The sequence below is a fragment of the Spirosoma lacussanchae genome (genome assembly GCF_005870035.1).
GTDB lineage: Bacteria > Bacteroidota > Bacteroidia > Cytophagales > Spirosomataceae > Spirosoma > Spirosoma lacussanchae.
Genome location: NZ_SWJG01000010.1, coordinates 114,578 through 172,248, shown reverse-complemented (window position 1 = coordinate 172,248; position 57,671 = coordinate 114,578). Strand labels below are relative to the sequence as shown.

The 57,671-nt window shown below is 55.4% G+C and carries 49 protein-coding genes (1 of these 49 cut by a window edge); 20 read left to right on the top strand and 29 right to left on the bottom strand.

The window, feature by feature from the left end:
- Window positions 1-14: 14 nt before the first annotated feature.
- From FBR45_RS23850 to FBR45_RS23840, 3 genes are all read left to right on the top strand, one after another.
- Window positions 15-341: a PadR family transcriptional regulator gene (locus FBR45_RS23850; RefSeq protein ID WP_138507005.1), complete on the top strand. Its 327-nt coding sequence runs from the start codon at window positions 15-17 to the stop codon at window positions 339-341.
- Window positions 338-2,956 (top strand): ABC transporter permease, encoded by a 2,619-nt coding sequence (locus FBR45_RS23845; RefSeq protein ID WP_138507004.1) that lies wholly within the window; start codon window positions 338-340, stop codon window positions 2,954-2,956. Before FBR45_RS23850 ends, FBR45_RS23845 begins: the two co-directional genes overlap by 4 nt.
- A gap of 150 nt (window positions 2,957-3,106) precedes the next feature.
- Window positions 3,107-4,018: a TIGR01777 family oxidoreductase gene (locus tag FBR45_RS23840; RefSeq protein ID WP_138507003.1), complete on the top strand. Its 912-nt coding sequence runs from the start codon at window positions 3,107-3,109 to the stop codon at window positions 4,016-4,018.
- A gap of 69 nt (window positions 4,019-4,087) precedes the next feature.
- On the opposite strand, the gene FBR45_RS23835 is transcribed toward FBR45_RS23840, so the two are convergent.
- Complete coding sequence (locus FBR45_RS23835; protein ID WP_138507002.1) at window positions 4,088-5,521, bottom strand: mandelate racemase/muconate lactonizing enzyme family protein; 1,434 nt, start codon at window positions 5,519-5,521, stop codon at window positions 4,088-4,090.
- 128 nt (window positions 5,522-5,649) lie between these two features.
- Here FBR45_RS23835 and FBR45_RS23830 point away from each other — a divergent pair, with 128 nt between their 5' ends.
- From FBR45_RS23830 to FBR45_RS23810, 5 genes are all read left to right on the top strand, one after another.
- Window positions 5,650-6,585 carry an RraA family protein gene (locus FBR45_RS23830; protein WP_138507001.1) on the top strand — a complete coding sequence of 312 codons (936 nt, stop codon included), beginning with the start codon at window positions 5,650-5,652 and terminating at the stop codon, window positions 6,583-6,585.
- A gap of 13 nt (window positions 6,586-6,598) precedes the next feature.
- On the top strand, window positions 6,599-7,531 hold the full coding sequence (locus FBR45_RS23825) for an RraA family protein (RefSeq protein ID WP_138507000.1): 933 nt from the start codon (window positions 6,599-6,601) through the stop codon (window positions 7,529-7,531).
- 180 nt (window positions 7,532-7,711) lie between these two features.
- Window positions 7,712-8,170, top strand: a complete 459-nt coding sequence (locus FBR45_RS23820) for a regulatory protein RecX (protein WP_138506999.1) — start codon at window positions 7,712-7,714, stop codon at window positions 8,168-8,170.
- Between the two features lie 39 nt (window positions 8,171-8,209).
- A complete protein-coding gene (locus tag FBR45_RS23815) occupies window positions 8,210-9,199 on the top strand; it encodes a glycosyltransferase family 2 protein (RefSeq protein ID WP_246082358.1) in 990 nt (329 codons plus the stop codon).
- A 95-nt stretch (window positions 9,200-9,294) separates the two neighbouring features.
- Entirely contained in the window at window positions 9,295-10,758 is a 1,464-nt protein-coding gene (locus FBR45_RS23810) for a M48 family metalloprotease (protein WP_138506998.1), read from the top strand.
- 14 nt (window positions 10,759-10,772) lie between these two features.
- On the opposite strand, the gene FBR45_RS23805 is transcribed toward FBR45_RS23810, so the two are convergent.
- From FBR45_RS23805 to FBR45_RS23770, 8 genes are all read right to left on the bottom strand, one after another.
- The gene (locus FBR45_RS23805; RefSeq protein WP_138506997.1) at window positions 10,773-12,563 is read right to left on the bottom strand and encodes a hypothetical protein; all 1,791 of its coding nucleotides are present in this window, start codon (window positions 12,561-12,563) and stop codon (window positions 10,773-10,775) included.
- Window positions 12,563-13,405, bottom strand: a complete 843-nt coding sequence (locus FBR45_RS23800; protein WP_138506996.1) for a class I SAM-dependent methyltransferase — start codon at window positions 13,403-13,405, stop codon at window positions 12,563-12,565. Before FBR45_RS23800 ends, FBR45_RS23805 begins: the two co-directional genes overlap by 1 nt.
- A gap of 198 nt (window positions 13,406-13,603) precedes the next feature.
- Entirely contained in the window at window positions 13,604-14,980 is a 1,377-nt protein-coding gene (locus tag FBR45_RS23795) for a glycoside hydrolase family 30 protein (protein WP_246082362.1), read from the bottom strand.
- A gap of 155 nt (window positions 14,981-15,135) precedes the next feature.
- Entirely contained in the window at window positions 15,136-16,599 is a 1,464-nt protein-coding gene (locus FBR45_RS23790; protein ID WP_138506994.1) for a RagB/SusD family nutrient uptake outer membrane protein, read from the bottom strand.
- Between the two features lie 10 nt (window positions 16,600-16,609).
- Complete coding sequence (locus FBR45_RS23785) at window positions 16,610-20,026, bottom strand: TonB-dependent receptor (protein ID WP_138506993.1); 3,417 nt, start codon at window positions 20,024-20,026, stop codon at window positions 16,610-16,612.
- 233 nt (window positions 20,027-20,259) lie between these two features.
- Window positions 20,260-21,378, bottom strand: coding sequence for a FecR family protein (locus FBR45_RS23780; protein ID WP_138506992.1), 1,119 nt, complete (start codon window positions 21,376-21,378; stop codon window positions 20,260-20,262).
- 112 nt (window positions 21,379-21,490) lie between these two features.
- Entirely contained in the window at window positions 21,491-22,084 is a 594-nt protein-coding gene (locus tag FBR45_RS23775) for an RNA polymerase sigma factor (protein WP_138506991.1), read from the bottom strand.
- Between the two features lie 235 nt (window positions 22,085-22,319).
- Window positions 22,320-25,397, bottom strand: a complete 3,078-nt coding sequence (locus tag FBR45_RS23770) for an efflux RND transporter permease subunit (protein ID WP_138506990.1) — start codon at window positions 25,395-25,397, stop codon at window positions 22,320-22,322.
- Window positions 25,398-25,461: 64 nt separating this feature from the next.
- Between FBR45_RS23770 and FBR45_RS23765 the strand changes: the two genes are divergently transcribed.
- Both FBR45_RS23765 and FBR45_RS23760 read left to right on the top strand, forming a co-directional pair.
- Window positions 25,462-25,653 (top strand): hypothetical protein, encoded by a 192-nt coding sequence (locus tag FBR45_RS23765; protein WP_077924411.1) that lies wholly within the window; start codon window positions 25,462-25,464, stop codon window positions 25,651-25,653.
- Window positions 25,650-26,000 (top strand): type II toxin-antitoxin system PemK/MazF family toxin, encoded by a 351-nt coding sequence (locus FBR45_RS23760; protein ID WP_138506989.1) that lies wholly within the window; start codon window positions 25,650-25,652, stop codon window positions 25,998-26,000. Before FBR45_RS23765 ends, FBR45_RS23760 begins: the two co-directional genes overlap by 4 nt.
- 1 nt (window position 26,001) lies before the next feature.
- On the opposite strand, the gene FBR45_RS23755 is transcribed toward FBR45_RS23760, so the two are convergent.
- The 3 genes from FBR45_RS23755 to FBR45_RS23745 all read right to left on the bottom strand — a co-directional run bounded on the left by FBR45_RS23755 (window position 26,002) and on the right by FBR45_RS23745 (window position 29,258).
- Entirely contained in the window at window positions 26,002-27,087 is a 1,086-nt protein-coding gene (locus FBR45_RS23755; protein ID WP_138506988.1) for an efflux RND transporter periplasmic adaptor subunit, read from the bottom strand.
- 103 nt (window positions 27,088-27,190) lie between these two features.
- Complete coding sequence (locus tag FBR45_RS23750; protein ID WP_138507016.1) at window positions 27,191-28,537, bottom strand: TolC family protein; 1,347 nt, start codon at window positions 28,535-28,537, stop codon at window positions 27,191-27,193.
- Between the two features lie 103 nt (window positions 28,538-28,640).
- Window positions 28,641-29,258, bottom strand: coding sequence for a TetR/AcrR family transcriptional regulator (locus FBR45_RS23745; protein WP_138506987.1), 618 nt, complete (start codon window positions 29,256-29,258; stop codon window positions 28,641-28,643).
- Between the two features lie 497 nt (window positions 29,259-29,755).
- On the opposite strand from FBR45_RS23745, the gene FBR45_RS23740 reads away from it, so the two are divergent.
- Both FBR45_RS23740 and FBR45_RS23735 read left to right on the top strand, forming a co-directional pair.
- On the top strand, window positions 29,756-30,361 hold the full coding sequence (locus FBR45_RS23740; protein ID WP_138506986.1) for a thioredoxin family protein: 606 nt from the start codon (window positions 29,756-29,758) through the stop codon (window positions 30,359-30,361).
- A 93-nt stretch (window positions 30,362-30,454) separates the two neighbouring features.
- Window positions 30,455-30,982, top strand: a complete 528-nt coding sequence (locus FBR45_RS23735) for a sll1863 family stress response protein (protein ID WP_138506985.1) — start codon at window positions 30,455-30,457, stop codon at window positions 30,980-30,982.
- A 124-nt stretch (window positions 30,983-31,106) separates the two neighbouring features.
- On the opposite strand, the gene FBR45_RS23730 is transcribed toward FBR45_RS23735, so the two are convergent.
- Window positions 31,107-31,457, bottom strand: coding sequence for a hypothetical protein (locus tag FBR45_RS23730; protein WP_138506984.1), 351 nt, complete (start codon window positions 31,455-31,457; stop codon window positions 31,107-31,109).
- A 186-nt stretch (window positions 31,458-31,643) separates the two neighbouring features.
- On the opposite strand from FBR45_RS23730, the gene FBR45_RS23725 reads away from it, so the two are divergent.
- Window positions 31,644-32,375 carry a DUF3291 domain-containing protein gene (locus tag FBR45_RS23725; RefSeq protein ID WP_138506983.1) on the top strand — a complete coding sequence of 244 codons (732 nt, stop codon included), beginning with the start codon at window positions 31,644-31,646 and terminating at the stop codon, window positions 32,373-32,375.
- A 219-nt stretch (window positions 32,376-32,594) separates the two neighbouring features.
- Window positions 32,595-34,709, top strand: coding sequence for a peptidylprolyl isomerase (locus tag FBR45_RS23720; RefSeq protein ID WP_138506982.1), 2,115 nt, complete (start codon window positions 32,595-32,597; stop codon window positions 34,707-34,709).
- 92 nt (window positions 34,710-34,801) lie between these two features.
- Here FBR45_RS23720 and rdgB read toward each other — a convergent pair whose 3' ends face one another.
- The 4 genes from rdgB to FBR45_RS23700 all read right to left on the bottom strand — a co-directional run bounded on the left by rdgB (window position 34,802) and on the right by FBR45_RS23700 (window position 38,524).
- Window positions 34,802-35,380, bottom strand: a complete 579-nt coding sequence (gene rdgB / locus FBR45_RS23715; RefSeq protein ID WP_138506981.1) for an RdgB/HAM1 family non-canonical purine NTP pyrophosphatase — start codon at window positions 35,378-35,380, stop codon at window positions 34,802-34,804.
- A 59-nt stretch (window positions 35,381-35,439) separates the two neighbouring features.
- A complete protein-coding gene (locus FBR45_RS23710) occupies window positions 35,440-36,345 on the bottom strand; it encodes an FKBP-type peptidyl-prolyl cis-trans isomerase (protein WP_138506980.1) in 906 nt (301 codons plus the stop codon).
- 145 nt (window positions 36,346-36,490) lie between these two features.
- Window positions 36,491-37,411, bottom strand: coding sequence for an FKBP-type peptidyl-prolyl cis-trans isomerase (locus tag FBR45_RS23705; protein ID WP_138506979.1), 921 nt, complete (start codon window positions 37,409-37,411; stop codon window positions 36,491-36,493).
- Window positions 37,412-37,492: 81 nt separating this feature from the next.
- Window positions 37,493-38,524: a DHH family phosphoesterase gene (locus tag FBR45_RS23700; RefSeq protein ID WP_138506978.1), complete on the bottom strand. Its 1,032-nt coding sequence runs from the start codon at window positions 38,522-38,524 to the stop codon at window positions 37,493-37,495.
- Window positions 38,525-38,662: 138 nt separating this feature from the next.
- Here FBR45_RS23700 and FBR45_RS23695 point away from each other — a divergent pair, with 138 nt between their 5' ends.
- Window positions 38,663-39,082, top strand: a complete 420-nt coding sequence (locus FBR45_RS23695) for a nucleoside-diphosphate kinase (RefSeq protein WP_077922618.1) — start codon at window positions 38,663-38,665, stop codon at window positions 39,080-39,082.
- 26 nt (window positions 39,083-39,108) lie between these two features.
- Here the strand turns inward: FBR45_RS23695 and nth are convergent, their stop codons facing one another.
- The 3 genes from nth to FBR45_RS23680 form a co-directional block, all read right to left on the bottom strand.
- A complete protein-coding gene (gene nth / locus FBR45_RS23690; RefSeq protein WP_138506977.1) occupies window positions 39,109-39,768 on the bottom strand; it encodes an endonuclease III in 660 nt (219 codons plus the stop codon).
- A 104-nt stretch (window positions 39,769-39,872) separates the two neighbouring features.
- Complete coding sequence (locus tag FBR45_RS23685) at window positions 39,873-40,124, bottom strand: hypothetical protein (RefSeq protein WP_138506976.1); 252 nt, start codon at window positions 40,122-40,124, stop codon at window positions 39,873-39,875.
- Window positions 40,099-40,698, bottom strand: coding sequence for an RNA polymerase sigma factor (locus FBR45_RS23680; protein WP_077922616.1), 600 nt, complete (start codon window positions 40,696-40,698; stop codon window positions 40,099-40,101). The genes FBR45_RS23685 and FBR45_RS23680 overlap by 26 nt, the downstream gene beginning before the upstream one ends.
- A 559-nt stretch (window positions 40,699-41,257) precedes the next feature.
- Between FBR45_RS23680 and FBR45_RS23675 the strand changes: the two genes are divergently transcribed.
- On the top strand, window positions 41,258-43,438 hold the full coding sequence (locus FBR45_RS23675) for a tetratricopeptide repeat-containing sensor histidine kinase (protein ID WP_138506975.1): 2,181 nt from the start codon (window positions 41,258-41,260) through the stop codon (window positions 43,436-43,438).
- 7 nt (window positions 43,439-43,445) lie between these two features.
- Here the strand turns inward: FBR45_RS23675 and FBR45_RS23670 are convergent, their stop codons facing one another.
- A complete protein-coding gene (locus FBR45_RS23670; protein WP_138506974.1) occupies window positions 43,446-44,012 on the bottom strand; it encodes a hypothetical protein in 567 nt (188 codons plus the stop codon).
- A 217-nt stretch (window positions 44,013-44,229) separates the two neighbouring features.
- Between FBR45_RS23670 and lpdA the strand changes: the two genes are divergently transcribed.
- Entirely contained in the window at window positions 44,230-45,630 is a 1,401-nt protein-coding gene (lpdA, locus tag FBR45_RS23665) for a dihydrolipoyl dehydrogenase (RefSeq protein ID WP_138506973.1), read from the top strand.
- 118 nt (window positions 45,631-45,748) lie between these two features.
- On the opposite strand, the gene FBR45_RS23660 is transcribed toward lpdA, so the two are convergent.
- Complete coding sequence (locus FBR45_RS23660) at window positions 45,749-46,999, bottom strand: TlpA disulfide reductase family protein (RefSeq protein WP_138506972.1); 1,251 nt, start codon at window positions 46,997-46,999, stop codon at window positions 45,749-45,751.
- A gap of 117 nt (window positions 47,000-47,116) precedes the next feature.
- On the opposite strand from FBR45_RS23660, the gene rsmH reads away from it, so the two are divergent.
- Window positions 47,117-48,025 carry a 16S rRNA (cytosine(1402)-N(4))-methyltransferase RsmH gene (gene rsmH, locus FBR45_RS23655; RefSeq protein WP_138506971.1) on the top strand — a complete coding sequence of 303 codons (909 nt, stop codon included), beginning with the start codon at window positions 47,117-47,119 and terminating at the stop codon, window positions 48,023-48,025.
- 92 nt (window positions 48,026-48,117) lie between these two features.
- Window positions 48,118-49,335, top strand: coding sequence for a pyridoxal phosphate-dependent aminotransferase (locus FBR45_RS23650; RefSeq protein ID WP_138506970.1), 1,218 nt, complete (start codon window positions 48,118-48,120; stop codon window positions 49,333-49,335).
- A 54-nt stretch (window positions 49,336-49,389) separates the two neighbouring features.
- Here the strand turns inward: FBR45_RS23650 and FBR45_RS23645 are convergent, their stop codons facing one another.
- Window positions 49,390-51,816 carry a TonB-dependent receptor gene (locus FBR45_RS23645; protein ID WP_138506969.1) on the bottom strand — a complete coding sequence of 809 codons (2,427 nt, stop codon included), beginning with the start codon at window positions 51,814-51,816 and terminating at the stop codon, window positions 49,390-49,392.
- 136 nt (window positions 51,817-51,952) lie between these two features.
- Entirely contained in the window at window positions 51,953-52,318 is a 366-nt protein-coding gene (locus FBR45_RS23640; RefSeq protein ID WP_138506968.1) for a hypothetical protein, read from the bottom strand.
- A 326-nt stretch (window positions 52,319-52,644) separates the two neighbouring features.
- Between FBR45_RS23640 and FBR45_RS23635 the strand changes: the two genes are divergently transcribed.
- Window positions 52,645-52,833 (top strand): hypothetical protein, encoded by a 189-nt coding sequence (locus FBR45_RS23635; protein WP_129602818.1) that lies wholly within the window; start codon window positions 52,645-52,647, stop codon window positions 52,831-52,833.
- 66 nt (window positions 52,834-52,899) lie between these two features.
- Here FBR45_RS23635 and FBR45_RS23630 read toward each other — a convergent pair whose 3' ends face one another.
- From FBR45_RS23630 to FBR45_RS23610, 5 genes are all read right to left on the bottom strand, one after another.
- Window positions 52,900-53,631: an RluA family pseudouridine synthase gene (locus tag FBR45_RS23630; RefSeq protein WP_138506967.1), complete on the bottom strand. Its 732-nt coding sequence runs from the start codon at window positions 53,629-53,631 to the stop codon at window positions 52,900-52,902.
- 75 nt (window positions 53,632-53,706) lie between these two features.
- Complete coding sequence (gene panB, locus FBR45_RS23625) at window positions 53,707-54,525, bottom strand: 3-methyl-2-oxobutanoate hydroxymethyltransferase (protein ID WP_138506966.1); 819 nt, start codon at window positions 54,523-54,525, stop codon at window positions 53,707-53,709.
- Window positions 54,526-54,633: 108 nt separating this feature from the next.
- The gene (locus FBR45_RS23620; RefSeq protein ID WP_246082361.1) at window positions 54,634-55,995 is read right to left on the bottom strand and encodes a murein hydrolase activator EnvC family protein; all 1,362 of its coding nucleotides are present in this window, start codon (window positions 55,993-55,995) and stop codon (window positions 54,634-54,636) included.
- Between the two features lie 156 nt (window positions 55,996-56,151).
- Window positions 56,152-57,033, bottom strand: coding sequence for a DUF4292 domain-containing protein (locus tag FBR45_RS23615; RefSeq protein WP_138506964.1), 882 nt, complete (start codon window positions 57,031-57,033; stop codon window positions 56,152-56,154).
- Between the two features lie 114 nt (window positions 57,034-57,147).
- A protein-coding gene (locus FBR45_RS23610; RefSeq protein ID WP_138506962.1) for a tetratricopeptide repeat protein crosses the window boundary here: on the bottom strand, window positions 57,148-57,671 show its end. The gene runs 1,258 nt beyond the window's last position; 524 of the gene's 1,782 nt are visible here — the last part of the coding sequence; its start codon lies off the right edge, out of view; its stop codon occupies window positions 57,148-57,150.

The following is a 57,671-nucleotide window of genomic DNA, read 5'->3' as shown; positions in this document are numbered from 1 at the left end:
ACTAATAAACAGGCATGAAAGGAACGTACCTGGGCGAGTTTGAGGAAGTGGTATTGCTGGCCGTGGCCATTCGGTCGGGCGATGCCTACGGAGCCGCCATCGTCAATGAGATCGAGCAGCAGATGGACCGGGCGGTGAGCCTCGGGGCGGTGCATTCGGCCCTGAACCGGCTGCAGGAAAAAGGGCTGGTCGACTCACAAATGGGCGGTATGACTGCCGAGCGGGGTGGTCGCCGGAAGCGGCTCTATACCGTGACGGCCTATGGTCGGCGGGCGCTGGAAGAGATTAGGCAGCTGCGCAATCAGATGTGGGACGCCATTCCCCGAACCGCCTGGTCATGAAAGCGCCCCCAACAGCCGGACCCCGCTGGGCTACGCGCCTGCTGCACTGGCTCTGCCCGCCCCACCGGGCCGAAGAGCTGGAGGGCGACCTGAACGAACTGTTCCAGCAGCGGGTGCAGGCGGTGGGGCTGAGCCGGGCCCGCCGACGATATGTACGCGATGTGCTGAGCCTGCTAAGGCCTTCCCTGTTGAAACGAGACAAGTATCCCAAAACAGCCACAACGACGATGATCCGAAACTATCTCAAAATCGCCTGGCGAAACCTGGCCAAAAACAAAGCCTTCTCTGTCATTAACATCGGCGGCCTATCGGTTGGTATGACCGTGGCTATGCTCATTGGGCTGTGGATGTACGACGAATTGACGTTTAACACCTACTACCAGCACTACGGCCGTATCGCCAAGGTGATGCAAAGCGCAACCGTTAATGGAGATTTTGGAGCCGGGGAGTATATGCCCCTTCCGCTGGCGAAAACGTTGCAGACCGATTTCGCGGATGATTTCGAACGGGTCGTGCTGTCGTCCTGGACCCGCGAACATATTCTGGCGTATGGCGATAAGAAGTTCACCAAAACAGGAAATTACGTAAGCCCCGAAGCGCCCAACCTGCTCAGCCTGACTATGACAAAGGGAACTCGGGCAGGCCTGACCGATCCGGCCTCCATTCTACTGGCAGAATCCGTAGCAACGGCCCTGTTTGGCGATGCTGATCCGCTGGGCAAAGTGGTGAAGATTGACAACAAACTAAACGTGAAGGTAACGGGTGTCTACGAGGACCTTCCGCACAATACCGAGTTCCGGGAGATGAGGTTTATGGCGCCCTGGGATTTATACGTTTCGTCGGAACCCTGGATTCGGGAAAATGCCGGCTGGGATAATAACTCCTGGCAAATACTGGCTCAAATTGCCCCAAAGGCCGATTTTACGAGCATTTCAGCCAAAATAAAAGACCTCAGGCTGAAGAATGTACCGGAAACAGCGCACGTAAAACCGGCCGTTTTTCTACACCCCATGAGCCGCTGGCATTTGTATGACCAGTGGGATAAGTCGGGGGTGGCGGGCGGTCGGATTCAGTATGTCTGGCTATTCGGGCTCATTGGCGTATTTGTGCTCTTACTGGCCTGTATCAACTTCATGAACCTGTCGACCGCCCGCTCCGAAAAGCGAGCGAAAGAAGTAGGCATTCGCAAAGCTGTTGGTTCTGATCGGGCGCAATTGATCAGTCAGTTTTTCAGCGAATCACTGCTGGTTGTTGGGATGGCCTTTATCCTATCCCTGCTGCTGGTGTGGCTAGCGCTGCCTCTCTTCAACGATATAGCCGACAAGAAGTTAGTCATGCCCTGGCAGGAGCCGGTCTTCTGGCTTTCGGGCATTGGGTTTAGTCTGGTTACGGGGCTGATAGCGGGTAGTTATCCGGCACTTTACCTGTCCTCGTTTCGGCCCGTAATGGTGCTGAAGGGCAAGTCGTCAGGCTTTCGGGTGGGGCGTTTCGCTACGCTACCCCGTCAGGTTTTGGTCGTTATTCAGTTTACGGTGTCAGTGACGCTCATCACCGGTACGGTCATTGTTTTTCAGCAAATTCAGCACGCTAAAAACCGGCCGGTTGGGTATGACCGAAGTGGCCTGATTACCGTTGCCATGAATACGCCGGAACTGTTTGGTCATTACAACGCGCTGCGGAGCGAGCTGATCCGAACGGGGGCCGTTGTAGAAATGGCTACCTCATCGTCACCCACCACCCAGCTGGGTTCGCGACAAATCGGCTTCGACTGGGTGGGTAAAGACCCGGCCATGAAAGAGCAGTTAGGCGTAATGGCTGTAACCCATGACTTTGGCAAAACGGTGGGGTGGCAATTTGTGGCAGGACGCGATTTTTCCCGGACCTTTTCGACCGATTCGTCCGGCCTGATATTGAACGAAACGGCTGTCAAGTACATGGGGCTGAACGACCCCGTTGGCAAGATCGTGAAATGGAATGGCAAGCCCTTTCAGGTTGTGGGTGTGATCAGGGATATGGTCATGGACTCGCCGTTTGAGCCGGTCTACCAGACGGCTTTTCTGCTGGATTACAACTGGGCCGGTGTCATCAACATCAAGCTGAATCCGCGGCTTAGTGCCAGCGAATCGCTCGCCAGCGTGGAAGCCGTATTCCGGAGGTTTAACCCCGGCAGTCCGTTCGATTACAAATTTCTGGATCAACAGTACGCGCTGAAATTTGCGGCTGAAGAACGCATCAGCACGCTCGCTTCCATCTTTGCCGGACTGGCTATTTTCATCTCCTGTCTGGGTCTGTTCGGGTTAGCGTCGTTCACGGCCGAGCAGCGAACCAAAGAGATTGGCGTTCGGAAAGTGTTGGGCGCTTCGGTGGTGAATTTATGGAGTCTGCTCTCCAGAGATTTTGTGGTGCTGGTCATCATTGCGTTTGGCCTGGCTACCCCACTGGCGTATTATCTGCTTACCAACTGGCTTCAGACCTATGAATACCGCACCGATATTTCGTGGTGGGTCTTTGTGATGACGGGTTCCGGCGCGATCGGCATTACCCTGCTGACGGTCAGCTTCCAGGCCATCAAAGCGGCTCTAATGGACCCGGTAAAGAGCCTGCGCAGCGAATAGCGACAACCCACTTCCGTCGCTGAGCCAGGCGCCTGCTGCACTGACTCTGTCTGCCCGACCTGCTGAAAAGAATGGAGGGTAGGTACCGTCGTTGCCAAACCTCAACTGGTCCTGTGAGGTTATACAGTACTAACCCACTGGTCTACGAATATGGCTTCTACAGTTCTCATTACCGGCGGTACGGGCACCATTGGCCGTCGGCTCACGCAATTGCTTCAACAACAGGGCTATCAGGTAGCCTACCTGAGCCGAACTAACAAACCGGTTCCGAACGTAACCATATACCAGTGGGATGTTCAGCGCGGGCAGATCGACCCCAGGGCCATCCAGACGGCCGATCATATTATTCATCTGGCCGGGGCCGGGGTGGCCGATGAGCGCTGGACCGACGCCCGGAAGAACGAAATCCTGACCAGCCGTACGCAGTCTACCGAACTGATTGCTAAAGCCCTGTCGGAGAACCCGAACCAGGTCAAATCGTTTGTGGCCTCGTCGGCCATCGGTTTCTACGGGGGCGACACCGGCGATCGGCCGCTGAACGAAACCAGTCCGGCTGGGGCCGACTTTCTGGCGCAGGTGACGCGGGCCTGGGAACGCGCCGAAGACCAGGTGGCTGCCCTCGGCATCCGGACGGTGAAACTCCGGACCGGGGTGGTGCTGACCATGGACGGGGGCGCGCTGCCGAAGCTGGCCCAGCCAATTCGGCTGGGGGCGGGGGCGCCCATCGGATCAGGTCAGCAGTACATTTCCTGGATTCATATCGACGATCTGTGCCGGCTCTACATCCAGGCACTTGCGGACGAGTCGTGGCAGGGTGTTTACAACGCCGTAGCGCCGACGCCCGTCACCAACGAAACCCTCACGCGTGCCATTGCCGAGGTACTGAAGCGACCCATGCTGCTGCCCAATATTCCTAATTTTGTCATGAAGCTGATGTTCGGCGAAATGGCTATCACGGTCATCGGCGGTAACTACGTGCTGAACAAACGCATTGCCGACGAGACCAACTTCCGCTACCAGTACGCCGATCTGACCAATGCGCTGAGCGACCTGCTCAGGTAAAAACAAAGCCCGGCATTGCGGTCCGGGCTTTGGCAGAATGACCATTTTGGGTCAGCAATCGCCGAAGGCTTAACTCCACTCGCGATCCCAGGAATCGCGTTCGTTCCAGACGTCGGTAGGAGCGAACCAGGTGGCTCCTTTGCGGAGATACTTCTTGGCTACCTCCTCGTTCAGGTCGACACCCAGGCCCGGGCGGTCGGGTACTTTCACATAGCCTTTTTCTACGATGGGGCGGATGCCGGTCACGAGATCTTCCCAGCCTGCCACATCAACGCCGTGGTGCTCGAGCGCTACAAAGTTCTCCGTAGCCGCAGCGCAGTGAACATTGGCCATCATACTGATCGGTGATCCGGCAAAGTGCATGGCCATCGGAATCCCTGCATCTTCGGCGTAGTCGCCAATTTTCTTGGTTTCGAGCAGACCACCCGACGACGCCAGGTCGGGGTGGATCATGTCGACGGCCCGGGCGTCGATGAGCTTGATGAACTCTTCTTTCAGGTAGATATCTTCGCCCGTTAGCGTTGGTGTCTCGATGGCGTCGGAGATTTGTTTCCACTGGTCGGTATAGAACCAGGGCACCATGTCTTCGAGCCACGCCAGCCGGAAGGGTTCCATCGCTTTGCCGATCAGGATAGCCGTATTGACGTCGAAGTGACCGAAGTGGTCGGCCGCCAGCGGGGTGTCGTAGCCAACGATTTCGCGGACGCGGCCTACGTGCTCGGCCAGTTTGTCAATCCCTTTTTTGGTAACCTGAATGCGGGTGAAGGGGTGTTTGGTCATGGCGTAGTTCCCCATTTTGCCGCCGGTTGTTGGGTCGTAGGCTCGTTTCACGCTCCACTGGCTGGCGCCCACCAGCATACCCGGCTGATCGGCCAGCATCCCGATACCAAAATCCATTTTCAGGAATGAGTAGCCCGCATCCCGGCGCTTGGCCATGTTGACGGCAAACTCATCGTAGTTTTTTCCTTCGGGAGTGTCGGCATAGAGCCGGACGAAATCGCGGTATTTGCCGCCCAGAAGCTGGTAGGCCGGTACGCCATAGGCTTTACCCGCCAGATCCCAGAGAGCCATCTCAACCCCGCAAACGCCCCCGGCTGCCCGGCCGTGGTTACCGAATGGTTTGATGAGTTTGAAGAGCTGCTCCACGTTACAGGGATTTTTACCCAGAAGTCGGCTCTTGAGCGCCAGGGCGTAATTGGCACTGGCTCCATCCCGTACTTCGCCCCAGCCAACCAGGCCCTGGTTGGTATCGATCCGGATGATGGGGCTCGTAAACGGAACCCCCGCCAGGATAGCTACCCGCAGGTCAGTAATCTTCAGCTCAGACGGTTTCGAGTCGCGCGGCACTTTCTGTGTGATAAACTCCAGCTCCTGATCGGGTTTGCCGTCGAAGAGCATACCGAGTGACAGACCGCCCAGACCCGCATTGCGAATGAACTCACGGCGGTTGGCAGTATCGCCCGAGGAAGGCGCCGGGGCGAGACGTGATAAAAACTTCTTCATGGTAAAGGGTTGTCTTGATATATGGCTATTAATACCTAAAATAGGTCAATGTCAGTATTTTACTTATAGAACCAGCTTTTTGGTAGAAAATCAGAGAAATCCAGTACGATCCTATACCCCTCAAAAAGATGATAAAAAGACTAGTACTTGCCTCGACCATTGTCGTTTCGCTGAGCCTGGGAGCGCAGGCCCAGCGGGTGGGTTCATCGCCCGAGTACATCAAGGCACTGACCGCAAACTGGAAAGGCGACCGCCTGCCCGACGGGCGTCCCAACGTGCCCGACCTGGTGCTGGAACGGCTTCAGAACTGCACACTCGAACAGATCTGGGGGTATCTGGGCAATAAAGGCTATCGGAACCAGGTCGAAAAAAACTGGATTATTCTCAAACCGGGCGAAACGATGACCGGCCGGGTGGTAACGGCGCAGTTTATGCCCACCCGCCCCGACCTCGATAGCCTGGTCCGGGCGCAGGGAAAGGCTGAGGGACGGTCGCAGAAAGGCGGAATCAACATCTGGCCGATCGATATTCTGACCAAAGGCGATATCTATGTGGCTGATGGCTACGGAAAAATAAAAGACGGTACGCTGATCGGGTCGAGCCTGGGAAACGCTATCTACGGCAAAACCGGCAAAGGAGTAATCTTCTACGGATCGGTTCGGGATATGCAGGAGCTGAAAGATACCAAGGGGTTCAACGCCTGGGTAAAAGGCCATGACCCATCGTATATCAAAGACATGACGCCCACCTCCATCAACGCTCCCATCCGAATCGGTGATGTGACGGTACTGCCCGGCGATGTGGTATTTGCCAACGAGTACGGCACCGTGTTTATCCCGGCTCATCTGGTAGAAGGCCTCGTGTCGGCATCGGAAATGACGGCTTTGCGCGATGAGTTTGAGCGGGTGCTGCTGCAGCAGAGCAAATACCCCTCCGGCGAAATCCACGGCGACTGGTCCGACAAAATCAAAGGCGAGTTCCGGCAGTGGGTGGCCAAGTATCCCAAAAAGTTAGCCATCACCCAAAAAGACATCGACGCTTACCTGGCCAAAGAAGGCCATTAATTGATTCGGACGAATGAAACGCATGATTACCTGCCTGACGCTGGTCGGCCTGATTGGTTACGCCAGTCACTCGTTATCCGCACAAACCATCCCGAAAGATGAGCTGGTCTTTCTGACGTCCGAGTGGAAAGGCGACCGTTTCCCCGACGGTCGCCCTAAAATTCCGGACGCGCTGCTGGAGCGGGCCAGACACATCGGCATCGACGACGCCTGGACGGTGTTAAAAAACGAAGGCTATACCAATCAGTTCGAGGGCGGCTGGAAACTGATCAAAGACGATGTACCGGTCATTGGGCGCGCCGTTACGGCCATGTTCATGCCCAGTCGGCCCGATGTAGAGAAGAACATCAAACAGCGGGGCACCACCCAGCAGGGTCGCAAAGGGAATACCAACGCCTGGCCAATCGATGTGCTGACCAAGGGCGATGTATACGTGGCCGACGCCTTCGGGAAAATTGGCGGAGGTACGCTGATGGGCGCTACCCTGGGCAATGCAATCTTCAGCAAAACCGGCAACGGTGTGGTGTTCAACGGAGCCGCCCGCGACCTGCAGGAGTTGCAGCAGATCAAAGGGTTCAACGCCTTCGTGCGCGATTTTCACCCGTCTTTTCTGGAAGAAATGGTGCTTATGGGACTGAACACGCCCATTCGTATGGGGAACGCTATGGTGCTGCCAGGTGATCTGGTGATTGCGCAGCGCGAAGGGGTACTGTTCGTGCCGGCCCACATGGCTGAACAGGTTGTCAGTACGGCCGAGTTTGTGGTTCGTAAAGATCAGTTCGGCTTCGAAATGGTAAAGTCGGGTCGGTACACAACCGGTCAGATCGATAGCCAGTGGAACGACGAGATCAAGACTGCTTTCCTCAAATGGCTCGGCGGCCACCCGGAACTGGGTACCATGACCAAACCCGAACTCGACAAAATGATGAGCAAACGAACCTGGTAAAACGACCATCCGGACAGGAGACGCAACCGCTCCGGCGGCCCGACCCTTGCGTCTCCTGTCCGGATGGTTTATTGCTGATGCATCGGCGCTGTCTCCTCACGGACCACGGTGATGATACAGCGCCGGCCTCACAGAGCACGAAAAAGGGCTTTCATGGCCCTTTTTTCGTATTTTTGTGGTATGACAGACACCCTGAAAGATGCGTTACGAAAGGCCGCTATGTTCTGTGCTTACCAGGAGCGGACGCAGCAGGAAGTGCGTGATCGGCTGAAGGAATGGGGCGTTTGGGGCGATGATGCGGAGGAAGTAATCGCTGAACTGATTCAGCAGAATTACCTTAACGAAGAGCGCTTCGCCAAGAGCTTTGCCGGGGGTAAATTCCGCGTCAAAGGCTGGGGCAAACGCAAAATCAAACAACACCTCCAGCAGCGTGGCATTACCGGCTACAACCTCAACGAAGCCCTCAACGAAATTGAACCCGAGGACTACCGGCAAACGCTGGTCGACCTGCTCGACAGGAAACGGCGGAGCCTGAACGACGCCAATCCGCTCGTTATCAAACAAAAACTCGTTCGGTTTGCCATGAGCCGTGGCTACGAATCAGACCTGATCTTCGCGGTTTTGGGGGCCGAGGATTGACCTGGGCCGGTAGGTTCTGCTGCTTTCAGGCTACGTGATTTGCTTCGCCCCCTGAATTACTGGTACTTTGCGGTTTGCCGCCGGGTGGTGGTCTCTGTTTTGCCGATGAGCCAGCGTTTCGTTTCCATTATTCTGCTCAATTACAACTCCCACCGCTTCACTATCGACTGCGTTGAATCGATTGTTGACAAAACGAAAGGGATTGACTTCGAAATTATTATCGTCGATAATAATTCGAACCCGGCCGATCTGATGGCTCTGGAAACGCTGACGGCACAGCCGAATGTGCAGCTTGTCAGGAGCCGTATCAACCTGGGGTTTTCGGGCGGAAATATGCTGGGCGTTCAGGCCGCCAGTCCGCGGGCGACCTACTATTACTTCCTGAACAACGACTGTGTACTGCGGACCGATGTGTGTACACAACTGGCCGATTTTATGGATGCCACGCCACAGGCTGGCCTGAGTGGCGCGCAGATGTTTGCGGGCGACGGTTCCCGCCAGCAAACATTTGGCTACCTGCCTACGCTGGGCAGCAAGCTGCTTGGGCACGGGGCCGTTCGACGGTTCAACCCGGCCCTGTATCCGCCTTTGCAGCAGGTATATACGCAGCCGGTTCAGGTGCCGTTTATCATGGGCAGTACGCTCTTTGTGCGGGCGTCGGCGTTTCAGGCGATTGGTGGTTTCGACGTGGCTCATTTCCTCTACGTAGAAGAAGAAGACCTGGCCAAACGGCTTCAGCGGGCCGGTTATACGGCCTGGCTGGTGCCTGAGGCCGAATATGTCCACTTTACCGGACAGAGCACAGCCCGCAATTACGACATCGAAAAAGAGTACTACATTTCGCTGTTCCATTACTTCCGGAAATACCATTCGTGGCCCGAACGTGTCCTGTTCCGGCTGTACTATTTCATCAAAAACGGACGTAAATTCCGGCGTGACCCGATCTTCGGGCGGCTGGCCTGGTTCATCGGGCGGGGTAGTCCCATGCGCGAGAGTCTGCGCTACCGTCAGACCATTGGACATAAGTAGTTTTCCTCTTTCGCTACATTTGGTTTCTATTTTGCAGATACCCCGGTCGGATACCTCCACCCGTATCCAGATGACCGTTTATAAACCCATTCACTATGCTTACATTTCGTATCCTTGTTCTCAGCGCGCTCGTCGGTTTGTCGGCCTGTTCGCGCAACCCCGTGACGGGCAAGCGCCAGGTTGTCTTTATGTCGAAAGAGCAGGAAATTGCCCTCGGCCAGCAGTCGCACCCGTCGGTTGTTGCTACGATGGGGCTGTATGATGACCAGAAACTACAGGCCTTTATCAACGAAAAAGGAAAGGCTATGGCGCGGATTTCGCACCGGCCCGACCTGCCTTACCAGTTTTACATTGTCGACTCGCCCGTGGTAAACGCCTTTGCGGTACCGGGCGGTTATGTTTATTTCACCCGCGGCATCATGGCCCACTTCAACAACGAAGCGGAGTTTGCCGGGGTACTGGGTCATGAGATCGGTCATATTACGGCCCAGCATTCGGCCCGCCAGCAAACGAGTCAGCTCTTCGGCACGGCGGGTCTGATTCTGGGGTCGGTGCTGCTCGACAAAACGGGGCAGCTGACCGAAGCCGCGTCGCAGGGTTTACAGCTGGCCTTGCTGGGCTACAGCCGGGCCCACGAGTCGGAGTCGGACGAAATTGGCGTTGAGTATTCCAGCAAGATCGGCTACGACGCCCGTCAGATGGCCGGCTTCTTCGGTACCATCAAACGCATCCAGGATAATGCCGGTCAGGCTATTCCGCAGTTCATGAGCACCCACCCCGATCCAGGCAACCGCCAGGCACGCGTGAACGAGCTGGCCCAGAGTTATCAGGCTAAAAACCCCGCCAGCTACAGAACCGATCGGGAGTCGTACCTGCGCATGATTGACGGAATCATCTTCGGCGAGGACCCCAAACAGGGCTTTGTCGAGAATAATCAGTTCTATCATCCTGAGTTGCGGTTCCAGTTTCCGGTACCTGCCGACTGGAATCACCAGAATTCGCCGGAGCAGTTTCAAATGGGGCCCAAGGATGGCCAGGCAGCTATGATCCTGATGTTGGCCAAAGGTGGCTCACTCGATGAAGCGGCCCAGAACCTGGTGAAAGAGTTGAGCCTGAACGTACTCGAAAACAGCCGCACCACCATCAACGGCAACCCGGCTCTGTTCCTGGTTTCGCAGCAGCAGGCGCAGCAGCAGCAGGGCCAGCCACAACAGCAGCAGGATCCCAAAACCCGGCTGCAGATCGCTACCTGGCTCATCCAGTACAACAACGCCGTTTATGCGCTGCATGGCCTGTCGCAGGCCGCTGCGTTTGGTAACCGTCTGCCTACCTTCCGGCAGGTGGCGGGGGGCTTCCGGGCACTGACCGACCCCGATAAGCTGAACCGCAAACCCGAGCGCGTCCGGATTCAGGCCGCCCCGCGCGATGGTTCGTTCCGGGAGGTGATGACCGCCCTGAACATGCCCGCCAGCCGACTCGAAGAACTAGGCACGCTGAACAGCCTCAAAGCCGACGACCGCATAACCCGCGGAACCCTGCTGAAAACCATAAGCCGGTAGGCAGGTACAGCGCATCAGCTTCGGCGGCCGTACTTACGGAAGGCCTGTACAAACTGATACAGCATGTAGGCAATGATGATGCGCGACAACGAGTCTATAAACCGGGCCCTATCGGGGTGTTCGATAGGGCCTTCTATGAAGTTTGACTTATGGGTCGGTAGCAGAAATTCCGGATAGTAACTCATCAGGTGAAAAAAAGCGTCTCTATTGTCTGCTACCAACCAATGCGCAGTCGGCTTATAGCCGATACTACAGCCGTACATCCCAAACAGGAGCAGGCTGATAGCAATGGTCCACCAGAAGGCTCGGGTCAGGCTGTTGCCGAAGTTGTTGGACAGGTAGTTGAGGGTGAGTGATACGAAATCAGCGCGTTCTTTCCGGTTAAGCCGATCCTGTCTCGATAGTTTATCGGCTAGGCTGGAAACGCTTCGGCCAACAAAGGCAACCGCCTGCGCGCTCCCGCTGAGAAAAGCCTGCAACCAGCGTGGGAGCCGACTGGCCAGTTCATCCTGAATTGTTTTTAAGTACCGGGCCTGGTACTCCAGCGCCTGAACGGTGTTGCCGTTGTTTTCATACACTTTCTGGAGCTGTCCCAGGGCCAACTGCTGCTGTTCCAGCACGTGATACTCGCGGTATATACCCTTTGGAGAGGGGGTAACCACACCCGGAAAAATGGTACCTGCTACAAAGATTTCGAGCAGTTTGGAATTGTAAAATTCGAAACGAACGGCATCTTCCAGCTTGCAGCCAATGAACTGGGCTTTACCCAGATCGGAGTTGCGAATCTCAATGCTGGACTGCCCCTCAGCAACCCGGTCTACGTTGCTGAATTTGAGATTACCGAGGTTGTTGAAATCCTCAAAAATCAGCGTCCTGAAGATCACGTTGTTGATTTGTAAGACAGAATCTTTCCGGAAGTTATTCAGGAACCTGAGTGTATCGATTTTTACGGCCCGGATCAGGCCCTCGGGCAAAAGCTGGTTATTGAACGTAATGGTACCAATCTTCGATTCTTCCACGAGCAGGCTTTGCAGACCGGGAGCGCCCGTCAGCGACAGTTCATCGACCGTACTGTCTTTCGCGATGTTGATCGTTTGTAGATCCGAGCGGTCGGCAACCAGCAAGCCGCCGACCGCCGACTCCCTAATGCTCACCGCACCCAGCGTAGCTTCTTTCTTGAGCGTAAACGCCCCCACGTTTTCTGACCGGCTGATGGTCAGGTTGCGCAGTACCGAACTCGAAAGGGTTGCGTTGCAGATGTGCTGTTCAGTGGTAATGTCGCTTATGGTCAGGTTGCTGACTACGGATGAGTCGATGTAGAAACCTGTATAGAGAAGCGAATCGTCAGTAGGTTTTTCTATGGTGCTGTTGGTGATGACGATTGTTTCGACCGATGAATTTTTAGAAAGCTGTATTCCGGTAATGACTGAATCGGATATGACCAGGCGCTTCACCGTTGAGTTCATCAACTTGATCGGCCCGTTAAAATTGGGACAGTCGGTAATCTCAATGGATTCAAATTCGCACTGATCGATCAGCCACAGCCCACCCATCGTGGTATTCTGAATAGTAAGCCCAATGTTCTTCCAGGCTTTGATTTCCAGAACGCCCGTTTTAACATCGTTTATCGTTACTTCTTTGATGAACCTGGGTGGCGTATCGCGCTCATCTTTTTTCCCATTGATATAATATTGCTTGATAACAACGGGCTCAACGCTATCCAGACTGACCTTCGCTTTATTGGTGAGCAGCCTGTCGAGCTGGGCAATAAAGTCTACTTCGGATAACCGACGTCGCCTGGCCATCAGCGTCCGTTCATAAAGCGTAATACCAGCTGCTGATGCGTTTTATTGTAGGCCAGGTACTCAACCCGATACCCTTTCCGGCGGGCAAACTCGTGGGTGGCTTTGTATTCGTGTTCTTTCCACTCACTCTCGCCCTTGTCCAGCCGTTCGTCGTAGAAGTAGTTATACCCCTCGTCCAGCACTACGACCGTAACACCCGGCACAATGCGGTCGTCCAGTTCGCGATAAACGGTTTTGGCAGAGCGGTAAATATCAGTGTCGATGTGTAGCAGCTCAACGTGCTGATCGGCCTCCAGTCGGGTTCTGATGAATACGGGCAGCGTTTTCGAAATTTCACCGATCACCAGCTTCACATTGGCCAGCGGCACGAAGGGAATATACGGTAAACCCGACTGGTCGGGATGGGGAATCATTTTGAACTTCTCTTTCTCGAAGTGGCCCCGCCAGTCTTCCGGCAAGCCTTCGCAGGAATCGAATCCCCATACATCCGTATAATAGGCGAGCGCGGCAATAAAGTTGATTGTACGACCGGTACAGAACCCAAACTCCAGGTAGGTTCCTTTCTTTTGTTGCCGGAACTCCCGGGCTTTCCGAACCGCAAACTGCAGAATCTCACTATCGCTTTCCAGCGCTTCGGCATTGACCAGCTCTGTTTTTACAAACTCTGTAGCGCTGGCATTGCGGCCTTCATAGCCCCGGTTCGCACTGTTGAAATGGAGGATATTGTTACCCCGGTCTTCGACACCGGTACTGGGTGGCGAAATAAGGATTTTTCTGAGGTTAATCGGTGAGTTCTCCTGGTTGATGATGAGAAGTTTGTCTGCCGCAGCGTGGTTGCTCATAGGTATGGATGGTGAGTAAGGTTTGCGTACGAAAAATATCGGTTTTTCAGGTCATAATCAGTGCATTACGGAGTTCTGGTCGTTAATTTACCTGACGGCGTAAACATTTGTCTGTAAGTGGATTACTTATAAAGAAAATCCTTCCGGGCTAGTCGTAACTACCCGGAAGGATTTCAGATAAATTAAAACCGATGCCGTTTACCAGACGTACGTGCCTACGGCCCCTTCGGGCAGACTAGTGCTGACGCGTTTGCCATTATGCTGAATGCTGAACGACTGGGTAGCCGGGCTGCTGTTCAGTACAATCAGTACCCGGCGCCCATCGGGGATTTTGAAGGCCACGTTGGGCAGGGTCTCGGAGGTGTTGGACTCGATACGAACCGAACCTGGTCGCACGAATTTCGACGCTACGGCGATGTTGTAATAGGCCGGGTTGCGCGTAACGGTATTGCCATCCAGCGTGATGGCTCCCAGACACTGCGTACAGCCGCCGGGGGTGTAGGGCTGCTGCTTCGGGTCGGCCGCGAGGTTCCATTCCAGTACGGTACGGCTCCAGTTGCGGGTAGCGCCGATGATCAGCGTTTTCACGTGCCAGGCCAGGTCGCCCTTCAGGTTGCCGGGGGCGCCAATCCACTGCTCGGTAAAATACAGGTTCTTGTCAGGATGGGCCTTGTGTACCTCAGACAGGGCACTGATCGGACCCGCGTAGAGGTGAAACGCCGAGCCGTCGACGTACTGTTTCGCGTCCGGATCGTTTAGGATCGAGATGGGGTAGTCGGGCCGGTCGGCGTTATGATCGTACAGGATAATCTTGGTGTCGATACTGGCTTGCCGAAACGCCGGACCCAGGCTTTGCTTAATAAACTGCGCCTGATCCTGCGGCAGCATCAGCAGGCTGGGATTGTTGCCCGGATGGAGCGGCTCGTTCTGAATCGTGATCGCATCGATCCGGATACCTTCGGCCTTCATGCCTTGAATGTATTTGACAAAATACCGGGCGTAGGCATCGTAGTACTCGGGCTTCAGACTCCCCCCCTTCGAGTTGTTGTTGGTCTTCATCCAGGTGGGTGGCGACCAGGGCGACCCCAGAATTTTGATAGCCGGATTGATGGCCAGAATCTGCTTCAGGACCGGAATCAGATGAGCCCGGTCCGGCGCCAGTGAGAACTTCTCCAGATTGGGGTCGGTCTGGCCGTCGGGCAGGTCGCTGTAGGAGAAAACCCGGTCGTCAAGGTCCGACGCGCCGATGCTGACCCGCAGATAGCTGACCCCAATACCGTTGTCTTTTGTCGAAAACAGCTCGTTGAGCAGGGCCGCACGGGGGGCGGCATCCATGCGATTGAGGAGCATGGCGCTACCCCCTGTCAGCGTATAACCGAACCCGTCGATAGACTGGAATGTCTGGCTCTCGTTAACGGTGATGACCGGTTGCTGACTGCTGGCATCGCTGAACCGGAGTAACGCCAGTTGCCGGACAAAAAGCGCCGACCGGTCGGGATTCGTGAGCCAGTATTCGACGCCGGTTGAGGCCGTCTGGCTCGGGATGCTACGCTGGCAACTGCTGCCCAGCCCCATCGTAATCAGCAGCGATAGCGCCAGGGCGGGTATGTTGAAGGGGTTATGCATAGGGAAAAAGGAATGCGGGTTTCGACGTGCAGTAGTCGGCTGGTGGGGCGGCCGTGTCAGAAAGCCCGGCCCTGTAAGCCGACTACTGTACGTCGACTGGGTGGTTAGTAACCCGGGTTCTGCTGAATCAGGGCGTTATTGTTGATCTCGCTCTGCGGAATGGGGAACAGCAGGTAGTTGACATCCTGCGAACCGCGCACCCGCTGAATAATGGTCAGCGCCGTTACGCGGTGGATGGCGCTGGGGTCGGCCTGGGTATGCCGGGTATACCGCAGCAGATCGAACCACCGCTCGCCCTCAAAAGCCAGCTCCAGCCGACGCTGCCGGTCTACTTCGTCGCGGAAGGCCTGCTTCGTGGCCAGGGTAGCCAGCGTAAGCGCCGGTAAGCCCGCGCGGGTCCGTACAGCATTTAGCCGGGTCAGGGCGTCCGGGTTGGGACCGCTTTGCTCGTTTGATGCTTCGGCAAACATCAGCAGGACATCGGCCAGTCGCAGCACGTAGTAGTTGTCCGGGCTGTTGAAGGCGTTGGGGTTGCTGCGCCATTTGTAAACAAACGGGCCGTTGTCATTGGCATTACCCGAGCGGGCCATCACGAAGCTGGCGTGGTTGCGTCCGGCCTGGGTTATCTCGCCCGTAAACTTCCAGCGCAGGTCGTTGAGCGTATCGGCATACTGGATCAGCTCCGCTGTCGGAATGTTGAATTTCGGGAAAGAATACGTTGCCGGGGGCGAGGGCAGCAGCAGATCGGGTAAGACGAACCCACCATCGGCATTGCCCGAAAACTGGACCTCTACAATCGACTCGGCATTGTTGTCGGGCGGGAACAGGGCGTTGAAACTCGGCGACAGCTGGTACTGCCCGCTGCTGATCACCTTGTTGGCCGCCGTAGCAGCCTCGGCCCACTGACGCTGGGTTAGGTACACCCGCGCCTGGAGCGCGTTGACGGCCGTTTTTACGATACGGGTCCGGTTGGCCGCCTGGCTACCGAAGCTGGCAGCGGTGAGCTGCTCGGCCTGCTGGAGGTCGGTCCCGATCTGAGCGTAGACCTGCTCAGGAGTTGATCGGACCAGGGCTACCGCGCCCGGCTCGCCCGACTCCGAGGGGTCGAGCCGGAGGGGTACTCCACCGTACATCCGCACCAGGTTGAAGTAGTGCAGCGCCCGCAGGAACCGCGCTTCGCCCAGGATTTGATCCCGGCGGGTGGCATCCATCGAGATAGTCGGTACGTACCGCAGCACGGCGTTGGCCCGGTTGATCCCGATGTATGAGGCCTGAAAAATACCACTCACCTGCCCCGTCTGGGGTGTCCAGATCAGTCGCTCCAGAGCGTTGACGTCGCCGTTGTTGCTGGTTACGTTGTCGGATGGCATTTCGCCCACCACGTTCAGGTCCTGTCCGTAGAGACTGGTTTGTTGAAGCGCATCGTACCCCGCGGTCAGTGCGGCCTCGGCGTCGTCGGCAGTGGTGAAGAAGTTTTCGGGCGTGATACTGGGCAACGGCTGCTTGTCCAGCACGTTACAGCTCGCCAGAAAAAAGAAGGGGATACAGAATATGATAAGACGTTTCATGAATCTTCGATTAGAAAGTGACATTGAGACCAGCTGTGTAGGTGCGTGCCTGCGGATAAACGCCGAAGTCGCGCCCGAAGCCAACCGACGAGAACGGGTCGGCGCTCACCTCGGGATCATAGCCACTGTAGTTCGTAAACGTGAGTAAGTTCTGACCGGTCAGATACACCCGAACCCCGCCAATTTTGGCGCGTTGCAGGAATTTGCCGGGCAGGTTGTAGGCCAGCGTCAGGTTTTTCAGCCGAACGTAGGTACCATCTTCCACAAAACGGGTCGAGAACCGGTTGTTCTGGTTCGGGTCATAGCGAACCGCGCGCGGTAGGGTCGTATTGGTGTTGGTCGGCGTCCACCGGTTCAGCACCGCCGTGGTCTGGTTGAGCGGGTCCGACATGCCCTCGATCGTTACCCGGTTCTGGTTGTATATATCGTTGCCGAAACTGCCCTGGAAGAAAACACTCAGCTCGAAGCCCTTGTATGACAGGTTGTTGGTGAAGCCAGCAATAAAGTCGGGGTTTGGGTTGCCGATGATGGTGCGGTCGTTGGCATCGATGCGGCCGTCGCCGTTCAGGTCCGCAAAACGAATATCGCCCGGCTGCGGCTGACCCGGTTGGGTAGCGGCCTGCGCAATCTCCTGCGTCGACTGGAAGATACCCTGCGTCACGTAGCCGAAGAATGCGCCCAGCGGTGCACCTTTCTGGGTGATGGTGTAAGCGCCAATGATAGTGCGGTCTACTTCCTGCCCCTGCTCATTCCGCAGCGTACCGATGTCGATGACCTGGTTGCGGTTCAGCGAGAAGTTGAGGTTGCTCGACCAGGTAAAGCCGTCGCCTTCGCTCTGGATGTTGGTGCTGTTGATACCGATCTCGAAGCCTCTGTTCTCAACGGTGCCGATGTTCTGTACCGTTTGTGGGTTGAGGGCACCGGCGTTGAACGGCAGCGGCACGCTGGTCAGCAGGTTGCGGGTTTGTTTCAGGTACGCGTCGAGCGTAACCGTCAGCCGGTCTTTGAAGAAACCGGCGTCGACCCCGGCGTTGTATTGGTAGGTCGTTTCCCAGCTCAGGAGGTTATTCCCGATCCGGTCGGGGGCAATACCGCCCGAGATGCCCGCAGCGCCCGCATAGTTGTAGCCCGAGCCGTAGGTGCTGAACCGGTCGTAGGCACCAATTTCCTGGTTACCGTTAGCCCCGAAGCTGGCGCGGACTTTCAGGTCGTTAAGGGCGCTGTTCTGCGGGAAGAAGGGCTCCCGCGATACGCGCCAGCCCAGCGATAGGGCCGGGAAGTAGCCGAAGCGGTTGCCCGGCGCGAACCGGCTCGATCCGTCGGCGCGCAGGCTCAGCGTGGCGAGGTAGCGTTCGTCGTAGTTATAAATAGCCCGCGCAAACAGGCTGAACAGGCCCCACTGGTCCTGGTAGCTCGACGGGCGGGTAAACTGCGTACCGGCCGAGAGGTAAGGCACGGCGTTAGATGGGAAACCCGTTACCGACGCGCCCGAGGTGAATCGGTCCGACGCCTGAACCGACTGTCCACCCAGCAGGGTCAGGTTGTGTTTATCGCCCAGGTTGGGGTCGTAGGTCAGCGTATTTTCCCACAGCCAGATCACTTGCTGGTTGGTGCCGGTACGGGCGCTGCCGCGGGTAGCCGGGCTGGCGTTCTGCGTGCCCGGGTAGTTGCGCGACACGAACTCGTTTTCAATCTGCGACCGGAAGTCAAGGCCCAGTGAGCTTTTGAATGTCAGGTTTTTCAGTACGTCGAATTCGCCATAGGCGTTACCGATGACCTGGTAAATCAGCGCGTTGTTGCGGGTTTCGAGCAGGTTTCCTACCGGGTTGTCGAACTGCTGGAACGGGTTGATGCTGTAGGTGCCGTCGGCGTTGCGGATCGGGATGGTCGGAATCTGCGCCAGCGCGCCCAGTACTGTACCCGAGTTACCGGCTCCCAGTTCGCTCCGCACGCTGCCGTTGGTGTTGGTGCGGCTCAGGTTAAGACTGGTACCCAGCCGGAAACGGGTGCTCATTTGCTGATCGAGGTTCAGCTTGAAGTTATACCGGTCAAAACCCGAGTTAAGTGCGATACCATCCTGCTTGAAATAGCCGCCCGATACGTAATATTTCGTCTTGTCGGTGCCGCCACTCAAGCTGATCTGGTAGTTGCGGATGGCGGCCTGCCGGTACACGGCATCCTGCCAGTCGGTGTTGGTCGTGAGCGAGTCGGGATTACCGAAGGACGGCGCCTGACCGGCCGCCACCTGCGCGTCGTTGTAGTAGTCGGCAAACTGACGGCTGTTCAGCAGGGGCAGCTTTTTGCGCAGCTGCTGAATACCGTAATAGGCGCTGAAGTTCACCTGTGCCTTGCCGGTTTTACCGCGCTTGGTCGTGATAACAACCACCCCGTTCGAAGCCCGCAGGCCATAAATAGCCGCAGCGGCTCCATCTTTCAGTACGTCGATTGATTCAATATCGCTGGGGTTGAGCGTGTTGAGGGGGTTGGGGCGCTGGTTGCCGACGCCCAGTTCTCGATCGTAGGTAGGCAGTACCGGTACGCCGTCGATGACGTACAGCGGGGAGTTGGTCAGGCTGACGGAGTTGTTGCCCCGAATCCGGACGTTGATGCCGGCTCCCGGCGCGCCCGTTGGCGACGTAACCTGAATACCGGGTGCCTGCCCCTGCAAGGCCTGATCGAAACCCGCCACCGGCTGACGCTCGATCGATTTGCTGTTTACCGAGGTTACGGCCGTGGTCAGCTCCTGCCGACGCTGGGTGCCGTAGCCGACCACCACCACTTCTGACAGCGACTGCACATCGGTGGCCAGTGTAACGGTAAAGTTAGTCTGGCCGTTAACGGGCACTTCTTTGCTCTGAAAACCTACGAAGCTGAACACCAGCACGGCACTGTTGTCCGGTACGTTGAGGCTGAAATTGCCGTTTACATCGGTGACGGTGCCGGTTGAGGTACCTTTGATTACTACGCTTACCCCGGGTAGTTCTTCGCCCGCATCACTGGTTACTTTTCCGGTCACGGGCAGGGCGGCCCGGTCGGCGTTTGGGCGTACCGACGGGGTAGGGGCGGCCGCGCGTTTCAGAATGATTTGCTGACTCGATACCTCATAGGTGAGCTGAAGCGGGGTCAGCAGCCGGTCGAGCACAATGGCCAGGGGCTGGTCACGCAACGACAGGCTCACCCGGCGGTCGGCCCGGATTAGTTCTGAGCTATAGAGAAACCGGACTTTAGCCGTTTTTTCCAGTTGTTCCAGTACGTTATCAACGGTTTGGTTGGTGCATACCAGGTTAATCCGTCGGTCGAGTAGCTCCTGGCCCCGGCTGTCGTGGGCGAGCGAAACACCCGCAAACGCAACGATCAGAACGAGCTGTAGCAGACTGATTTGCATGATTGTAAAGACCTGCTCACGCAATTGTCGTTTGTTTTTCATAATTTTTGACACTGATTGTTAATTCTTCGGGAATTGGCAAAAAAGATCCGTAGCCTCTCGCTGAGGCCGATGTTTGGCGACATCGTACGGACTGGTTCCGGCCGTCGGTGTTGGCGCACCGGCGGCCTTTTTTGTGGGTAATGCGCTGAGCGTGTTTAGGGCATATTGGCTGGCGTTTGGGTTATTAGTTCACATTTCGGTTTAAACGGCGGCTGTATACGGCCGGTCAGGTACTAGTTACAGCCCTGGCTGGTGATGATGATCTGCCCGTCAACTACTTCGTAGCTGGACTCGGTACCGGCGCAGATCCAGTCCAGCTTTTTGTACAGCGATTCATCATCGAGCCGGGCAGTCAGGGTACAGGTGGCCATCAGGGCTTCGTCGAAGACAATATCGACACCGTAAGCCCGCTCCAGCGCAGCGAACACATCGGCAATGGGTGTTTGTCGGAAAGTAAAAGCAGTCGTTACGGGCTGGTTATCGATGCGCACCGGTTTGGCCACCAGCGAGCGCAGCAGTCGGCTATCGTCCCGGATCAGGGTAGCCTGCTGGTTTGGCGTCAGGATCATCCCGCCGAGTTCGCGGCTGGCCTTCTGGGTGGCTGCCTGGCCATCGGACTGCGCAAAGACCGACACTTTACCCGTCCGTACCGTAACCAGTATGTTCTTATCCTCTTCGTAGGCCTTCACGAAAAAGCTGGTACCCAGTACTTTGGTGACCATCTCGTTGGCGTAGACCAGAAAAGGGCGTCTGGGGTCTTTCTGTACTTCGAAGAAGGCCTCGCCGGTTAGATATACCTCGCGTTTAGCGGTCGTAAACTGACGCGGGTAGCTGATGCGGGTATTCTGATACAGCACAACCTGACTGCCGTCGGGCAGGGTTAGCCGCCTGGGCCGGGTGGTGGTGTTGCTCGTTTCCTGCAGAGGTTGGGTGGCGCTCCTGACCAGATGCGTATAGGTCGATGCGGTAGCAGTAGGAAGGTCGTTCAGGCGGGTTTGGTACAGCCAGAACAGACCGACCAGCAAAGCAACCGATGCCGCCAGGTAGTACCAGCCCGAGTGGCGCCACTGACTGGCGGGCATCGGCCGGACCCGGTTGCTGTCCTGCGCCTGTGCCTGCTGAACGAGCTGGGCTACTTTCTGATCAATATGATCGTCGGTCAGATGCTGAAACTCACCTTTGATGGCGAGGAGCTGCTGCCGTGCCTGCTGAACCACGGCCTGCTTGTCGGGATGGCTGGCCAGCCAGGATTGCCAGAAGCCTTCGTCCTGCGGTAGCGGATGAAATACCCACCGACGGAAGGCAACATCTTCCAGGAAATCGTCGAACTCGAAGAATTGATAATCTTTCATTGAAAAAGGCAGTTAAATGCCTCTGTACAATGGATTATCCCCATTTGGGGCCGGTATACTCAATTTTCGACGAATTTATTTTGCGATTACCGGGGCGGTGCAGCCCCGCAGCTTACAGGAACAACGTATACAGCAACAGCAGGCCGTAGGTCCAGTGATCGCGCAGGCGTTTGATGGAGTTCTGAAGGAGGTTGGCTACCGACTGGGCATGAATGCCCATGGTCTGTCCGATCTGTTCGTAGGTCAGGTTTTCGTAATACCGCAGATACAGGGCTTCCTGCTGCCGTTTCGACAGGTCGGCTACCCGGTATTTCAGCTGTTTCTGGTCAAACGCGCGATTTTCTTCGCTGATGATCTGATTTTCGGCGTTGGCGTCTTCGCCAATATCGAGCCAGTCGTGCAGGGTTTCGCTGGGATGGCCCTGCTTGCGGTGTAGTTTGATGAGGTGGTGGCGGAGGGTCTTGAGCAGGTAGAACTTGACGAAGAACGTATCGCTCAGCTGAGTCCGGTGCTCCCAGAGTTTCAGAAATATATCCTGAATGGCATCCTCGATAAGCGTCTGATCCTTGGTAAACCGCGTGGCGTAGCTGACTAACGTCCGATAGTATTTTTTGGCCAGCAGGCCGAGCGCTACGGTATCTCCTTCCCGAAATCGTTGCCATAAGGTATGGTCTTCGTCCGGAAAGGAACTGGGGAGAACAGACATGAACTAGTAATCAGATAAATCAACCAGGCAATTTATCTATAGAACAACTTAAGCTCAAAAAAGTGTATATGCCTGAAAAAAAAGCAGGCAGCAAAAACCATCCGGAGAGGAGATGCAACGCCATCCGGACAGCAGACGCAAGGGGTTGCGTCTCTACGCACCCATATCCGTGTCCCCACCGTGGTCCGGGACTACGCGTCCCGGTAAGGACACGGACCACGGTGGGGAAAGGGGGTTACGCTACCACCGCCAGCTCTTCTTCCCGGGTTACTTTGACGTCGACTCTCGGCGGCAGCAGCTTGTAGAGGACGGGGGTAACGATTCGGGACAGCAGCGTGCTGGAAATCAGGCCGCCGATCAGTACCCAGGCCAGTGGGCTGTAGAGCGGGTTGCCTTCCAGCGCCAGGGGCATCAGCCCGCCGATGGCCGTCAGTGAGGTGAGTACGATGGGAACAAACCGAACTTCGCCCGCGTGTTCGATGGCTTCGACCAGCGGCATACCTTCTTCGCGCAGGTGATTCGTGAAATCAACCAGCAGAATCGAGTTTTTGACCTCGATACCGATCAGCGCGATCAGACCGATGATGGCTACGAACGAGAATGGATTGCCCGTCAGCAGCAGAGCCGCAATGGCCCCGATGATGCCCAGCGGAATGACCGACAGCACAATAAGCGTGCTTTTCAGGGTGCCGAACTCCAGAATCAGCACGGCCAGAAAGCCGAAAACCGTAACCAGAATAATGGTACCCAGCCCGCCAAACGACTGTTCGCGGCTCTCCAGCTCGCCCGCAGCTACGTACCGGAACCCGGCCGGAAACTTCATCGCATCCAGCTTCTGCAACACATCGGTATACACATTATCGACCAGATACCCTGTCTTGACAAAGCCCGTCACCGTTACGAATCGGTCTTTATCGTAGTGGCGAATCTGGCTGGTGCCCGTCTCGAACTGAAGGTCGGCTACCTGCCGTAGTGGTACGGCCGCGCCCGTCAGGGTATTCACGTACAGATTGTTGAGTACCGTCGGGTCGGTGATGCGGCCTTTGGGAAGGGTAACGGTAATCGTGTATTCATCGTCGGAGTTGGGCGCTTTAAACGTGCCGGCGTTCAGCCCCGCCACGGCCAGCCGGATGGTGCGGTTGATGTCGGCAATAGACAGACCCAGCAACCCGGCTTTCTCTTTGTTGACGTTGATGCGCATGTCCGTCTTACGGTTGGCCAGCGGGTTGTTGACGTAAATGGTACCGGGCGTCTGCTTGAGTACTGTCTCGACCCGGGCCGCTACCGACCGCAGGGTGTCTAGGTTCTCGCCGAAAATGCGGATGGCGACCGGAGCTTCCTGGGCCGGGCCCTGCTCGAAGTCTTTCACTTCAATACGGGCGTTGGGGTAGTGGGCAAACCGCTCGCGGTATTTATCGATGATGGCGCGTTTTTCAGCCGGTTCGATGTCGGTCAGCTGCACAAAGAACTGCGAGAAGTTAGCCGACTCGTTCCGCTGAATGATGTTGTAATAAATGCGCGGGTTCCCCTTGCCTACATTGGTAGTGAAGTGGCGGATGGCGGGTTCGTTTTTCAGCTGGCTTTCCACATAACGAGCCACGCGGTTAGTCTCGCTCAGGCTGCTGCCTTCAGGAGTCTCGATATTGATCAGAAACTGCGGTTTTTCGGAAGCCGGAAACAAGGCAAACCCCGCCCGGCCCGCCTGCGACAGCGCCAGTCCGAAAATAGCCAGCGCTACCAGCAGCGTAACCACTGGTCTGCGCAGGGCCGCGTGCAGCAGGCGGCTGTAGGAACCGCTGATGAGTCGTTTCAGCGCCCGCAGAAAAATATTGCCGTCCGGATTGTGCGACTCTTTCAGGATGCGGCTGCTCAGGAACGGCACAATCGTCAGCGATACGATCAGTGATGCCAGCACCGTCATGACAACGGCCATCGGTAGCGACCGGATAAAATCGCCCGAGCCTTCGGGCAGGAACAGCAGCGGCAAAAAGGCCAGGATCAGTGTTGTGGTACAGCCAATGACGGCCAGGGTGATCTGGCTCGTAGCCCGGATGGCGGCCTCTTTCCTGGAGTAGCCCTCGCGGAGGTATCGCTCGATGTTCTCGACCACCACGATGCTATCGTCGACCAGAATACCCAGCGCTACGATCAGCCCTACGATGCTCAGCTGATTGATGCTAAACCCCAGCGCGTTGAGCAGCGTCAGCCCAATGGCCAGCGACAGCGGTATCGAGATCATCACCACCACAGCGGCCCGAAAGCCCAGCGGCAGCAGCGTCAGCGACACGAGCAGAATAGCGATGACAAAATCCTGTACGAAGTGGCCGAGCCGTTTGTTCACGCTGGCGGCCTGGTCGAAGTTCTTGGTGAGTTTGATATGGGGCGGCAGCGACCGGGCGAAGTTGTCGATGATCGGGTTTATCTGTTCCCCTACTTTCTGGATGTTCTCCCCAATTTTCTGGCTGGCCGTTACCAGCACGGCGCGGTGCCCGTCGAGCCGGGTGATGTGGGTTTCGTCGTCGAGGTTTTCCGACACGTCAGCAATGTCACGGAGGTAAACGATTTTCTGCCCGCTGGTCGACACGATGGTGTTGCGGATCTGGTCGAGCGACTCGTATTTACCCGCCGTTTTCACGTTGAACTTACGGGTGCCGACCTGTACGCTGCCGCCGGGCACGTTGGTATTTTCGGCCTGGAGGGCGCCCACGACCCGGTTGGTCGGTATCCCTTCCTGGGCCATTTTCTCGATGTTGAGCGATACCCGCACTACGCCTTTGGGGTAGCCCCAGTCACTCACGTTTTTGAGGCTTTTTACCTTTTCGAGCTGTTCGCGCAGGTTTTCGGCGTACTGGCCCAGCTCCTTGTCGGAGGCTACTTCTGACTGAAGGGCTACCTGCACTATGTTGACATCGGACGGCGAAAACTTCAGAATTTTGATGCTGAATATGTCGGCGGGGAGTTCGCTGCGCAGGGCATTCACCTCGCGCACAACCTCCTGGTATTTTTCGTCAGGGTCCTGTTCGTATTCGTACTCGATCCGGAAAGCCGCCACCCCATCGTCGACATTGGTAACGACATGTTTGATATTATCGAGTTCGTTAAAACGTTTCTCGGCCGGATCAACCACCAGCTCTTCCATATCGAGCGCATCGGTGCCGGGATACACAACGACCACTGAAAACTGGGGCGCTACAAATTCAGGGTCTTCGCCCCGGGGCATGTTGAGCAGCGAGTTCACCCCAAGCGCAGCTACGCCCAGGAAAAGCACCAGCATAAACTGCCAGTTTTTTACAGAAAATTGCGCGAGATTCATACGGGTAAGCGCGTTTTGGTGTTACAGAACAAAGGCGTATATTTCAAAAAAAGAACTGATAGTCATGGAAACATTAGTTGTCACCGTTCGCGACGAAGCCAAACGGAGCCAGGTCGAGCAGCTTCTGCAGGACATGGATGGCGTAGAACGCGTCGAGCGGGTCCGGCTGCCCGACGAGGTGACGCTGCTGGCTCAACCGTCGCTGGCAGAGGAATGGGACAGTCCGGAAGACCAACGCTGGGACTCGCTCTTATGACTCCTCCCAGGCCTGCCTATCAACAGGGCGACATTGTAGTCGTTGACTTTCCGTTTACGGATGTTTCGCAGACCAAACGGCGTCCGGCGCTGATTCTATCGAACACGACCATCAATCAAACCGGCGACTATTTATTAGTTATGATCACCAGTCAGGTCAAATACGATGGACTGTCGATTCCGATTACGGCCGCTGATTATGTTGGCGCCCCGCTGCCACTGAGCAGCTTTGTGCGTTTCTATAAGGTGTTTCTGCTCAATGAATCGCTCATTCTACACAAGTTTTCTGCCGTTTCGCCGTCATTCAGACAGCTGATTTCGGCCGAGTTGGGCAAACTCTTACAGTAGCTCATCGCACCACCACGCTCGACTCTTCGGTCAGGAAGGCCGAACCGGCCGTAACGACCTGGCTCGTGGCCGACAGGCCATTGGTGAGCAGTACGTTGGCGCCGTCGAGGTAGCCGATCTGTACCGGCACTTTTCGCACTTTGGTGACGCGGCTGGCCGGGCTGGCTGAAGCCAGCGTATAGACAAAACCGTCTTTACCATTCCCTTCTACGATAGCCTCCACCGGAACCACGGTATAGGATCGGCTCTGCGCCGGTACCAGCGTTACCTTGCCAAACAAACCCGGCGCCAGCTTTACCCCACCGGCCGGGCTGATCCGCACTTCTACCTCATAGAGCTTGCTGGTCGGGTCGGCGGCCTGCGCCAGTTCGGTAACGGTGCCGTTGAAACGCTGGTCGGGGTAAGCGTCGAGGGTAACGGTAGCGCGATTGCCAAGTCGGAGCCGGGCCCAGTCTTTGTCCGATACACCCACGCGTACTACCCAGTTTCCCGGCCGGTTGCCCGAAATCAGGTAAACCGACGCGCCGGGTGCTACGTACTCCCCGGCGTTGGTCACCTTACGCGTTACCGTACCATCGACCGATGACCGAATCTGGGCAAAGCTGCGGTTGAACTGAGCAATGGTCAGGTTCTGCCGGGCTACATGCTGACCGGTCGTGGCGTTCTGAAGCTGCTCCAGCGTAGCGGCTGTATCGGCGTAGAGGCTTTTGACCCGGTTAAGATCACGGTCAGCCTTTTCGCTGGCGAGCTGGGCCTGGCTGACCTGCGCGTTGATCTCGGTCAGATCGAGCGTAGCCAGCAGCTGCCCTTTCCGGACCGACTGGCCTTCGTCGACCAGCATCTGATTAATAATACCACCGACCTTGAACGAAAGTCGGGCTTCTTCGGACGAAGACACCAGTCCCGAGGCCACCACCGGCTCAGACCGCACTACCGTCCGAACGGGGGTGAGTTTAACCGCAATCACGGCATCGTCGGCCCCTGTGGCATCGGCGGTTTTAGCCTGGGTCGTATCATTGGCCTGACTGCCGCACGACCAGGCGGCTACGGCCAGCAGGAGGAAAGTAATAAGCTGTAGAGGTTTCATGGCTTACCTGATTTATGGCAACGTTTTATGATGGGCAGCACCTGAGGACGTCAGGCGCCGTTGGAATGCGTTTGTTTGCATGACCACGCGCACAGCGCCGGGCCTAGTCTACGGCGACGGCCCGATCGAGGGCGGCTCGTTTGACAAGTACGTCCATGCGGGCCAGCGAGTGCTGCAGCTGAGCCGTAAGCCGGTCGTTCTGATAGCGAAGAAACTCGATCAGCAGCGACTGGCCGTTGCGGTATTTACTGTCGATGACGCGGAAGGTAGCATCGGCATTGGCGATGCCACTCTGCGTGGCCGCCAGACTCTCGTTGGCTGCATCGAGGTCATAATAGGCCTGCACGACCTGAAGCTGTACCTGCCGCTGTACTTCCTGAAGCCGCGTTTGCAGCGCATCGGTCTGAATTCTGGCCTGTTGAATTTTCGACCGTTTTTCGTAGCCCCGGAACAGATCCCACTGCAAACCGAACTGGGCCAGTGCGTAGGCCTGGTTGCGGAAGGTGTAGCCGAACCCCTGAAAACCCGCGTTACCGCCTACGAATACGTTTGGAATGGTGGCATTGGCCTCGTTCAGCCGTACCGTCGTCTGGGCCGCCCGCAGCGAGCCGTTCAGCTGCGACAGCTCCTGCCGGCCCCGCAACGCTGTTTGCTGCAGGTCGGCCAGGGCTTCTTTCTGCTCGGGCAGAATATGGGTTAGTGACGAGTCGACGTCGATGGAAGCGGTCAGATCGCGGTTGAGCAGAAAGTTGAAATAAGCCCGCGCCGACTCCCGGTTTTTCTCGGCTACGGCCATCTGCTGATCGACCTTGCTGATTTCGTAGCGGGCCGATGTGACGACCTCTCTGGTCGCGACGTTGTTGTTGACCAGCTTTTCGTTGAGCCGGGCCAGTTCGGTAAGTACCCGGCGCGAGCTGTCGTAAATCCGGATCGCATCGAGGGTTTGCAGATACTGGTAATAGGCCGTGCGGATGGTATAGCGGAGTTCGTTCTCGACTACGCGTCGGCGGGCTTCCTGAGCGGTTAGTAGTTGTTTCTGAATCAGGTAATTGTACTGGATGTCGGTATTAAAAATAGCGTACTGAACGCTGATTTTGGTGTCGTGGAAGTTGTTCGGCGCCAGCTGTTCGTCTACGTTGGCCAGATTGGTCGGGAATCGGTCAGAACCCGTCACCTGATTGAGCGTTCTGTAGATGGGGTTGATCAGGTCGCCCACCGGAAACTGTAGCCGCCGACCACCGGCCGCCAGCGAATAGGTCGGATTGAACGCCACCCGGGGGTAAAACAGCGACCTGGCCTGGTTGATGGATTCGGACACCCGTTTGATCTCGAGCGACTCCTGCCGCAGGGCCAGGTTGTTGGCCAGCCCCTCGCGGACATAGCCGTCCAGAATAGGAGAGGGCTGCGCAGAGACTGGCCGCAGCGAGCTGATAAGAAACACTACTGCCATCAGCGAACCTGGCCAGGGCGGTAGGCAGCGGACTGGGTTGATCGTGAGACTCATGACCGTATGTTAGTTTATAAACACTGTTTAGTAAATGGGTAAAAAAATATTAAAGTCCTTTTCGGATGGTCTGTACGAACAGATCGTACGCTTCGTCCATCAGGGTTTTCTTGCGTTCCTCACCGAATATCATCATGCGCTTTCGCAGGAAAAGTGCAGCCAAACCATGTACTGTACTCCAGATCATAAGCCCGGCCCGCTCGGCATCGGGATGCTGGATAGCCCCGCTGTCTATGCATTCCTGCACTACGTTCTGCAACACCTGGAAGGCCTGGTGCCCATCATCCCAGATGTCTTCCCGGCATTCGATAGCATCCATGGGTGCATTCATAATAAACATCAGGTCAAACAGTTCAGGGTTTTCGAAGGCGAACCGGATGTACAGACGCCCCATTTCTTCGAGTTTATCCATTGGGGTTTGCAGGTGCGCAATGGGAGCAAACTCGTTGATCAGTTTTCTGAACGCCTGCTGGTGCAGGGCAAAAAATAGCTCGTTCTTGTCTTTAAAGTACAGGTAGATCGTTGCCGGGCTATACTCGATTTCGTCGGCTATATTCCGGATGCTGACTTTTTCGTAGCCGTTGGCCAGAAATAACTTTTGAGCGGCTTCCAGAATCAGCCTCCTCATCTCTTCCCGTTCCCGCTCTTTCCGTTCCAGAATTCCCATACCTGTTTCGTTGACGACACAAACATAATGAACGATGTTCAGTAAACAAGAGGTGTTAATAATTTGGGCTGCAAATTGAGTAAACGGTAGGCGTAAGGCATTCGACAGGCGCAGTACACAGCCAAATGGGTAAGCCTGTAAGATGAGTCGATTAATAAATAGAGTTTACTTACGGATGATTTTATGCCTTTATTGCTCTGTTATCTATCTACCCATGTCAGCTTAATAAACCCTCGTCAGCGTCCTCCGGCTGATTCAACTGCTTAAACAGCGATTTGGAAAAACGCTCGATCAACTGGCCCAGCTACTTGACTGCACACCCATATAGGGCCTGAATTCGTAAGTACATCGATTTTAAGGAACAGCTTGGTTATTTGTTTTGTAACCTGTAGATTCGGTAACAATGAGCGCTATGAAGCTTGATTACCAAACTAATCTTTAGGGTCTATTTGTTATCTAACCGGCAAATAACAACCAAGTTGAAAACGAGCGAACCAATGCGCTATGCGCTGATTACCCTATGGGTGCTGATTACGTGGCAAGGGGTGAATGCGCAACCCAAGGGATATACCCTGGGCGATGCGGTAGCCGACTTCCGGCTGAAGAATGTGGACGGGCGCACCGTAGGGCTGGCTGACTACAAAAGCCAGAAAGGGTTGATTGTGGTCTTTACCAGCAACCATTGCCCGTTCTCGAAAGCCTATGACGACCGGCTCGTGGCGCTCGATCGTAAATTTTCGGCGCAGGGTTATCCCGTTCTGGCCATCATGCCCAACGATCCGGCGGCTTATGAAGATGATTCCTTCGACAATATGAAAGTCCGCGCCCGCGAGAAAGGCTTTTCATTCGCCTATGTCATAGACGAAACGCAGGCCGTTACGCGGAGTTTTGGGGCCACCCGCACCCCACAGGTGTTTGTCCTGAAAAATAACAGCGGCCACTTCACGGTCGAGTACATTGGTACCATCGACGACAGTCCGCAGGATGGCAGTCAGGTGCAACGGCGTTATGCCGATGAGGCTGTGAGTAATTTGCTGGCTGGTCGGCCCGTCCAGTCGCCCCTCACCAAAGCCATCGGTTGCGCGGTGAAATGGAAAAATTAAGTGCGCTACCGATAACGGCCGGCTCTGACCGGCTCGTTTTTCTGGCACGGCCTTTGCCAACCTGATTCGTGTAAATCAAACTACACATCAGTTATGAAAAAGACAGTATTAATCCTGAGCCAGATTCGCAACGTTGCCGGAACCATGATGCTGGTTGCCTCGCTGGCCCTATTGCAGGCCTGCGGTTCTGACAACAAAAATGAGTCGCGCACCGAAGACGCTATGGAGCGCACGGGCGATGCTATTGAAGCCGACACCAAAGAAGCTACGGCCGAAGCGCGTGAAGACATGCGCGAAGCAGGTGATGATTTTGAACGCGAGCGCCGGGAAGCCGTTGCCGAAATGAACGTTCAGAAAGACAAGCTGGATGCTCGGATCGATAAATTACAGGCCGATATAAAACGTCAGGGTGCTAAAGCCAAAGCTGAGAGCAAAGAAGAACTGGCTGAGCTGGAGGCCGAGCGTAAAGAGCTGGGGAACGACATCGACAAAGCCCAGAACGCAACGGCTGCCGCCTGGAAAGACATTAAAGCTGGCTTTAAAAAGGCCGGTAAGAACATCGGCAATGCCTTTGACAAAGCCGAAGATAAAGTTGATCCGGACGGAAAAGACGACAACTAGTCCGAAGTCGATATATAGGTAACCGGGGGCTCCCCGAAACGAGAAGTATCTTCGTTTCGAGGAGCCCCCGGTGTTTAGATGATGGTATAATTTCGTGGTAATTACTCTACATGTGCATAAAGGTCTACAACGGTTTAAGGACCATTTCCTCACCTTTCTGACAGATTTTCTGAAATAAAGAACTGGTAGCTGGTTGTCCGTTTACCAGATAGCGGTCGCCCAGTTGATAGATGAGCCTGAGCGGTCCGCCTGCCAGAATACCAGCAGCGACCAGCTGCTGGGCACAACCGAACCCCTGATCGCCGGTTTTAGGGATAGCAAAGGCTTCTTTGATACCGGCATAGTTGCCAGCCCGCAGGAGCCGCTTAACGTCCTGATAGGTAGTTTTGGCGGTGAACTCGTTCCCACCCCGATGATCCCAGAAACCGGCCCGCCCAACCGTAATGGTCAACTGGCGGGTTGTTCCCCAAACCATAAGGCCCTGGGTGCCGTTGCCCAGTAGAATACCCGTATGGGGACGGGTAATGGGAAAGTGCCAGACAAGCGGTTGAGTGGGCTGGGCTCATGCCGCTGAGACTGCCGGTCTCCAAAGGAGGTAAATAAAAACGATGGGTTTCATGATACCCGAAACAAGCGCCTGCAACGACCGTTTATACTCATCATGTCAGCACCCGTCGTAACCGTTACTATTTTCCGTTACCAGCCCCGGGCCCGTTTCCGGGCGTTCGCCAACATGGGTCGGGTACTCATGCAGCCGATTTCTGCCGATGGCCTGCGGTTCAGCAAGTTAATGGGCAGCGGCATCAACTTTGGTCTTATCCCCGACTTCTCCACCTACGTTCATCTGGGCGTTTGGGCAGATAACCATCGGGCCAGCGCATTCGCCCAGACAGAAGCGTATCGGCAGCTCGCCCAGGGTACCGAAAAAATCAGCACCCTCCACCTGTCGCCCCTCAAATCGCACGGACTCTGGGACGGATTCAATCCTTTTATCCTGAACACTGGGCAGGGAGCAGAAAATCCGGAGCGGGCCGCGGCCGACGAACACCAGGGAAAACCAGAACGGCCAGCCGCCCCCGACCCCTCGGCTCCCGTGGCGGTGCTGACGCGGGCCACAATCCGCACCCGGGCTTTGCCCGACTTTTGGCGGCACGTGCCCCAGGCCCGCCAACGGCTTGCTGATCAGGCCGATAAGCTGCTGTTCGGGATCGGGGTAGGGGAGGTGCCGCTGGTGCAGCAGTGTACCATCAGTGTCTGGCGCGATGCAGCCGCCGTTGATCAGTATGCGTACCGGCAGAGCGGACACCGGGAGGTGGTGCGGCTTACCCGCCAGCGGCAGTGGTACTCCGAAGAGCTGTTTGCGCGCTTTACCGTGTTGCGCTGGGACCGGTAAACGATCGGGTTCTAGCCGTCTGCCCGCCGGACCGGCCGTTGTCGAATGGGCAGTAGATGAGTGCCTTGAGAACTGATCGACTGGAGTAAGTATAGTCAGCTCCGTTTACTGGCAGCCTTGTAAAAAAAACGTGACCAGCGTCTATCTCGTGCCCAAAACCCTTGTATCCCAACGAGGAAAATTGTTATTTTGCGGGCTAAATTGTACGTATAACGCGAAATGTCTGTTATTAACAAGATCAGAGAACGGTCAGGGCTGGCCGTCGGTGTTATCGCCGTCAGCTTGATTCTGTTCATCGTGGGGGGAGATCTGCTCGGCGGCCGAAGCTTGCTATTCGGCGGAAACCAGCAGGAAGTTGGCGAAATTGCCGGCAAATCCATTGACTATCAGGAATTCAACGCCAAGGTGGATGAACTCCGGGCGCAGTTTGAACAGCAGACCGGTCGCGCACCCGCTGACCAGGACATGGCTCAGCTCCGCGAGCAGGCCTGGAACCAGCTGTTGTTCGAGATTGCTTACCAGGAAGAATTCGACAAGCTCGGTCTGAAAGTATCGCCCGAAGAACTCATTGATATGGTTCAGGGAAATAACATCAGTCCGGCTGTTCGGCAGGCCTTCACAAACCCCCAAACGGGCGTGTTTGACAAGAGCCAGATTGTTAGCTACCTCAAGGGCCTGAAGAACCTCCCTCCGCAGCAGCAGGCTGCCTGGGCCAGTTTCGAGAAAAACCTGAGCGCCGACCGGCTTCGCAGTAAATACGAAGGCCTGATGCGTCTGTCGATCTTCGCCACCACGGCCGAAGCCCAGAAGGAGTACCAGGCGCAAAACACCAAAGCCGATGTGAAGCTGCTGTTTGTGCCCTACTACACGATCAACGACACAACGGTGAAGGTTACCGACTCGCAGCTGCAGGATTACCTCAACAAGCACAAAGACGAGTATCCGGGTGCTAACAGCCGCTCGCTTCAATACGTGACGTTCTCGGTGGCGCCGTCGAAAGAAGACAGCACCGCCCTGTACAACGAAATCAAAACCCTGGCCCGTGGCCTGGGTGCCGCACCGAACGACTCGACTTTTGCCCAGCAGAACTCCGACGTTCGCGTGCCGTTGTACCTGACGGCTGGCGAAATGCCTGAGCAGCTCCGCGCGTCCATTCCTACCTTCTCGCCAGGTGGTATCTACGGCCCCTTCCGCGAAGGCAATACCTATTTCATATATAAGTACGGCGGGACCAAGCGCGACACGAGCTTCACCGCCCGCGCGAGTCATATCCTGGTGCGCCCAACGGCCCAGACCGATTCGGCCAAGGCCGATGCCCGTCGCCGGGCCGAAGCACTTCTGGCCCAGATTCAGGGTGGTGCCAACTTTGAAGCCCTGGCACAAACCAACAGTGCCGACGGATCAGCGCAAAACGGGGGTGACCTGGGTTACTTCAAAAACGATGGCCAGATGGTGAAGCCGTTTGAGTCGGCCGTGTTCGGTGCTGCCGGCGAAGGACTGATTCCGCGCGTTATCGAAACCGATTTCGGTTATCACATCATCAAAGTAACCGAAGCCAAAACCAACCAGCTATACCGGGTTGTGGGTATCGGTAAAACCATTGCACCCAGCCAGACCACCCGCGATGAAGCCCTTCGCAAAGCCGACCAGTTTGCCTCGCAAGTGCAGACCAAGGAAGAGTTCGACGCTAAGGTTAAAGAAGACAAATCGCTGGTTGTGGCCACCGCCGATCGCATTCCCGAAGGCGCATCGAACATCAACGCGCTGACCGACGCGCGTCCGGTGGTACGCTGGGCATTTGACGACAAAACGGATGTTAATGACGTATCGGAACCGTTTGAAGTTGGCGACCAGTACGTCATTGCGGTGCTGACCAACAAGACCGACAAAGACGAAGTCAAAATTGACGACTACCGGACCGAACTAACTGCCAAAGTCCGCAACGAACTGAAAGCGGAGCAGATCATGGGTAAACTCGGCAGTGCCAGCGGTACTCTCGAGTCGATCGCGCAGAAGTACGGTGCTGGTGCACTGGTTGAAGAAGTTCAGGATGTTAACCTGGCAACGGGCTTCCTGCGTAGCGCTGGTGTCGATCCGGTAGCACTGGGTCGCGCGTTTGGTCAGAAGGCTGGCAAGCGTTCAAAACCGTTTGCCGGAGACGCCGGTGTACTGATGGTGGAGACCACCCGCCTGACGCCAGCGCCAGCGGTTGCCGATTACAATCTGTACAAAACCCAACTGCAGCAGAACGTAGCTTCCCGCACCGGTTTCTACATCAACGAGGCTATCAAAGAAGCCGCCAAAGTAGAAGATCGCCGGGCCAAGTTCTATTAAGGATACCGCTCCAAAGAAAAACCTGCTTCTGATCAGAAGCAGGTTTTTTTATGTTCAGCCGACACGGTATCAGAAATCTATGGGAGTTGGCGTCAGGACGCTTGTTCCCGCAGATAAGCCACCATTTTGGCGAGTGCCCGGGAGCGGTGGCTGATAGCGGTTTTCTCGGCCATGGTTAACTCGGCCAGCGTCCGGTCGGCCCCGTCGGGCAGGAAGATCGGGTCGTAGCCAAACCCGCCCGTGCCCCGTGGCTCGTCGATAATGGAGCCATCAAAAATACCTTCAAACTGGTGTTCAACCCCGTGCAGGATCAGCGTAAATACAGTAACAAACCGGGCTTTTCGGTTGGGTTGCCCCTGCAGCTCGGTCAGCACCCGCTGTATGTTCTGAGCGGCATCGCGGCTGCCCGAATAGTAAGCTGAGTCGACGCCGGGGCGACCGTCTAAGGCATCTATTTCGAGCCCTGAATCATCGGCAAAGCAGGATACGCCGAAATGCTTCCAGATGTATTCAGCCTTCTGGCGTGAATTGCCAGCTATAGTACCACTGGTTTCGGGTAGCTCATCCGTGCAGCCAATGTCGTGCAGGGTGCGAAGGGTGAAAGCGTTGCCCAGGGCGGCAGATACCTCGTTCAGTTTATTCGGATTGTTGGTTGCAAAGCAAAGTTCCATAAACAAAAAAAGCCGTTTGCAGAGAGAACTACAAACGGCTTATCGAGGTTGCGGCTGGGTTACTCGACTTTAACGATCTCCAGCTCGAATAGAAGTGGCGTGTAGGGTAGAATCCGGTTGGCTCCGCTTCCGGTACCGGTTGTCCCGTAACCAAGCGATGACGGGAAGATGATGGTTGCTTTCTCACCGGCTCGCAGGGCTGTCAGTCCGCTCTCAAAGCCGGGAACAACCTGCTTGGTGCCGATCTGTACCTTAAACGTACCCGCTGTATTAGAATCGAAAGTAGTGCCGTTCAGCCGCTTACCAACGTACTTCATGGTAACCGTTTTGCCGGTCACGATGGCCATCGAGTCGGCAGGTTGTGTCAGCGTTTTGATGACCCGCACACTATCGGTGGTCAGGGTAGTGACCGTAAGGTTATTAGCCCGGATGTAATCCTGAATCTGCTGATTCTGATTCCGAACCGATACGATTTTGAGGTCATACCGAACCGGTGAATACTGGGGCAGCACCAGGTTCCCGTTTCGGCCCCCGTCCAGGTAGGCCGGAACAAGTACGGCGCCTTCTTCCCCCTGTTTCAGCTTCAGAATACCCGCGTACTTACCGAGGGTGATGCCAACCGTATTAGTACCGGCCAGAATAATCGTTTCGGGCTTGTTACCGGCCTGATCAGTACTATCAACGATGACACCATCCAGCCGACGGGCAACAAAATGGTATTTCACCTCATCGCCGGTCAGGGGAGTCTGGCCGGTTGAGTTCGCCTTTGTCTGAAAATACCAGATTCCTTCGTCGGTCCGGGTTGCGTTCAGGTTGTTCTGGGCGATGTAAGCCAGTATATCGGCTTCGTTCTCGCGCTTCTTCCGTTCGATCAGGGCTTCGCCTGGTTGTTCGCAGGCGCTGAGCAATGCCGAAACAGCCAACAGGCCAACGGCCCAAAACGAGCGATTCTTACTGAGTTTCATAACTTTTTATGCAAGGCCCTTTGCCGGGAGTTTCTGTACAGAGAACGAAAATAACGCCGTTCTCTGTTCACTGAAGCCTGTAAAAATCAGGCTGTCGTACTGATGGACGAGACAAACGTATGCCCATCAGTACGACCTGAACTGCTTACCGGCCTGGTTGCGGCATGCCCGGCATCTGATTGGGCTGGCCTTTCTGGAAGTCGACCAGTTCGATGTCGAACAGCAGTACCGAGTTGGCCGGAATCTTGGGGTTGGCGCGGGAGCCGTAAGCCAGCGTTGACGGAATGATCAGGGTAGCTTTCTCCCCTTTGTGCATCCGCATCACCCCCTCTTCCCAACCCGGAATGACCTGACCAACGCCAATCGGGAACTGAACGGGCCGGCCGTCGGCCTGGGGGTTGAAGTTCTTGCTGGAGCTATCGAATACTTTACCATCCAGCAGTTTGCCTGTATACTGTACCGATACGATGTCGCCAGCCGAGGGGGTAGGACCCGCGCCGGGCTGGGTAACTACGTAGTATACGCCACCCGCCGTTTTCTGGGCTTTACCGGCCAGGCCATTCTTGGCCACATAGCTCTCGATGGTTTTGGCGTCAATGCCTTTTTGCTTCTCGAAATCGGCGGCCTGGGTTTTCTTGTACTCATCTTCGGTCTGTACGTTCAGTACTTTCACCGCAATACCGATATCGGTGCCTTTCTGAACGCCAGGCGGCAGTGGCTGCATGGCGCGGGTGAAGAGCGAGTCGGCACTTACGTAGAACGTGGCGCTGTCGCCTTTGCCCAGCATGGTCAGGCCCTCTTCGTACGACCCTTTGAAAGGCGGAACCTGCAGCAGCATCTGGAAGGGAGCGCCTTCTTTATGCGTATCGCGCAGCACCGAGTCTTTATTGTTCATCAGCGTCAGATGAAGCGTCAGAATATCACCTACCTTGCCTTTACGGCTGCTCTCGGTTTGCTCGTGGATCTGGTACTTCAGGCCGTTATCCGTTACCTGAACGCGGTTTTTACCGCAGGCCGCTACCACAGCGACGATCAGGGCGGCTTTCCCGAAATGTTTAAGAGACATGTTTTAACTGGTTTATTGGTTGGTTTGTGGTTTAGCGTTTCCGAGGGTCAGGACCAGTCGGGAAACGACAAAACTGCTGGTTTACACCGTTTCTGCCAATTTTTGTTGATAGTCCGGCAATATGGATAAGAGTTTCTGTTCTGTTTCGGCCAGACTGCTTTTCGAGCGTCCGCCCGCTGCGTTGCGATGGCCCCCGCCATTGAAGTGCGTGCTGGCCAGTTCGCGCACCGAGAAGTCACCTACAGAACGAAACGACAGCCGGATTTCGTCAACCCGGTCAATGAGAATACAGGCCATCACTACCCCTTCAACGGCCAGCGCATAATTAACCATGCCTTCGGTATCGCCGGTTTTGGAGCGGTATCGTTTCAATTCGGCATCGGTCAGGGTGATGTACGCGAACCGGTACTGAGGCAGGACTTTCAGTTTTTCGTTCAGCACGTAGCCGAGCATCCGAAACTTGTCGAGCGAGACGTTATCGAAAATGCGCCGGTGAATGCTGCTCACGTCGATATTCAGATCGAGGAGATCAGCGGCCATGCGATGCACATTACCGGTCGTGTTGGAGTGGCGGAACGAGCCCGTGTCGGTCATCAGACCCGAGTAAAGACATTCGGCGATCGGCACATCGAGCAGGTCTTTGTCGCCGAGTTCAACGATGAGCCGGTATACCAGCTCGGCCGTAGCGGCAGCGGTAGGGTCCCAGAGGGTGAGATCGGCAAACGACTCGGGTTCGAGGTGGTGATCGATCATCACTTTCCGCGCCCGCGATTGTCGTACCAGCGGGCCCAGCTCCCGGATGCGGTCGAGGGCCGAAAAGTCGAGGCAAAAGATCAGGTCGGCTTCGTCGAACAGCTGGCTGACGGCTACGCGCTGCTTTTCGTCAAACGCTATAACATCATCATTACCCGGCATCCAATGCAGGTTCTGGCCGTAGTCGGTAGGGGTAACCACCGTAACCCGGTGGCCTTTTTTGCGGAGGTAGCCCGCCAGTCCCAGCGAAGAGCCCATAGCATCGGCATCGGGGTTCTGGTGGGTGGTAATCAGTACGGTTTGCGCGGGGCCACCTGGGTGTTTCCCAATAACCGCACCAATTGCTTCAATGTCTTGCATACACAAACGGCCGTAGCCTCAATCGAAACTCAAAAGTACGAATAATTTGGATACCAGTCGGCCTATGTACCAGCGCGGCATTTCGATGGGAAGTTCGTAGCTTTGCGCCCAAATAAAATTTGGATACAATAACCCATAATGGCTACGAACCGTACGTTCACCATGATTAAGCCCGACGCCGTAGCGGCCGGGCATACCGGAGCAATCACGAAAATGATCGAAGAAGCGGGTTTCCGCATCGTCGCTATCAAAAAAACGCAGTTGACAACCGAGCGGGCGGGGCAGTTCTACGCTGTACACAGCGAGCGTCCGTTCTACAACGACCTGAAAACGTACATGTCGTCAGGTGCCATCGTTCCGATGATTCTTGAGAAAGAGAATGCAGTAGCCGATTTCCGGAAGCTGATCGGAGCAACCAATCCCGCCCAGGCCGAAGAAGGGACCATCCGGAAACTGTATGCCAAGTCGATCGAGGCTAATGCCATTCATGGGTCCGATTCTGACGAGAATGCTCAGATTGAGGGCAGTTTCTTCTTCTCCGCCACGGAGCAGTATTAATCCACTTGTGCAGTGAGCCAATTGGCTCACTGCACAAGTATGGTCCCCATTTGCTTTTCGTAGTATTTACAAAAATCCCGCAGCGCGCAAACGTCGCACTTGGGACTTCGCGCCAGGCAAACGTACCGTCCGTGAAGGATGAGCCAGTGGTGTGCCTTCGGAACGTACTGTTTGGGGATGTGGGCCATAAGGGCCTTTTCAACGGCCAGTGGGGTTGTGGCGGTAAGCGGAGCCAGCCCCAGCCGGTGCGATACCCGGAATACATGGGTGTCGACGGCCATAGTCGGCTCATTATACACGACCGACAGTATCACATGGGCTGTTTTCCGGCCCACGCCCGGCAGCGTCTGTAACTCTTCCACAGTAGCTGGTATTTCTCCTCCAAACCGTTCCAGCAGGGTTCGGGCCATGCCAACCAGGTGTTTAGCTTTATTATTCGGATACGACACACTACGGATGTAGCTGAAGACTTCGTCGACCGAGGCTGCCGCCAGTGACTCCGGCTCCGGAAACCGCGCAAATAAGGCGGGCGAAATCTGGTTGATGCGTTTATCGGTACACTGAGCTGACAGGATCACCGCTACGAGCAACTCAAACGGATTGGAAAAATTCAGCTCGGTCTGGGGCTCAGGATAGTGCTGGGTAAAGTACTCAATGAACCGGCGGAAACGTTCTTTTTTCAGCATATAGATATACGGGTATAGCCCCGGACAAAGGTAGGCGCCCGACTGGGAAACTGACCTTGTTCGGGGTTATACCCGTTACAAAACGACAAGACACACCAGCTCGTTTACGTATGACGCAGACGGGCAGGCGGGTTTGCCGGATGGTTTCTGGAATAATTGAGAATAGACTGGACCGTATCTGGCCGGGGTTCACGTTCGATCCGGTTCATCAACGACCGCATTTCGAGGGCGTCGAGAAAGAACGTCATCAATTCCGGTTCCGACATCAGGGCGTCTTCAATGAGGAGGTTTTCTTCGGGAGATGTTTCCTCGTAGACATACCGGACTACATCATCTTGGGTAAAAGTTTTTGTCATAACTCGGCGAACGTTTGCTTAGTTGTTTACGCAAATTGATCAACGCGTAACGCATACGTCCCAATGCCGTGTTAATACTGACGCCGGTAGCATCGGCAATCTCCTGGAAACTCATTTCCTCGTAGTGCCGCATGATAAGCACCTGACGCTGTTGTTCGGGCAACCGCTGGATCAACTCGCGCAAATGCTCGTGTGTTTCCTGCCGAATCTGGAGTGATTCGACCGAATCCTCCGCGAACTCTAGCGTGTTGAACACACTGCTTCCGTCCTCAAACACCACACTGGGGTAGCGTTTATCTTTTCGGAAATAGTCAATGGCCAAGTTATGAGCGATCCGGATGATCCAGGGTAAGAATTTACCTTCCTCGTTGTATTTACCCGACTTGAGCGTATCCACGGCCTTGATGAACGTGTCCTGCATCAAATCTTCCGCCACATACTGGTCTTTTACAATTAAGTAAATGGTGGTGTAAATCTTCGACTTGTGCCGTTGCACTAGTTTGGCAAAGGCTTTTTCATTACCACGGATGTACAGGGAAATCAGCTCACTATCGTTTACCTGGGCTTTTTCCATTTTCAGTAAGACAATTAAGTAACGTAGAGCTGTGTTCCGATAGTGTGTGGGGGGATTAAGTTTTTTGTAACCGGGAGATTCGTCGCTATAAAATTAAGAATATTCTGTGCTCATTTCCAAATTGTCAGTACAAAAAATCTGCCAAACCGGGCTAAACGCAGCTAAAAAATAATTAAACAGGCGGCTCTGTCCGGTTTTGATTTGGGTTGACAAAGAAATGCTTTTTCGCAGATTTAATTGTACTTACGTTAGGGTCTTCAGTATAGATTCACTCAGAGGGGCAATCGTTTAAATGAATAAGAAAATAGTTTTTGACCGGGTTACCCAAGATGCATTTTTAGACGACTAATAACGAGGGGCAGCCACCCGAGGTCGTAAAGTAAATGGTTTTGGTTGAATACGCGCGAGCATTTTCGCGAATTCTATTCAGAAACCCGGCAGCCGCGCTCCTTCAAACGCCTGTGCCGTTCGTCAAAATTATCGGGCTAATTGCTTGATTTTCTGAGTATATTTCTTACTTTAGAGGCTACGTTGTCGGCTGGATTTCCAGTACATACCTATGAGATGGTTTTGGTTCGGTATCGCGGTGCTCGGCCTGCCTCTGGCCGGTATGGCCCAATCGTTCCCTGGTTTGCCGGAGTTCAACTTCGACCGGCGGGGCGACGCGGGGTATATTGACAGTCTGCTGACGCTGGGCCGTACCTACCGCCATCAGGTCGAATCGCTGCCGCGCTCTCGTCGTACTGATTCCCTGCGGCTGGAAGGACTACGGTTCATGACGGCCGTGTTCAAGCAAACCCGCGGCTCGCTGCGCGACAGTAGCTACATCTATGCCAAATGGCTGGAAGAGCGCGCCCTGGCGTATCACAATCCTTTGTTCATTGTACGCGGCCTCATGCAGCAGGAATATTACCTACGCGTTGTAAAGGCCGACTATCTGCAGGCGCTACAGATCAACCAGCGTGTTTCCCAGGCCTGTATACGTTTGCCGCGAGAGAGCTCTCCGCTCTGGCAGGTGCAGATGAACATGGGCGATATCTACGTACTGCTGAAAGAATATCGGAATGCGCTGAAGAGTTATCAGGCTTCCCTGAACCTGCTGGCCCAGAATACATCCCTTACAGGGAAAAACCGCAAGTTACTGACGGCCCAGGCCATTACGCAGATGGGAGAGGTCTATGAAATTCAGGGACAGTACGACCTGGCCCGCCAGCAGTTTGAAGCCAGCCGGCAGATTGCGCTGGAAACGCACTCGCAAACCAATCTGGCTTATGCTGATGAGCGGCTGGGTGATTTTTTCATTAGCCGACGCCAGCCCGAGCAGGCCATACAAATTTTTGACGAAGGGCTTGCCGTCTGGACTCAGCTGAACGACCGGGCGGGGCAGGCCGCTGTTTGGGCCAGGCTGGCCGAATGTTACACTCTTACCAACCGACCCCGTCTGGCCATTGAGTTTGGCGAAAAAGCATTGGGCGTTGCCCGTCAGTCCGGTTACCTGCGCATGCGGCAGATGGCTACCCAGGCCCTGTATCGGGCGTATCGGGCAGCCGGCCAGTCTGACCAGGCGCTGGCTATGTTCGAAGAATACGTAGTTCTGCGGGATAGTCTGACCAATCTCCGGCGGGTAGAAGAGCTGTCGGCCATGCAGAAGAAGTATGACATCAACCAGGTTCGGGCTGAAGCCGATCGGGAACGGCTGATTCAACAGCAGCAACTAATCGATGTCCGTCGGCAGGCTGAAATAAGCCGGTTGCTGGCCGAAACAGAACGGGAGCAGCTCGCCAGTAAAACCCGGCTGAGCCAGTTGCAGCAGCGCGTTGAGACCGAACGGTTGAGGGCCGATTCGCAGAAGAGCCGACTGGAGAGTATGGCCCGCGTCGACGCACTCAAACGCGATATTGAACGCGAGCAGATCATCCGCTTTTTTCTGGTGAGCGGGCTGGCTATGTTGCTCGTGTTTACCGTTATCTATTTCCGGAAGAGCCGGCTTATTGACCGACAAAAGCGCAGGATCGAAGAGTTTAACCACGATCTGGAAGGGAAAGTTGTAGAGCGTACGGCCGAGCTTAAAGCGGCCAACGACCAGCTGCGGGCCAAAAACCGGGATATCGAAGACGCGTTGCTGCGTGGGCAAACGCTGGAGCGTAAACGGATGGCTGCCGACCTGCACGATAGCCTGGGTGGCCTGCTGGCGGCAATCAAAACGAGCCTGTCGGCGTTAAACCCGACGCATCTGTCGGAGCGTGAGCAGTTGATTTACCAGAATCTGCTTGGCATGACTAAAGAAGCCTTTGCGGAGATACGCTACCTGTCGCATAACCTGCAGCCCGACGAACTCGAAAAGCAGGGGTTGTCCGAAGCGCTAATGCGGCTGGTCAACAAGCTCAACCTGATGCAGACCGTAACGTTCCGGCTGGATGTAGCCGTATTGCCACGCCTGGGGAAAACAACCGAGTTTAATCTATACTCAATCTGTATCGAGTTGTGTAGTAATATCTTACGGCATTCGGAAGCTACTGAAGCCGATATCCTGTTCCGGCGGTTCGATCAGGAGCTGAACATGATTATCAAGGATAACGGCTGCGGCATGGACCCGACCGATGCCACCGGTATGGGGCTACGCAATATTCAGTCCCGGATGGATCAGATTCAGGGTCGTTACGAGGTTCATTCGGAGCGGGGCGGTGGCACAACCTTCATTTTTATACTGCCAGTATCGGTCAACACCGTAGTAAGCTGATGGTCGGCTAGGGAAGGCGACCTTCTACCATGAACTCGTTTTTGTCAAAGTACGACAGCTTCTGAAATCCAGCCAGCTTATACCGTTTCACCTGCCACTGCTGTCCTGACAGGCCGTTCTCCAGCAGCAAATGGCGTTCTGATGAATACAGCGGGTTACTGGTCTGCAGCACGGCCTCAATCTGACGTGGTTGCCGCGTTATTGAGTCGAGCCGGACCGTCAGCGAGCGAACCGTCAGGCGCTCTTCCGATTTTTTCAGGGTATACTGATAGGTCAGTGAATCGGGGCGGGCAATCTGGTAGCTGCTGCGTAGCGCCGGTTTGTTGATATCGGCCTGGCTGAACAGTTCCAGCTCGCGATTCCAGTCCAGTTCGGCGGTTTGCTGCTGGCTGCGCTCCTGATTGATCTGAACGGTTTTCCGAACAAGTGGCTTGCGGGCCGTTAGTTCCTGTACTTGTTTCTGAACGAAACCAGCCACATCATAATAAACAGGGGGCTGATTTTGCTGGTTGGGGTTGTTACAGCTGCTGACAATCAGCCATACAGGGAATATAAGTAGCGAAACGAAGCGCATAAACGAATGCCGGATGACGGTTGAAGGCAACGACCTTCACCAACCACCAACACGATTTTTTAGAAATCGGTTTAGCGAACAGAATTCTGAACCAAATTTGCAGCGACAATGCTATTTACTAAACGGGTTCATGTCTCAGGCGTACAGGGTATCGATCACAGGTCGAAGCCTGCAATGAACTGAAATCTGATGCCTTAAACTGCTGAACAACTGTTTCATGGAATACGACGTAATTATTATCGGTTCGGGACCGGGCGGCTATACCGGCGCCATCCGGTGTGCGCAACTCGGGCTCAAAACAGCCATCATCGAGAAATACCCAGCCCTGGGCGGAACCTGCCTGAACGTAGGCTGTATTCCCTCTAAAGCCCTTCTCGATTCGTCGGAGCACTATTATAATGCCGCTCACACGTTTACCCAGCACGGTATCAAACTCGACAACCTGCAGGTCGATCTGGCACAGATGATCAGCCGGAAACAGGACGTCGTTGATCAGACCACGAAAGGGATTGCTTTTCTGATGAAGAAAAACAAAATCGATACCTACTATGGATTGGGTTCTTTCGTGGATGCGCATACGGTTAAAATTGCCAAAACGGACGGGGGGGAAGAAACCATAAAAGGCAAGAATATTGTCATCGCCACCGGCTCAAAACCGCTGTCGTTCCCGTCGATGCCTGTCGATAAGAAACGCATCATCACCTCAACCGAAGCGCTGAAACTCGAACAAGTGCCGAAGCACATGATCATTATCGGTGCTGGTGTGATCGGTGCTGAACTCGGGTCGGTTTACGCCCGGCTGGGAGGTAAAGTGTCGTTCGTCGAGTTTTTCGATTCCATGATTCCTACCATGGACAAGACGATGGGCAAAGAGTTACAGAAAGCCATTAAGAAACTGGGCGCTGATTTTTACTTCAATCACAAGGTAACCCAGGTCGAGAACAAGGGCGATGAAGTAGTGGTCAGTGTTGACACGCCCGACGGCAAACAGATCACCCTAACGGGCGACTATTGCCTGGTTTCGGTAGGGCGCCGTCCGTATACCGATGGTCTCAACCTGGAAGCCGCCGGTCTGAAAACCGATGCCAAGGGGAAAGTTGAGGTTGACAATAACCTGCGGACCAGCGTGCCACACATCTACGCACTGGGCGACGTTATTCGGGGCGCCATGCTGGCCCATAAAGCGGAAGAAGAAGGTACGTTCATCGCCGAAACTATTGCCGGTCAGAAGCCGCATATTCACTACCGGCTCATCCCGAACGTGGTATACACCTGGCCCGAAGTAGCCGCCGTTGGTTATACCGAAGAAGAGGTGAAGCAGCAGGGTATTCCGTACAAGACCGGTTCGTTCCCATTCAAAGCACTAGGTCGGGCGCGGGCGAGTATGGATATCGACGGGCTGGTTAAAGTGCTGGCTCATAAAGAAACGGACGAGATTCTGGGGGTTCACATCATTGGCCCCCGGGCGGCAGATATGATTGCCGAAGCGGTTGTGGCTATGGAGTTCCGGGCCTCGGCCGAGGACGTCAGCCGGATGTCGCACGCCCACCCGACGTACACCGAAGCCTTTAAAGAAGCCTGTCTGGCCGCTACCGATAACCGGGCTATCAACATGTAAGGCTGGTACAGAGCAAGTCGATACAACGCGAAGCCCGGCTATTTTTCAACAGCCGGGCTTCGTTAATTTTTAACCGCACCATCGTTCGACTGTCCTCCACCGCGGTCCGTGCGAAGGCTTATTCGGCCAGCAGTTTATCGATCAGGCGGTTGAATTCAGCAACGTACTGGTCGTAATACTGACCGGTTCCGGGGCCGCTGAAGCCGGTGTGAATATGCCGAACCTGTCCCTTTTTATCAATGAATAGGGTAGTTGGAAAAGCCACGACTGCATTCAGGTCAGGTAATGCTTTACTGGCTTCGGCTTTGTCGTTGGTGCCAGCCAGTACAACCGGGTAGTCGATCTGGAAGCGTTGCTTCATCCGGTCAATTTTTGGCCCCGACTCAGTCATGTTGGCCGATCGCTCAAAAGCCAGCCCCAGTACTTCAACGCCCCGGCTGCGGTTGCGCTTGTACCAGGGACTCAGGAAATTGGTTTCGTCCATACAGTTCGGACACCAGGACCCGAGAATCTGGACAATGGTCACTTTGTTCTTAAAGCGCGGATCGCTCAGCGAGACCAGCTGGCCGTTGGGTTCGGGGAAGGAGACGCGCAGCGTTTTGGCGCCCGGCTTCAGGTAGGTAAGGCTGGCCGGATCGGGAAGTTTGGCCGCCGGATCGAAGCGGGCCGCCCAGGGTTCGTAGCCCGATATGCCCGACCAGAACCCGCCGACCAACGTTTTAGCCTGCGAATTGTGCTTGGCTTTGAACAAAAATAGATGCGACCCATCAAAGCAGGACAGGAACAGGCTGTCGCCAACGACATTGCCATCCAGGTAGCGGTAGTCGCCGGTAGGTGTCAGGAACGTACCCGCCACCCGGTTGCCTGTCTGCTTAAACACCCCTACCGCATTGACCGTATCGACCCGCCCCGATTTGTTGCCGAAGTCGGTGGCCCAACTGCCGGTCAGGGTTGCTGCTGCGGTTTGAGTAGTCGGTACAAAGCGCTGCGTGTAGCCGAGCGTGGCCTCGAACGGTACTGTTTGTATTTGTTGAGCAGTTCGTCGCCGACGCCACACCCCCCGGAGCGTATTACCGTCTATCTTTGCAACTAATTCTGATTCAAAAAGGGCCATCGGAATCCGGATCGAGTCGCCCTGTACCATAGCCGGGTCCATAGGAAGCCGTTCGCTCCCGTTAAGTGCGAAAACGGTATAGCCCGCTGCCTGGCCCGGCTGGATATCGAGACCGAACGGTAAGTCACCTCCGCGGGTTTTCAGTACGGCTCGGTATTGACCCGGTGCAACAGTAGTTGATTCTGACTGACCTGAACAGGCCATGGCTGTGGCAATGAGCAGGGCAATGGCCCCGAAGGAAACGATTTTTTTCATGCGGAGATGGGACATGCTGTTCACGAAACGACCGGGCAAACAGGTTGGTTCAACCGAAACTAATCATTCGACAGCGCCAAAAAGGGCGGTTAGACGAATGATAATCAATAATAACGAATGACAACGAATTACCACGAGCCTGTTATGCTGCAGGCCTGCCTCGACGGACTGAACCTGCAGCCGGGCGGCACCTATGTCGATGTAACCTTTGGCGGTGGAGGTCACAGCCGCGCCCTTCTCGAACAGCTGGAAGGGGGGCGCCTGTTTGGGTTCGATCAGGATGCCGACGCCCGGGCCAACGCGCAGGCCATCAACGATCCGCGCCTGACGTTTGTGGCGTCCAATTTCCGGAATATCAAGCGTTATCTCCGACTTTATAAAGCGGATCAGGTAGATGGCATTCTGGCCGACCTGGGTATTTCGTCGCATCAGATCGACACGCCCGAGCGCGGCTTTTCTACCCGCTTCGACGCCGACCTCGATATGCGTATGAACCAACAGGCCGACCGTACGGCCCGGCAGGTTGTCAACGACTATACAGAAGCTGACCTGCACCGGATTCTGGGGATGTACGGTGAAATCACCAACGCCCGAACGGCAGCCGGTGCCATCGTGTCGGCCCGCTCGAATCGGCCCCTCAACACCGTTAATGATCTGAAAAATGCGCTGCAGCGGTTTGCCCCACGTGGCAAGGAAAACAAATACTTTGCGCAGGTTTTTCAGGCATTACGGATTGAGGTGAATGAAGAACTGACGGCGCTGGAGGAGTTTCTGGAGCAGGTGCCGGGTATCCTCAAGCCAGGGGGCCGACTGGTGGTGATGGCGTATCACTCGCTCGAAGACCGGCTGGTGAAAAATTTCATCAACAAAGGCAAATTTCAAGGCGAAGTAGAAAAGGATTTGTTCGGGAATGAGATCAAGCCACTCCGTTCGGTCACGCGAAAACCTATCGAAGCCACGCCCGACGAAGTGGCCCGCAATCCCCGCGCCCGTAGTGCTAAACTGCGGATCGCTGAAAAACTGTAAATTTTTATTTGTCAAACGATACTGCCCCACCGTTAAAAACCTAGTATCTTTGCGGTCGGTTTGTTGTCAATTTTATAAAAAACCATCCTGTTATGTCTGCCACGCTTGACACCGTGAGTTTGTTAGCCGATCGCATCAACGCGCTGGAGGAGTCGTCCACGCTGGCGATGACCAAAAAAGCCCGTGAACTAGCCGCGCTAGGTCACAAAGTAATCAGCCTGAGCGTAGGAGAGCCGGATTTTAAAACCCCCGCCCACATTTGCGAAGCCGCCAAGAAAGCCATTGACGACGGGTTCCACGGATACTCGCCCGTTGCCGGCTATCCGGACCTGCGCAAAGCGATTGCCGACAAGTTCAAGCGTGACAACAACATCGACTGGAAACCCGAAAATATTGTTGTGTCGACCGGTGCCAAACACTCGCTGGCCAACGTAATCCAGACGCTGATCAACCCCGGCGATGAGGTGATCATCTTCGCGCCTTACTGGGTGAGCTACTCCGAAATGGTTAAACTCGCCGAAGGGAAGGCCGTTGTGCTCGACGGGGCGTTTGAAAACAACTTCAAAGTAACCCCTGAGCAGTTTGAGGCCGCCATCACCGACCGTACCCGGATCGTGATGTACGCGTCGCCGAACAACCCGACGGGCTCGATCTATTCCGAAGCCGATCTGCGGGCCATTGCCGACGTGGTTGCCCGGCACGATAACCTGTTTGTGCTGGCCGATGAGATTTACGAATACATCAACTTCACCCCCGAAGGTCATTTCAGCATCGGCTCGATTCCGGCCATTGCCGATCGGGTTATTACGGTCAATGGCGTGGCCAAAGGATACGCCATGACGGGCTGGCGCATCGGGTATATCGGTGCCGCCAAGTGGATTGCGGAAGGGGTAGAGAAGTTGCAGGGACAGGTAACCTCGGGTACCAACTCCATTGCGCAGAAAGCCGCCGTTGCTGCCATCAGCGGCCCGCTCGATGCGTCTAAAGAAATGACCCAGGCCTACCAGCGCCGTCGGGATCTGGTTGTTCAACTCCTGCGCGAAGTGCCCGGCTTCCGCACCAACGTCCCGGAAGGGGCTTTCTATGCTTTCCCCGATATTAGCCATTACTACGGAAAGACCGACGGTACGACCCGCATCGAGAATTCGGATGATTTTGCGGAATGGCTGCTGAATACGGCCTACGTGTCGACGGTGGCTGGTTCAGGTTTCGGTGCCCCCAACTGCCTGCGTATCAGCACAGCTGCTTCTGACGAGGCCCTGGCCGAAGCGGTTCAGCGCATTAAAGATGCCGTAGCAACCCTACAATAAACAAACGCTCATAACCGAAAGCGGCCCGAACAAGACTGTTCGGGCCGCTTTCGGTTATGAGCGTTTGCCGAAGGGAATTACCGCTTTCAGACTGACGTTTCGGCCCATGTTGAAAACACCGGCGCGACCGGTTGCTTCGTTGACGCCGAAATATTTGAGTCGGTTCTGGTGGCTCTGGTAAGCCACGTCGAACAGGTTCTGAACGGTCAGATAGAGCGAGAGCAGGGTTCGGCCGGTATTGCTGGCTATATCGCTGCCAGCGCCCAGGTTGACGAGGGTATAGGCCGGGGTCGGCGTTTCGGTACCGAAGGCCAGCAACGCCTGATTCTGCCGCCAGTTGTGTTCCAGCTCTGCCATAACGTATAGATTACGCCAACGACTGCCGGCTTCGGCTTTGGTAAGGCGGATCTGGCTGATCAGGCGGGGTGGGGGCAAAAAGGGCAGATAACGCGCCGAATCATTCTTGGCCGACAGGTTACGCGACCGCACCAGCGAATACGAGGTAGTAAAATGGAACCAGCGGGCCGATCGGGGATTCACCGTAACCTGGGTTTCAGCGCCGTACAGCACCGCGTTTCCCTGTACATAGCGGTAGGTCAGGATCGGGCGGGCTGGATCAACGATTGAGTCGCGGCCAAACCGGTCGAGCACTTTTTCGGAATAGGTGTAGTTGTTGATCCGATTCTGAAACAGGCTGGCCATAACGGTCAGGTCGGGTGATTCATACTGAACACCCAGGTCGCCCTGCCACGAGGTTTCGGAGCGCAGGTCGGGACTGCCAATCTCGTAGCGGAAGGTGCCCGCATGCTCGCCATTGGCCGAGAGTTCCGATGTAGCCGGTGCGCGGAAGCCCCGGGCCAGATTGGCTTTTACGGTCCAGCGGCTCGACAGGAGATACGTTGCCCCCAGACTGGCCGTTGGGTTCGAATAAACTTTGTCAAGGCCTCCGAAACGAGTCTGGCCCCCCTGAATCGGAGACTCGCTGAAGACACCTTCAGCGTCGGCATAAAGCTGGTTGATACGCATACGCCGAACATCTACCCGAACGCCCCCGTTAATTGTCAGCCATTCGGTTTTCTTCTGGGCGAACGCAAACACGCCATTGTCGAACGATCTGTAGCCCGGGTAAAGGACCTCCAGACCCCGGTTCTGGTTGTACTGGTAAAGCCCGTTGCCACCCAGGGTAATGTCCCAGCCGTTACGCCCGGCCAGGTAATACTTCAGATCATAGAAGACATTCTGAAGATAGAAATACAGCGCGGGCTGCCCAGGCGTAAGCGTACTGGCAAACTCCTGACGACGGTTCTGGCTGTAACTGATGATAGCCGACAGGTTGCCGCCCCCAACTTTAGCGAAGGTATTCCATGACGTCTTGAAGTGATTCAGGTTCTGGTAGTTGGCCAGCTCGATTGGGCGGCTGCGTAGTTCGGCATCGGGAACGGGCGCCAGTGCCTCTGAGTCGGCGCTTACCTGTACAAGCTTCAGGAACCGGCCGTTGCGGTCGCGCTCGCCCGTAACGATGTTGATGTCCTGATGCCAGTTGGAGATGTACAGCTGCGAGTAGCCCCATTTTCGGGTAATGCCAACGGTTCCGTTGATGTCAAATTCCCGGTAGGCCGATCCGTATACCCGTCCGTCGTAGCGGTTCCGATAGTTACCGGCGCTTTTGGTGCTCACCCGTATGCGGCCGAACAAGCCACTCTGGTTCGTTCCTTCCACTACGCCCGACAAACCGATCATACCGTTATTGCTCTGGTAGTTGCTCAGAACCTGCCCGCGCATGACGCCGGGTTCTGGCGGACGAGCCGATATAACGCTCATAACCCCGCCCAGTCCGTCAGAGCCGTAGAGTAGGCTGCCCGACCCTTTAATGATCTCATACCGGTCGATGCTGTACTCATCGATCTGAAGCGCGTGTTCTTCGCCCCATTGGTTGTCTTCCTGCCGAACGCCGTCGTGAACGGTAATGACCCGGTTGAATCCTAGGCCGCGAATGACAGGTTTCGACAGGCCAACGCCCGTGGTGATCTGCGACATACCTGGCAGTTTCCCAACCGCATCGACCAGGTTAGTTGACGCTGTCTGGAGCCACTGAATCTTGTTGTACGTCATAATCGGAACCGGACTGTCTTTGACAGTCTGCCCGGTGGTAAGGCCCGTCACAACCACCTCCTGGAGCTGGGCTGCTTCGGGTTCGAGGGTCAGGTCGAGCGTTGTTTCGCCATCGCCGAGCTGAATGGTGCGGATCATATTTCGGTAGCCGACCAGCTGTACCTGTACCCGAATCGAGCCCGCCGTCAGGCCTGTAATGCGGTACCGACCCGTTGAGTCGGCGGCACCGCCTTTTTGAGAGGAGGGGATGTACACCGTAGCGCCGATCAACGGCTCGCGGGTGGTTTTGTCGGTAATGTGACCACTAAGTATCGCCTGGGCAGAGGCCAGGCCGGGAATAAGACAAATGAATAGAAGAAATCGAACCATGTATGTGGCGGTGTATATAGTGAATAAATCAGCCGAGTGCTGCCAGGTAAAGCGTATGCGCACGAGCCGGAACTGCTCAACGCGGGCAGGCCGGACTCGTACAACGTACCAGACAAATCGAAAAAGCCGAGATAACTTATATACACGGGGGACCCCGGTGGCGGAAAGCAACATGGACCGACTCTGGCCGGGCAGTTGGGCGGGGCACAGAAGGGCCTGTCAGGAAGAAGACCGTCAGCAGCAGCGCCAGCCAGGCAACGGGCGCAGCATCGGTATACAGAGCATTGGCAAACGCATCGAGCCAGATCAGCTCATCGCGGCTGTGGGTATGGGTAGGGAACTGCGTCCCCGGCGATGACTTGTACGGGTGCGCGTGGCAGATGATCGTACCATCGGCCAGGCGGTGGGCATGGCGGAAAACGACTCCATTGGTTAGTACCGCGAGGTACAAACCAACGAGCAAACGGCCCAGCCCAAACCGATAACGTTCCAGTACAGACACGCGAATACAAGCGAAATAAAGGTGAACGCGTAAAAATATTAAATCAGTTTCAATTATAACTATCTAATAGACAGATATACTACTTAAAATTCTGGCACATAACTTGATATGAAAAAAGTTGCGTCGAAACCAGACGATTTGTATATTTAACTCTTACATATTCTGGTAACCTTCTTCCCGTCAAACTTTTTGATTTTAATCTTGTTTTTGTATTAAGGCAAGGTTAACTTTGAATATGAAAAGAGCATCGTTTTAGAACAGCCCACTTGAAGATGCCAAAGTTGCTTTACCGTAAACTTAACTATACTCTCTTACCACTTTAACCAATGAGAAACGTTCGATTATATATGATTTTTCAGTGGGCATTCTTTCTCCCCATTATTCTGCCCCTCTGCCTGGCATACGGTGCGCTACGTGGTGCCATTCAGATGGCCGAACGAGTGATGGAACAAATCGTGACCGATGTTATTCCGCATAGCGAGACGCAAACCACAGTCGACAAGTATCAGATGTAAGTTTTCTCAGCATAACTAACAAAGCCGACTGCTCCCGGGAGCAGTCGGCTTTGTTAGTTATGAGCCTTACCCAAAGATAAAATCCATGTTTTTGTCCTTGTAGTTTTCATCGTCGAGCTCGAGAAATTCTTCCCAGAACGGATCGGCCGGCAGTGCTGCTTTACAAATAAGCGGCTCTTTTTTGACCGGGTGCAGGAAATAAAGCCGCCGGGCATGCAGGTAGATCTTCTTGTCGGCAACGGCCCGGTCGTACCCGTATTTGACGTCGCCCCGGATCGGGCAACCCATATGAGCCAGCTGCGACCTAATCTGGTGGGGCCGACCGGTGACGGGCGTTACTTCCAGCAGGTAATGTTCATTGATGCGTCCCAGTACCCGATACGAGAGTTCGGCCCGCTGCGAGTTGGGGGCTTCGTATTCATAGACGGTTACCTGGTTCTTCTGCTCGTCTTTCACCAGCCAGTTAACAAGCCTGTCGGTGGTTTTGGGTGGTTTCTGCCGAACAACGGCCCAGTAAGTTTTCTGCACCTGGCGCTTCCGGAAAATCTCGTTCATGCGCTCCAGCGCCTTTGACGTACGCGCAAACACGACCAGGCCGCTAACCGGCCGGTCGAGTCGATGAACCAGTCCCAGAAATACCTCCCCCGGCTTGTTGTATTTCTCCTTGATGTACTCTTTCAGTACAGTCAGCAGGGTGGTGTCACCGGTGCGGTCTCCCTGCACCAGTATACCCGGCTCTTTGTTGACAATGAGCAGGTGATTGTCTTCGTATATAACCTGAAATGGTTTCTTCTTCATGCTGTATCGTGCCTGCTGTAGCCTGATTGCGAAGCGTATATCGCTCCGCAATCAGGCTACATTATGTAGGTTAACTCAATAAGCTTCCTTCTCGTTCGGGAAGTCGCTGGCTTTCACGTCATCAACGTAGTGCGCAATTGCCTCGGTCATAATAGTATGCAGGTCGGCATATCGGCGCAGGAACCGCGGCTTGAACTCGTTGGTAATGCCCAGCAGATCATGCACGACCAGAATCTGTCCGTCGGCATCGGGTCCGGCGCCAATACCAATGGTGGGTATAGCCAGGCTTTGGGATACTTTTTTGGTGAGAGCCGCCGGTATTTTTTCCAGCACCAGGCCGAAACAGCCTACATCCTGAAGCATGTGGGCATCGTCGATCAGTTTCTGCGCTTCGGCCTCTTCTTTGGCCCGTACCGCGTAGGTCCCGAACTTGTAAATGGACTGGGGGGTCAGGCCCAGGTGGCCCATAACCGGTACACCCGCGCTCAATACCCGCACGATCGATTCCTTGATTTCCAGGCCACCTTCCATCTTCACAGCATGAGCCCCCGATTCTTTCATGATGCGGATAGCAGACCGGAGGGCTTCTGACGAGTTGCCCTGATACGAGCCGAAAGGCAGATCGACCACCACCAACGCCCGCTTCACCGCCCGTACCACCGATGACGCATGGTAGATCATCTGGTCGAGGGTGATGGGCAGCGTTGTTTCGTGACCCGCCATAACGTTCGAGGCTGAGTCGCCGACCAGAATCAGCTCAACACCGGCGGTGTCGACGGCGCGGGCTATGGAGTAATCGTAAGCCGTGAGAGCAGATATTTTCTCTCCTTTATTTTTCAGCTCCTGAATGGTGTGCGTCGTAACGCGCTTTATGTCGGGGTTATGGACAGACATACCGTCAAGTTTCAGTGTACAGGTTTCGATAAACGAATACCGACCGCAAAAGTACGGCTTTTACGATCGGTATTCGTTATGGATGTCTGGACGGTATCGGGACGCTGTTTATCGGGGAGCCAGCCACGATTCGGGGTTGAGCTTGGTAAACTCTTTCCAGATCTGAAACTGGATTTCGGAGACGCCATTTTTGTCGGTCGCTACGGTGCCGATGGTTTCACGGGCTTTGACGCGCTGCCCCACCCGTACCGACACGCTTCGCAGTTTGGCATAGACTGTAAAGTAGTTGCCGTGCTGAATGGCTACCACGTTGTTCATGCCCGGCATGCTGGCTACGTCCTGTACAATGCCGTCATAAACCGACCGAACGCCTTCGCCCGCGTTTGTCTGAATATCGACTCCCTGGTTTTCTACGTAAATGCCTTTGAGAACCGCATGGGGTCGGCGGCCAAAGTGGTCGGAGACGAAACCGCGACCAACGGGCCAGGGCAAGCGCGCCCGCGATGCGGCAAATGACGAAGCCAGGGCGGTTTCTTCGTCGTTCAGGTTGTTGTTACGCCGTTCGTCGGGTTTGGGTGGAGCGGGTTCCGGATCGGCGGGGCGTTCTACTTTGGCTACGTCGGCTGGGTTAGGCTTTTCGCCTGCTTTTTCGGCGGCTGCCACGGCGGCTTCCGCTTTTCGGCGCTCGGCTGCTTTCCGGGCCGCTTCCAGACGGGCTACTCGTTCTATGCGCTCTCGCTCGGCTCGCTCACGAGCCTCCCGCTCGGCGCGTTCGCGGGCCTCGCGGGCAATAATACGCGTGATCATCGATTCCAGCTGGCTAACAGCCCGTCGGCTTTCGGCCAGTTCGGTACGCAGTTCGGTTTCTTTCTGACCAAGGGCCTTGACGACCTGGTTTTTCTCCACCTTCAGCAGCTCGAGCTTTTTGGTCTCACTCATCTTGACTACCAGGGTGCCGCGTTGCTGCTGGCGCTTGCGCTGGGTGATCTGCTGTTTGCCCTGCAGCATGGTCTGCACGTTGTTCATCTGGCGAACCTGGCTCTGGCGGGCATCGGAGTACTGGCGCAGGTATCGATACCGGGCTACCAGTTGGTTGAAGTTGTCGGACGCAAACAGAAACCCGAGCGGGTTAACCTGCTGCCGGCGTTTGTCAGCCGCGTAGACCATGGAGCCGTATTCATCCTTAAGCTTTTCGAGGTCGCGGGTCAGGGCCCGGCTGGCCTGTCTGAGCTCGGCAATTTCGGATTCAGTCAGCTGGAGGTCTTTGTTGAGCAGCCCAATCTGGCGCGACTGGGTCTGAATCTGCTGGTCGAGGGCTTTCAGCTGGCCCAAGCTCACCTGTTTCTCGGACGCTGTCTGTTTAAGAACGGTCCGGATCTGGTTCATTTTCTCAATATTCTGCTTTTTCTCTTTCTCCAGCGCCTGTCGGCTGCGCTGTGTTTGCTGGGCACTAGCCGCTGGCGGCTGCATCAGACCAAGCAGCAGCAACGAACCGACCAGCAGCCAACGAAGAGAGAGGAACAGGAGCGGGATACGCATACACACAAATTCAGTTGTCAGTTTTCGGCGGTCATACATCGGCATAAGGCGTGGCCATAGACCGGGCAGGGGCACCGAAAAACTTGTTTATGGCCGCCTTTTATAGCTGGCCGGAATGGTAAATGGAAACCCAGGGGTTTTCTCGATCAGTTCAACCTTGCTGTGCTTGATCCGCAGCAGCGTCTGGTAAAACTGGCCGTCGGTTTTCGACTGGTAATCGAGCGTAACGAGGCTGGTATACGGAAACAGGAAGTTGTTCAGCGATGTGAAATCTTCGTAGTCGAGCCGCAGCGTATTCTTGGTAGGCTGCTCGGTAACCATCAGTTTTTTCAGCTTTCGATCCTCTTCGCCAATATAATTTTCTACCAGCACCTTACCCTCACTCTGCCGCAGCAGCAGGTAATCGCGCTCGTTCTTGATTTTCTGAGCCGGGCGCTTGGGTAAGGGCAGATTACCGACTATGAGTGCCTGCAGTAGCTGGAAGTTCATAACAAAGTTGAACTGCCGGCTCAGCGTCGGAAAATCGTAGACCGAGTACTCGCCGTGAATCTTATCGACAATAATAATGGAGTCGCGGGTGATCAGGCCCCGAACGGCTTCAATGCCCAGTTTACTGACCGATAGCCAGATTAGGCTGTCTTTGCGAACCCGCAGGTTGATGTTGGCATTATCGATATCCTGCTGGGGACTCTTGAACGATATTTTAGAACGTGCCGTCAGATATCGGAAGTCGATTTCGGCTACGTTGGTACGGGCTTCTTCGATGCCAGGCCGGGCGGGGGGCGTGGTCGTTGCCGTATCGGATGCCACTGGCGCCGGACGCTGAGCCGTTGCCGAATCGGGCCGGGTCGCCGGGGTAGCGGTCCCGACGGTGGGGGGCAGAGCCGACCCCGGCAAGTTTCGGCGTCGGCAGCCTTCTGTATGGAGTAAAATGCTCAGTAAGAGAGCAAACAACAGGTATCTCTTCATTTATGCGCGTTTCGGTAAGCGGTCCGTCCGGGCTCCGATGGATAAGAAGCCGGGCGGTCTGCTGCCCATGCTGACAAAGCAACGATCGGAAACCGGCTTTTACAACAGGCCGGTTTACAGCGTGCCGGTAGAAATCTTCTTATCCAGTTCGGGGCCGGTGCCGCCTTTGGCCTTAGCTCGTTTCCATTGCTCGGCGGCCTGTGTGCGTTCGCCAAGCTGGTACAGCACATCGCCGTAATGTTCAATAATGGTTCCGCTTACGCCAGCCGGATCGGCCAGAGCTTTTTCGAGATACTGGCGTGCCTTGACGTAGTCTTTCGAAACGTACAACACCCAGGCGTAGGTATCCAGATAGGTTGCGTTGGTAGGATGACGTTCGACCAGCTTTTGGGCCAGTTGCAGCGCGCGAGGCAGATTAGCCTTGCGCAGCGACAGAAAGTAGCTGTAATTATTGAGGACGTGGTCGTTGAGCGGGTCTGCTTTAAGCACGGCTTCGTAAGCTTCGTCGGACCTGGCGTGATCGCCCAGGCCGTTGTAGGCGTCGCCCAACTGGGCCTGAATACCGCGTTTCAGTTCGTTATTGGTAGTAGCTGCCAGTAGCTTCTGACTTTCTTCGAGGGCATCGACGGCCTGCTGAT

What these genes read in the sequence shown, in the direction of transcription:
- FBR45_RS23760 (WP_138506989.1), top strand. Translation starts at nt 25,650, where the DNA reads ATGACTCCTCCCAGGCCTGCCTATCAACAGGGCGACATTGTAGTCGTT.
- FBR45_RS23820 (WP_138506999.1), top strand. Translation starts at nt 7,712, where the DNA reads ATGACAGACACCCTGAAAGATGCGTTACGAAAGGCCGCTATGTTCTGT.
- FBR45_RS23800 (WP_138506996.1), bottom strand. Translation starts at nt 13,405, where the DNA reads ATGAGCAACCACGCTGCGGCAGACAAACTTCTCATCATCAACCAGGAG.
- FBR45_RS23720 (WP_138506982.1), top strand. Translation starts at nt 32,595, where the DNA reads ATGTCTGTTATTAACAAGATCAGAGAACGGTCAGGGCTGGCCGTCGGT.
- FBR45_RS23670 (WP_138506974.1), bottom strand. Translation starts at nt 44,012, where the DNA reads ATGCGCTTCGTTTCGCTACTTATATTCCCTGTATGGCTGATTGTCAGC.
- FBR45_RS23750 (WP_138507016.1), bottom strand. Translation starts at nt 28,537, where the DNA reads ATGGCAGTAGTGTTTCTTATCAGCTCGCTGCGGCCAGTCTCTGCGCAG.
- FBR45_RS23830 (WP_138507001.1), top strand. Translation starts at nt 5,650, where the DNA reads ATGATAAAAAGACTAGTACTTGCCTCGACCATTGTCGTTTCGCTGAGC.
- FBR45_RS23680 (WP_077922616.1), bottom strand. Translation starts at nt 40,698, where the DNA reads ATGGAAAAAGCCCAGGTAAACGATAGTGAGCTGATTTCCCTGTACATC.
- FBR45_RS23745 (WP_138506987.1), bottom strand. Translation starts at nt 29,258, where the DNA reads ATGGGAATTCTGGAACGGAAAGAGCGGGAACGGGAAGAGATGAGGAGG.
- FBR45_RS23675 (WP_138506975.1), top strand. Translation starts at nt 41,258, where the DNA reads ATGAGATGGTTTTGGTTCGGTATCGCGGTGCTCGGCCTGCCTCTGGCC.
- FBR45_RS23645 (WP_138506969.1), bottom strand. Translation starts at nt 51,816, where the DNA reads ATGGTTCGATTTCTTCTATTCATTTGTCTTATTCCCGGCCTGGCCTCT.
- FBR45_RS23630 (WP_138506967.1), bottom strand. Translation starts at nt 53,631, where the DNA reads ATGAAGAAGAAACCATTTCAGGTTATATACGAAGACAATCACCTGCTC.
- FBR45_RS23730 (WP_138506984.1), bottom strand. Translation starts at nt 31,457, where the DNA reads ATGGTTTGGGGAACAACCCGCCAGTTGACCATTACGGTTGGGCGGGCC.
- nth (WP_138506977.1), bottom strand. Translation starts at nt 39,768, where the DNA reads ATGCTGAAAAAAGAACGTTTCCGCCGGTTCATTGAGTACTTTACCCAG.
- FBR45_RS23700 (WP_138506978.1), bottom strand. Translation starts at nt 38,524, where the DNA reads ATGCAAGACATTGAAGCAATTGGTGCGGTTATTGGGAAACACCCAGGT.
- FBR45_RS23785 (WP_138506993.1), bottom strand. Translation starts at nt 20,026, where the DNA reads ATGAAAAACAAACGACAATTGCGTGAGCAGGTCTTTACAATCATGCAA.
- FBR45_RS23740 (WP_138506986.1), top strand. Translation starts at nt 29,756, where the DNA reads ATGCGCTATGCGCTGATTACCCTATGGGTGCTGATTACGTGGCAAGGG.
- FBR45_RS23780 (WP_138506992.1), bottom strand. Translation starts at nt 21,378, where the DNA reads ATGAAAGATTATCAATTCTTCGAGTTCGACGATTTCCTGGAAGATGTT.
- FBR45_RS23725 (WP_138506983.1), top strand. Translation starts at nt 31,644, where the DNA reads ATGTCAGCACCCGTCGTAACCGTTACTATTTTCCGTTACCAGCCCCGG.
- FBR45_RS23635 (WP_129602818.1), top strand. Translation starts at nt 52,645, where the DNA reads ATGAGAAACGTTCGATTATATATGATTTTTCAGTGGGCATTCTTTCTC.
- FBR45_RS23695 (WP_077922618.1), top strand. Translation starts at nt 38,663, where the DNA reads ATGGCTACGAACCGTACGTTCACCATGATTAAGCCCGACGCCGTAGCG.
- FBR45_RS23775 (WP_138506991.1), bottom strand. Translation starts at nt 22,084, where the DNA reads ATGTCTGTTCTCCCCAGTTCCTTTCCGGACGAAGACCATACCTTATGG.
- rdgB (WP_138506981.1), bottom strand. Translation starts at nt 35,380, where the DNA reads ATGGAACTTTGCTTTGCAACCAACAATCCGAATAAACTGAACGAGGTA.
- FBR45_RS23705 (WP_138506979.1), bottom strand. Translation starts at nt 37,411, where the DNA reads ATGTCTCTTAAACATTTCGGGAAAGCCGCCCTGATCGTCGCTGTGGTA.
- FBR45_RS23825 (WP_138507000.1), top strand. Translation starts at nt 6,599, where the DNA reads ATGAAACGCATGATTACCTGCCTGACGCTGGTCGGCCTGATTGGTTAC.
- FBR45_RS23620 (WP_246082361.1), bottom strand. Translation starts at nt 55,995, where the DNA reads ATGCAGCCGCCAGCGGCTAGTGCCCAGCAAACACAGCGCAGCCGACAG.
- FBR45_RS23710 (WP_138506980.1), bottom strand. Translation starts at nt 36,345, where the DNA reads ATGAAACTCAGTAAGAATCGCTCGTTTTGGGCCGTTGGCCTGTTGGCT.
- FBR45_RS23650 (WP_138506970.1), top strand. Translation starts at nt 48,118, where the DNA reads ATGTCTGCCACGCTTGACACCGTGAGTTTGTTAGCCGATCGCATCAAC.
- FBR45_RS23845 (WP_138507004.1), top strand. Translation starts at nt 338, where the DNA reads ATGAAAGCGCCCCCAACAGCCGGACCCCGCTGGGCTACGCGCCTGCTG.
- FBR45_RS23685 (WP_138506976.1), bottom strand. Translation starts at nt 40,124, where the DNA reads ATGACAAAAACTTTTACCCAAGATGATGTAGTCCGGTATGTCTACGAG.
- FBR45_RS23770 (WP_138506990.1), bottom strand. Translation starts at nt 25,397, where the DNA reads ATGAATCTCGCGCAATTTTCTGTAAAAAACTGGCAGTTTATGCTGGTG.
- FBR45_RS23795 (WP_246082362.1), bottom strand. Translation starts at nt 14,980, where the DNA reads ATGGGGCTGGGCAGCAGTTGCCAGCGTAGCATCCCGAGCCAGACGGCC.
- FBR45_RS23660 (WP_138506972.1), bottom strand. Translation starts at nt 46,999, where the DNA reads ATGAAAAAAATCGTTTCCTTCGGGGCCATTGCCCTGCTCATTGCCACA.
- FBR45_RS23615 (WP_138506964.1), bottom strand. Translation starts at nt 57,033, where the DNA reads ATGAAGAGATACCTGTTGTTTGCTCTCTTACTGAGCATTTTACTCCAT.
- FBR45_RS23835 (WP_138507002.1), bottom strand. Translation starts at nt 5,521, where the DNA reads ATGAAGAAGTTTTTATCACGTCTCGCCCCGGCGCCTTCCTCGGGCGAT.
- FBR45_RS23810 (WP_138506998.1), top strand. Translation starts at nt 9,295, where the DNA reads ATGCTTACATTTCGTATCCTTGTTCTCAGCGCGCTCGTCGGTTTGTCG.
- FBR45_RS23840 (WP_138507003.1), top strand. Translation starts at nt 3,107, where the DNA reads ATGGCTTCTACAGTTCTCATTACCGGCGGTACGGGCACCATTGGCCGT.
- FBR45_RS23790 (WP_138506994.1), bottom strand. Translation starts at nt 16,599, where the DNA reads ATGAAACGTCTTATCATATTCTGTATCCCCTTCTTTTTTCTGGCGAGC.
- panB (WP_138506966.1), bottom strand. Translation starts at nt 54,525, where the DNA reads ATGTCTGTCCATAACCCCGACATAAAGCGCGTTACGACGCACACCATT.
- FBR45_RS23765 (WP_077924411.1), top strand. Translation starts at nt 25,462, where the DNA reads ATGGAAACATTAGTTGTCACCGTTCGCGACGAAGCCAAACGGAGCCAG.
- FBR45_RS23735 (WP_138506985.1), top strand. Translation starts at nt 30,455, where the DNA reads ATGAAAAAGACAGTATTAATCCTGAGCCAGATTCGCAACGTTGCCGGA.
- FBR45_RS23850 (WP_138507005.1), top strand. Translation starts at nt 15, where the DNA reads ATGAAAGGAACGTACCTGGGCGAGTTTGAGGAAGTGGTATTGCTGGCC.
- FBR45_RS23755 (WP_138506988.1), bottom strand. Translation starts at nt 27,087, where the DNA reads ATGAAACCTCTACAGCTTATTACTTTCCTCCTGCTGGCCGTAGCCGCC.
- rsmH (WP_138506971.1), top strand. Translation starts at nt 47,117, where the DNA reads ATGACAACGAATTACCACGAGCCTGTTATGCTGCAGGCCTGCCTCGAC.
- FBR45_RS23805 (WP_138506997.1), bottom strand. Translation starts at nt 12,563, where the DNA reads ATGGCCAGGCGACGTCGGTTATCCGAAGTAGACTTTATTGCCCAGCTC.
- lpdA (WP_138506973.1), top strand. Translation starts at nt 44,230, where the DNA reads ATGGAATACGACGTAATTATTATCGGTTCGGGACCGGGCGGCTATACC.